Genomic DNA, 51,302 nt, shown 5'->3' on the forward strand with positions numbered 1-51,302 from the left:
CCGGCCAGGGCGAAGCCCAGCAGGGGGCTGGCCCACTGGCCCACGAGGCGCAGCACGCAGGTCTCGCTCACCGCCTTGTTCAATCCCATCACCGACAGGGCGCCCGTCTCTCGCCTGAGCCAGCTCGCTGCCTGCAACCTCGCCACCAACAGCGTCTCCTGGGTGGCCAGGGCGCGGCTCGCCAGGGCGAGCTCCCGCAAGGGGCGTGATTCCAGCATCAGCAGCAGGAACAGCAGGTCAAACAGGGGCTCGGAGAGGGAGAGATTGCGCACCGCCCAGAGGCCGGCGGCGCAGGGGACCCAGACTACCAGCAGGGCCAGCAGCCCCGCCTGGCGTTGCTGACTGGGGGAACCGTCCGGGCGATACACCTTTTGGCCGAGGCGGGTCAGCAGCGGCACTGTGGCGCCGGGCCTGAAACGGGCGGGCCAGGGCAGCAGGGCCTCCAGCAGGGCGGCACCCACCATGATGGCCGCCGTCGTCGAGGCGAGGGCGGCCATCAGGGCGTCCCAGGGGATGGTGTCGATCACAGCTTGCCGAGCAGCGCCATGATCACCTCGGCGGAGTGTTGACCCGCCACCTCGATGAAGGCATCGAAGGATTCCACCTGCTCCTTGCCGGCGATGTCGGACATGGCGCGCACCACCAGATAGGGCACCTTGAACATGTGGCATACCTGGCCGATGGCGGCCCCTTCCATCTCGACTGCCAGCATCTGCGGGAAGTCGGCGCGGGCTTTGGCGATGGCGTCCGGCTTGCACATGAACTGATCACCGGTGCAGATGAGGCCGACCTTGGTCTGGTGCTTGCCTTGCTCGGCGATGCAGGCCTGGGCCAGGGCGATGAGCTTGTCATCGCAGGGGAAGGCGGCGGGCTGCTGGGCCATCTGACCCATCTCGTAACCGAAGGCGGTCACGTCCACGTCGTGGAAACGCATCTCGCTGGCGATGACCACGTCTCCGATGTGCAGATCCTGGGCGAAGCCACCGGCGGAGCCGGTGTTGATGACGCAATCGGGGGCAAATTTCTCCAGCAGCAGGCTGGTGGCGACGCTGGCGGCAACCTTGCCGATGCCGGAGCGGGTCAGGATCACCTCTTTACCGGCCAGACGGCCCTGATAGAACTCGCAGCCGCCCAGTTGCAGGGTGGTGGGTTCACTCAGCTGGCTGCGCAGCAGGGCAACTTCCTGCTCCATGGCGCCGATAATACCTACTTTCATCATCTACCTCGTCTCGATGGCCGCTGGGCCGGAAAAGTTGGCGGGGATGATAACAAAACTTGGCGATGGCGCCGAGCATTCCTGTGGGGCTGCCGGGGCATCTCCTGCGTCAGTGGTAGTGCTCGACCAGGGCGGCCAGCTCGCCGCTCGAGGCCAGCTGCTGCAAGGTGTTGGCAAAGAGCGCCAGCCGCTCTGGGGTGCTGCGGCGGTGGAACAGTATGTAGAAGGGGGTCTCTTCCATCACTGTGGGGAGAATGCGGATCCGCTCCCCCAGCCCGTGCTCGCGCAGATCGGATTCAAACCCCGGGGAGCGGTAGTAGACGAAGCGCCCCCGCTTCATCAACAGCTTGTCGTAGTTGGCCTTGCTGCCGATCCCGCCGCTGTCGATGAGGAGGCCGCCGATGGCCTGGAGCCGTGCGATGGCGCCGCTGCCGTGGTTGATGAGGATGCTGCCCGCCTGGCCGAGGGCCCTGACATCCTCCCAGCTGCGTATCTCGACCGGATCGTCGCGACGCACCGCCAAGTGGTAGCGCACAGTGAAGATGGCGGGTTGCAGGTAGACGAATTGGCTGCGGCGCTCCGGGCTGTCCCCCACGCCGCAGATGAAGTCCAGCTGACCGTGCTGCACCTTCTTCTCCAGGCGCTTGAGGGGCAGGGTGCTCTGATCCCCCTCGATGCGCAGGGCCGGCTCCCGCACCTCCATCCGTCGGAACAGATCGACGCAGATCCCCCCTGTCTTCCCTCCCGCCAGGGTCAGGTACTTGGGGGCCGAATTGGCTTGCGCCGCCGTGTGGTACACCTCGGTGGCAGCGACGGCCCCACTGGCTGGGGCAAGCAGGCAAAGCAGCAGAGCCATCCGGACGATCATCTCATACAGGGTCTCGATAGGGGCGACGCGCACCCATCATCAGCCGGATCAGGAACGCAAGGAACTAGACATTAGGCTATTTATCAGCGTGTTATCAACCCAAGGCAGTATCTTGCGTCATCATCAGGGCAAATCCCGCCATCAGGCCCGGGGATCACTGAGTGGAAAAAGGCGGCTTGCATCCAGCCCCGGCCTATCGCGCCCATATCAACCCAGGGCCGTATCTTGCGTCATCATCAGGGCAAATTTCGCCATCAGGTCCGGGGATCACTGAGTGGGAAAAGACGGCTTGCATCCAGCCCCGGCCTCTTGCGCCCATATCAACCCAAGGCCGTATCCAGCGTCATCATCAAGGCAAAGCCGGCCATCAGGCCCAGGGTGGCATGGGTCTGGTGACCGTTGCGGTGGGTCTCGGGGATCACCTCGTGGGAGACCACGAACAACATGGCACCGGCCGCGAGCCCCAGACCTATGGGGTAGGCGATGGCCATGCCGCTGGCGAGCCCGACCCCGAGCAGGGCGCCGAGCGGTTCCAGCAGACCGCTGCCGATGGCCACCAGCACGGCGACCGAGGGACGAAAGCCGGCGGCGGACATGGCGAGCGCTACCGCCAGTCCTTCGGGGATGTCCTGCAGGGCGATGGCGGTGGTGAGCGGCAACCCCACCGCCATGTCCCCCTGGGAGAAACTGACCCCGATGGCCATGCCTTCCGGCAGGTTGTGCAGGGCGATGGCGAACACGAACAGCCAGACCCGGGAGCAGCTCTCGTGGCCGGGGCCGCAGGGGCCCGTCTTGTCGTGCTCGTGGGGGGTGAACTGATCCAGCCCCAGCATCAGCAAGACCCCCAGGGTCATGCCGGCCACCACCACGGCGGCGGCGAGGAAGCCGTCCCCGGTGATCCCCTCGGCCGCCTCCAGCCCCGGCAGCAGCAGGGAGAAGGCGCTGGCCGCCAGCATCATGCCGGCGGCAAAGCCCAGCATGGCGTCTTCCACCCGCTGGGGGACAGATCGCAGGAACAGGGCGGGCAGGGCGCCGAGCGCCGTGGCGGCAAACCCCGCGACGCCGCCGATGAGGCCATAACGCACCCCGGGGCTGATGTCACCGGCCGCCAGCATGATGAGGCTCTGCAACAGGAGCAGCAGGACGGCGGCCAGGGCGAGCAGCAGTCCCAGGGCGATGAGAGGGCGTTCCTGTATCTGCTCGCGCAGTTGGACTGACCAGAAGGGGCTGAGGGTCGATGCGTTATCCATGGGGCCTCGGGGACTGTGGTTGGGAGAGACGAGAGGGCCATTACATAACCTGGCCTCCCGTTTGTCCATGATGGCGGGGCGATTGGGGCAATCGGCTCAAGTTTGTGGTCATCCGGTCGCTCTTGTATCCCGGGCCCATGCCAAACGACATGGCCCTGTGCAACACGAGAGGGATGAGCGAGGGCGGCAGCTGTGATAGGGTGCGCGCCTGCGAACGCGCTTCCCTGTTCGTTCGCATTGTTTCATTTTCCCGTCAGGAGTCTCGGGTCACCGCTTACACGGATGTGATCGCCACTGTGCAGCTGCTTATCAGCAGTCGAGGATCACCAGCCAACATGTCTTACAAGAACCTCTCCATCGGCAAGAAGATTGCCGTGGTCTTTGCGGTTATCGCCGCCATCAACGTGATATTCGGTCTTTTTCTCGCCAGCGAACTGCGCGGAGTACGGGATCGGGTGCTCAATTTCACCGATTCCACCCTGCCGAGCGTGATCTCGGTGGAAACCCTGCTCTACGACGTCTCCTATGTGCGCCGCGCCCAGTTTGCCCTGCTGATGGTCGAGGACGCCGCCGATGTGCAGGCCCGTCGCGGCCGCATCCAGGAGAGCGTGGCCAAGGTGGAGCGCGCCCTGAGTGCCTATGAGGCCACCGTCGGGGCCGAGCACGAGCGCCAGGTGTTCAACCGGGCCAAGCAGCAGTGGCTGCAGTATCTGAGCGCGGTCAACCGGGTCGACAGCCTGCTGGTACAGGGGCTCAAGGATCAGGCAAGGGACGCGCTGTTCCAATCCAACGGGAGCTACACCGAGCTGGAGCAGGGGGTCAACGCCCTGGTGGAGGTGAACCTCGGCTTCGTGCAGGAGAACCGCGGCAGCCTGCTTGGCAGCGTCAACATGGTGACGACCTTCGCCACTGTGAGCATCGGCGCCCTGCTGCTGTTCATGGGGGTGATGACCTGGTTCCTCACGCGCCAGATCTGCCTGCCGCTGCAGGCCGTGGTCGCCCAGGCCAACGCCATAGCGCAGGGGAACTTGACCCACAGGCTGGATCGCCAGCACATAGGGCAGGATGAACTGGGCATGCTGGCCAGTGCCTCCCTCAAGATGCAGGACAACCTGCGCGCTCTCATCGAGGAGGTGGTCGCCGCCGTGACCCAGCTGGGGGCCGCCATCGAGGAGGTGAGCGCCGTCTCCGAGCAGTCTGCTCAGGGGATCCAGAGCCAGCAGCAGGAGATCTCCCTGGTGGCGACCGCCATGGCCCAGATGAAGGCGACGGTGGCCGATGTGGCGGGCAATACCGAGGTCGCCTCGGAATCCGCCAGCTCGGCCAATGCCCTGGCCCGTCGCGGCAATCAGGATGTGCAGGGCGCCCTGGTGGCCATCACCCGGGTTGCCGAGGAGATGGAGCAGGCGGGCACCCTGGTGGCGGAGCTGGAGCGGGAATCGGCCCAGATCAACCTGGTGGTGGATGTCATTCGCGGCATCGCCGATCAGACCAACCTGCTGGCGCTCAATGCCGCCATAGAGGCGGCCCGCGCCGGCGAGCAGGGCCGCGGCTTTGCGGTGGTGGCCGATGAGGTGCGCACCCTGGCGGGCCGCACCCAGGCCTCTACCGGTGAGATAGTCGCCATCATCGAAACCCTGCAGGCTCGCGCCAACCAGGCGAAGGCGGTGACCAGCCAGAGCTGCGAGATGATCCGCCAGTGCGTGAGCCAGAGCGAGCAGACCAGCTCGGGGATCCAGCAGATCGAGGAGGCGGTTGGCCAGATTGCCGACATGGCGATCCAGATCGCCAGCGCCTGCGGTGAGCAGGATGCGGTCTCCGACGAGCTCGGCCGCAACGTGGAGCGGATCAACGAGTCCTCCAACGAGGTGGCGACCGGCGCCGATCACACCGCCCGCGCCTGTCTGGAGCTGAGCCAACTGGCGGCGAGCCTGCGCCAGACCATAGGCCGTTTCCGCCTCGCCTGATGCAGGACGGCTGGCAGAGTACCAACAAAAACGGGGCCCCAGGGCCCCGTTTGCTATGTCACCACCAGGGTGTCGGTCTGGCTCAGACGCCGAGGCCGGTTCCTGTGTCTTTCTTGGCGATCAGCTCAATCTTGTAACCGTCCGGGTCTTCCACGAAGGCGATGACGGTGGTGCCCCCCTTGACCGGGCCCGGCTCGCGGGTGATCTTGGCGCCGGCGGCGCGCAGGGCGTCGCAGGTGCCATAGATGTCGTCCGCTTCCAGGGCGATGTGGCCGTAGGCAGAGCCCAGCTCGTACTCGCTCACCCCCCAGTTGTAGGTGAGCTCGATGACGGCCTCGTCCTTCTCGTCACCGTAGCCGACGAAGGCTAGGGTGTACTTGTATTCGCTGTTCTCGCTCTTGCGCAGCAGTGTCATGCCCAGCACGCGGGTGTAGAAGTCGATGGAGCGTTGCAGGTCGCCGACGCGCAGCATGGTATGCAGAATTCTCATTGCTCAATTCTCCGGGTTGGTGATTGGTACTGCTTTCAATCTAGGTCGTGAGGCCAACGGCTGGATATCAGAGGCCGCCGTCAGCTCTCCGGGTAGACCTTTTCTTTGTACTCGCACAGGTCTTCGATGATACAGGAGCCACAGCGTGGCTTGCGCGCCAGGCAGGTGTAGCGCCCGTGCAGGATGAGCCAGTGGTGCACATCCAGCTTGAACTCGGCGGGCACCACTTTCAGCAGTTTCTCCTCCACTTGATCCACGTTCTTGCCCACCGCGAAACCGGTGCGATTCGACACCCGGAAGATATGGGTGTCGACCGCTATGGTGGGCCAGCCAAACGCCGTGTTGAGCACCACGTTGGCGGTCTTGCGACCGACCCCGGGCAGGGCTTCCAGTGCCTCGCGGTTCTCCGGCACCTCGCCGCCGTGGCGCTCCAGCAAGATGGCGCAGGTCTTGATGACGTTCTCGGCCTTGGTGTTGAACAGGCCTATGGTCTTGATGTACTCCTTCACGCCGTCCACCCCGAGAGCCAGCATGGCGGCTGGGGTATTGGCCACCGGATAGAGCTTGTCGGTGGCCTTGTTGACGCTGACATCGGTCGCCTGGGCCGACAGCAGCACGGCGATCAGCAGCTCGAACGGCGTGGTGAAGTTGAGTTCAGTGGTGGGGTGCGGGTTGTTCTCCCGCAACCGCTCCAGTATCTCTCTGCGTTTTTGGTTATTCATCGAGTCTCATGTCTGTCTTGGTGCCAGCCCTCAGAGCTGGGTGGCGCGGGCACCGGCTGCGGGCAGGCTGCAGTGCGCCTTGTCGGCACGCTGTTTGCGGCCCATCCAGTCGTTGATGGCATTCTTGCCGGCGATGAGCAGGCCCAGGCCGATGAAGCCCCCCGGCGGCAAAATGGCCAGCAGCAGGCTGGCATCGGCATGGAACAGCTCGATGCGCAGGGACTTGGCCCAGTCCCCCAGCAGCAGATCGGCGCCGTCGAACAGGGTGCCCATGCCGATGATCTCCCTAAGCCCCCCCAGCACCAGCAGCACCAGGGTGAAGCCCAGCCCCATCATGAAGCCGTCGATGGCCGCCAGCAGGGGCGGGTTCTTGGAGGCATAGGCCTCGGCCCGGCCTATGATGACGCAGTTGGTGACGATGAGGGCGATGAAGATGCCGAGCGCCTGATAGAGGCCATAGGTGTAGGCGTTCATCAACAGCTGCACGCTGGTCACCAGGGCCGCGATGATCATCACGTAGACCGGGATGCGAATGTCCTTGGGCACCCAGTTGCGCACCAGGGAGATGGCCAGGTTGGAGCTTATCAGCACCACCATGGTCGCCAGCCCCAGCCCCAGGGCATTGGTGAAGGTGGAGGAGACCGCCAGGGTCGGGCAGAGCCCCAGCACCTGCACCAGGGAGGGGTTGTTCTTCCACAGCCCCTGCAGCATCAGCTCCTTGAGCTCTTCGCGGCGGCTGTTGCCCTCATCGGCCGGGCTCTGGCCGTCAATCACATCAACTTGTTCCATTGCGTGTTCCGTTGTATGTGCCATATGGGGCTCCGGTGTTAGGGGGTGGCGTCACAGGAGGGGGCCTCTTGCAGCAGCTCGGGGTGCTCCTGTTGCAGCAGCAGCAGGTTCTTCACCGCCTTGACCACGGCGCGGGGGGTGATGGTGGCGCCGGTGAAGGCGTCAAATTCGCCGCCATCCTTCTTCACCGCCCAGCTGGCCGCGTTCTCCCTGGTGAGGAACTTGCCGACGAAGCTCTCTATCCAGCTCGATTTCTTCAACTCTATCTTGTCCCCAAGACCCGGGGTTTCCTTGTGGGCCAGCACCCGTACCGCGCTGATGGCCCCCTTGGCATCTGTGCCGACCACCATGCGAATGGCACCACTGTAGCCGTCGGGGGCCACGGTTTCCAGCGCATAGCCGGTGTGCTCCCCCTTGAGGGTCGCAGTATAGAGCGGCATGGGCTGATCGCTGCCCAGGTACTCGCGGCTGGTGACAAGTCGGCAGCTGGCCACCAGATCGTTGTCATAGCTCCCCGCCGGCAGCAGGGCTTCCAGGGTGCGCAGCTTCTCCAGCTGTTGCTGGTGGGCGATGCGATCCCGGGTCAGCTCGTTGGTCAGCACCACCATGGCGGTGCAGGCCAGGGCGAACAGGGCCAGGGTGACGCCGTTTTTGCGCATGCTCTTTAACATGGGAAGGTTCCTGAGAGTGAGATGTGCGCCATGATCATTTGCGGCGATCCCCATAGACCTTGGGACGAGTCAGGCTGTCTATCAGCGGCACGCAGAGGTTGGCCAGCAACACGGCAAAGGCGAAGGCGTCCGGGTAGCCGCCGAAGCGGCGGATGAGGTAGACCAGCACGCCGATCAGCACGCCGTAGATGAGGCGACCCCTGGCCGTGGTGCTCGCGCTCACCGGGTCGGTGGCGATGAAGAAGGCCCCCAGCATGGTGGCGCCGCTGAACAGGTGCAGCATGGGGGTGGCGGTGGCGTCAGGCGTGGCCAGATAGCCCAGGGTGGCCGACAGCAGCAGGGCCCCCAGCACGGCGGTGGGAATGCGCCAGTTGATCACTTTTTGCTGCAACAGGAAGAGGCCACCCAGCAGGTAGTACAGGTTGACCCAGCTCCAGCCAATCCCGCCCCAGCCCTCGAACACGGCGTGAGTCATCACCTCGCTGGCGGTGAGCCCCTGGGTCAGGCCCGTCTTCAGGGTGTCGAGGGGGGTGGCCATGGTCAGGCCATCCACCCCCTGCTTGAGTTGCGCCAGGCTGTAACCGTCCAGGCTGAAGCCGGTGAAGATCACCGAGACGGCGTCCCCAAAGTCGACCCCGTAGGCGGCGATGCTGGAGGGGGGCAGCCAGCTGGTCATCTGGACCGGGAAGGAGACCAGCAGCAGCACATAGGCCACCATGGCCGGGTTGAACAGGTTCTGACCGAGCCCGCCATAGAGGTGCTTGGCGATGATGATGGCAAAGGCGGTGCCGAGTACCAGCATCCACCAGGGCAGCAAGGGGGGCAGGGAGAGGCCGATCAGCACGGCGGTGAGGGCCGCGCTGCCGTCCAGCAGGGCCGGTTTGACGGGGCGGCCACGCAGGCGCAGGACCAGGGCCTCGCAGCCCAGCGCCGTCACCAGGGCCAGCAGGGTCTGGATCAGGGTTCCCCAGCCGAAGAACCAGGTCTGGGCCAGGAAGCCGGGCAGACAGGCCAGGATCACCAGCAGCATCAGGGTCTGGGTCTGCTTGCGGTTATGGGCGAAGGGCGCACTCGCGAGATTGAACATGGATCAGTGGCTCTTGTCGGTCGAAGGGGAAGAGGTGTTCGCCGCGGCGTCGGCCGCCAGCTTCTTGGCCTTGGCACGTGCTATGGCGGCGGCGATGGCCGCCTTCTTGGGATCGACCTCGGGGGCGGGCTCAGCCACCGGCTCGCTCGGGGCGGTAGGCGAGTCGGTTGTGACCTCGTCACCGGCGGTCTGGGCAGCCTTCTTGGCCTTGGCGCGTGCTATGGCGGCGGCGATGGCCGCCTTCTTGGGGTCGATCTCGGCAGCGGGCTCAGCCACTGGCTCGCTCGCGGCCTCGCTTGAGGAGACTGAGGCGTCGGATACGACCTCGTCACCGGCGGCCTGGGCAGCCTTCTTGGCCTTGGCGCGTGCGATGGCGGCGGCGATGGCCGCCTTCTTGGGATCGACCTCGGGGGCAGGCTCAGCCACCGGCTCGCTCGGAGCGGCTGCTGTGTTGCTGGCCCCGTCATCGGCAGCCTGGGCCGCTTTCTTGGCCTTGGCGCGAGCCAGGGCGGCGGCGATGGCTGCCTTCTTGGGGTCGGCCTCGGCAGCAGGTTCAGCCACCGGCTCGCTCGGGGCGGCAGGCGAGTCGGCTGTGACCTCGTCACCGGCAGCCTGGGCCGCTTTCTTGGCCTTGGCGCGAGCCAGGGCGGCGGCGATGGCTGCCTTCTTGGGGTCGGCCTCGGCTGCGGGTTCAGCCACCGGCTCGCCCGGAGCGGCAGCCGTATTGCTGGTCTCATCACCGGCAGCCTGGGCAGCCTTCTTGGCCTTGGCGCGAGCCAGGGCGGCGGCAATGGCCGCCTTCTTGGGATCGGTCTCGGCAACCACAGCAGTGCCGGCATCATCAGACTCAGCGGTCTCGGCCGCCTTGGCGGCGCGGCGCGCCAGCGCCTCCTGCTTGCGCGCCTCGCGGGCAGCCATCATGGCGGCGTTGTCCGGCTGGGTCTCTGCGCTGGCGGCGTCCTGCTTGGCCTTGAGACGAGCCAGGGCGGCGGCGACGGGATCATCCCCCCCTGCCGCGGCCATGGCCTGGCGACGCTGGGCTGCGGCCTCGGCGTGGCGAGCCTCCCGCGCGGCCTTGTCCCGCTCGAAGCGGGCCTGCTTGGCCTCGAAGCGCTGCTTGGCGCGCTCCGCCTTCTCGGCCTCGGCACGGACTTCGCGGATGTCATCCTTGGCAATCTTGTAGTACTGCACCAGGGGGATCTCGCTCGGGCAGACCCAGGCGCAGGCCCCGCACTCTATACAGTCAAACAGGTTGAGCTTCTCGGCCTTGTCATACTCCTTGACCCGGCTGTACCAGTAGAGCTCCTGGGGCAGCAGGTTGGCGGGGCAGGCGTCGGCACAGGCGCTGCAACGGATGCAGGCCTGTTCGGGGCCAGGGGGCGGCAGCTCGGCGCGGGTGGGGGAGAGCAGGCAGTTGGTGGCCTTGACCACGGGCACCATGGCATGGGGCAGGGTGAAGCCCATCATGGGGCCCCCCATGATGACCCGCTGATCCGCCTCCGGTTGCAGCTCGAAGCGTTGCAGCAGCCAGCGCACCGGCGTGCCGAGGCGCACCCAGGCATTGCCCGGCTGCTTGAAGGCATCCCCTGTGAGGGTGACGATGCGCGAGATGAGCGGCTCGCCGTCAATGATGGCGCGCTTGATGGCAAAGACGGTGGCGACGTTGAGCACCATGATGCCCATGTCGACTGCCCGGCCCCCCTTGGGTACCTGGCGTCCGGTGAGCAGCTCTATGGTCTGCTTGGCGCCGCCGGAGGGGTACTTGGTCGGCACCGATTTGACCAGCACATCCGGGTCTGTGGCATGGCGGGTCAGGGCGTCGATGGCCGCCGGTTTGTTGTCTTCCACCCCGATCAGGGTCAGCTTGGGCTTGAGCAGGTGCTTGAGCACCCGTATGCCGTCCATGATTTCGTCGGCATACTCCTGCATCAGGCGATCATCTGTGGTGATATAGGGTTCGCACTCCAGGCCGTTGACGATCAGGATCTCGGTGAGCTGGCCGCGGCCATCGAGCTTGCTGTGAGTCGGGAAGACGGCGCCGCCGAGCCCCGCGACCCCCGCCTGCTGGATGCGCTCGAGCAGTTCGCCCCGCTCCAGATTCCAGTAGTCGGGTTGGGCCTGGCGCTCGCACCAGGCATCTTCCCCGTCCGGGGTCAGGATGACGCAGAGATCGTCAAGGCCCGAGGGGTGCGCCACAGTGTGCTGCTCAATGGCGGTGATGGTGCCCGAGGTGGAGGCGTGCACCGGCACTATGCGCCCCTTGTCGTGACGGGTCAGGGGTTGGCCCTTCTTGACCCGGTCTCCCACCCGAACCAGCAGTTCGCCGGCCGGGCCCGCGTGCTGGCGCACCGGTATGATGAGCTGGGGGGGGAGACCCGCGTCCACGACGGGGGTCAGGCTGGACTGGTGCTTGTTCTCGGGAGGGTGAATGCCACCGTGAAAATCCCAGAGGGTGCCGGCTTTGATGCGTTCTAGCAGATGCTGCATGGTTACTCCGCTGTTTATTCCACTATCTTGACCGGAATGGCGACCTTGGCCAGATCCCATTTCCAGTTGTCGACCGTGGTCGGCACCGGGATCATCTCGATACAGTCGGTCGGGCAGGGGTCGACGCAGAGATCGCACCCCGTGCACTCGGCCGCGATGACGGTGTGCATCGCCTTGGTGGCGCCGAGGATGGCATCGACCGGGCATGCCTGGATGCACTTGGTGCAACCTATGCACATGTCCTCGTGAATGAAGGCGACCTTCTTGACGGGGGCGGCTGCTTCGTCGCCACCGTCCAGCGGCTGGGGCTCGACCCCCATCAGATCCGCTATCTTGCGCATGGTGGCATCGCCACCGGGCACGCACTTGTTGATCTGATCGCCGTTAGCCAGCGCCTCGGCGTAGGGCTTGCAGCCCGGGTAGCCGCACTGGCCGCACTGGGTCTGGGGCAGCAGGGCATCGAGCTGGTCGACTATGGGGTCGGCCTGCACATGAAACTTGACGGCGGCATAGCCCAGAATGATGCCGAAGGAGAGGGCCAGCAGGGCCAGCACCAGAATGGCAAAGAGTATGTGAGTCATAGCGCTATATCTTGATGAGGCCGGTAAAGCCCATGAAGGCCAGCGACATCAGGCCGGCGGTGACCATGGCGATGGAGACGCCGCGAAAGGGGGTGGGCACATCGGCGGCCACCAGACGCTCACGCATGGCGGCAAACAGGATCAGCACCAGCGAGAAACCGCAGGCAGCCCCGAAGCCGTAGATGATGCTCTGGATGAAGTTGTGGCGCTCGTTGATGCTCAGCAGCGCAACGCCCAGCACGGCACAGTTGGTGGTGATGAGGGGCAGGAAGATGCCGAGCAGGCGATAGAGGGTCGGGCTGCTCTTGCGGATCACCATCTCGGTGAACTGCACCACCACGGCGATCACCAGGATGAAGCCCAGGGTGCGCAGATAGGCGATGTCCAGCGGGATCAGGATATAGTGCTCCATCAGATAGGAGCAGGCGCTGGCAAGCGTCATCACGAAGGTGGTGGCCAGTCCCATGCCGATGGCGGTTTCCAGCTTGCCAGAGACGCCCATGAAGGGGCAGAGGCCGAGAAACTTCACCAGCACGAAGTTGTTGATCAGCACGGTACTGACCAGTAAAAGCAGGTACTCAGTCATTGACGATGGGTTTTCCGGTGTGAAGGCGGCGGTATTATCTGATGTTAGGTGCCTTTAGACAACCGCAAGGCCGTATGGTTATTATTCGGGGGCCCAATTCATGGAGGCATTGTGCGCCCACTACCCATACTGACCCTCACCCTGGCCATGCTGCTCTGGTCCAGCTCCTTCATCGCCCTCAAACATGTGCTGGAGGTCTGGTCCTTCGGCCAGGTGCTCTTCATGCGGATGTTGGTGGCCTGCTGCTGCTGGCTGCTTTGCTACCGCCAGCTTGGCCGGTTCAGCTACCAGAAGGGGGATTGGCGCTGGCTGGCCCTGATGGGCGCCCTGGAGCCCTGCCTCTATTTCCTGCTGGAGGTCAACGCCCTGCGCTACACCAGTGCCGGACAGGCGGGCATGGTCTGTGCGCTGCTGCCCCTGATGGTGGCCCTGGTGGCTTTCGTGTTGCTGAGGGAGCGGGTGAGCCGCCGCCAGCTGCTGGGTTTTGCCATCGCCATCTGCGGCATCGCCCTGCTGGGGCTGGCCGAGGGGGCGGATGAGTTCGCCTCCAACGCCCTGCTCGGCAACAGCCTGGAGATGGGGGCCATGCTCTGCGCCGCCACCTATTCGGTGGTGTTCAAGAAGCTCTCCAGCCGCTACGGCGTCATGACCCTGACCGCCCTGCAGGCCTTCGTCGGCACTCTGTTCTTCGCCCCCTTCGCCTTCAGTGCCCCCTGGCCCGCGGATTGGGACTGGCAGGACATGGGGGTCATCCTCTTCCTCGGTGCCTTCGTGACGCTCGGCGCTTACCTGCTCTACAACTGGTCGGTGACTCAGGTGAAGGTGACCCTGGCGGCCGCCTACGTGAACCTCATCCCTGTCTTTACCCTGCTGCTCGCCTATCTGCTGCTGGGGGAGACGCTGGGTGCCTTGCAATGGGTTGCCTGCGCCGCCGTGCTGGCCGGCATCGGGGTCGGTCAGTTGCCCGTGGGCAAACACCGGGTGCGCAGCGCCGCCGCCCAGAGTTGACTTCCCCCCGATCGGCTACAGTCTGGACAGGGACCTATGCTGGCCATGAAGGAGCCACACCATGAGCGATATGAAGTTGCTGGCCGAGGCCAAGATTTTGCTGAGCCACCACCCTTTTACCCTGGCCGATGCCAGGGCTCTGGAGGCCCTGGAGGAAGCGGCGGTGGGGGAGGAGGGGCTGTGCATCGCCGAGTTGTGGGAGCTGGCCCTGGGTCAGGCCGACGAGGAGGCGAGGCGCTATCTGCAGGGGGAGGATTGACGCCTCTTCAAGCCTCCTGGATGACAAAAAACAACGCGGGGCCTGGCCCCGCGTTGTTTTTGGATGGCGCACCCCTGGCTCAGATGGAGAGACTCTTGATGGTGTCCGAGACGGAGTTGGCGTCTTCGATGATCTCCTTGATGACGTCGGCGATGATGTTGGCCTGATCCTGCCCCGCCACCGCCTTGCCTGAGACGACGGAGACGGTCTGGGTGATCTTGGAGGTGATGTCGGAGTTGTGCTTGATCACGGAGACGATCTCGTTGGTGGAGGTCGAGGTTCTGGCGGCAAGCTGCCTCACCTCGTCGGCGACCACCGCAAACCCCCGGCCCTGCTCGCCGGCCCTGGCCGCCTCTATGGCGGCATTGAGTGCCAGCAGGTTGGTCTGATCCGCGATGCCGCTGATGGTGGAGATGATGGACTCTATGCTCTTGGATTGCTGATTGAGCAGGTCTATCTGCTTGCTCACCTCGTTGACCGAGGTGTTGATGTGGGAGGAGGTCTCCAGCACCTTGTCGATCACCTCGCGCCCCTTGGCGGCACTGGCGACGGTTTCGCTGGCGATGGCGCAGGCCTTCTGGGCCGCCTCCCGGGTGGAGATGGATTTTTCCACCCGCTCAGTGATGTCGCTCGCCAGCTTGATGATTTTGACCACCTTGCCCTCGTGGTTGAAGATGGGGTTGTAGGTCGCCTCCAGCCAGATCTTCTCCCCGCGGTGGCCAAGGCGCATGAAGAGCCCGGACTTGATGTCCCCCGAGCCGAGATCGCGCCAGAAGTTGGGGTTTTTCTGGTAGAACTCCGGATCGCAGAACTGGCGGTGGTGTTTGCCGACCACCTCCTCCAGCCGGTAACCGAAGCAGTGGAGGAAGTTCTGGTTGGCGGTGATGACGGTGCCGTCCGGCTGGAAATCGATCACCGCCAGCGACTTGTCGAGCGCCGCCAGCAGGGCCTGGGTGCGCTCCAGGGAGGACTGCTGCTGGGTCACGTCCGAGGCAACCTTGGCGACGCGCGCCACCTTGCCATCGATCATGATGGGGAAATAGGTAGCCTCCAGCCAGATAGCCTTGCCCGACTTTGACTGGCGGATGAAGCGGCCGTTGCGGGAGATGCCGCCGCGCAGATCCTGCCACAGACTCTCGTAATCACGGGTCTTGACGTCCTCCGGGAAGCAGAGCGCACTGTGGTGCTTGCCAATTACCTCCTCACGTTGAAAGCCCACGATCTTCAGGAAGAGGTCGTTGACGAAGGTGACCATGCCCGCCGGGGTAAACAGGATGAAAGGCACCTGGGACTGGATGGCCTGCTCGAAAGCACCCAGCTCCGCCATCTTCGCCACCTGTTCACTCGCTTCCTTGCTTGCTTTGTGATTCCAGAACATACGGAGCTCCTCCATGAGACCCTTGAATGACAGACCGACAGTAATCTGAGTGAATTAACAATAGCATTGCTGCCTGATGAAGCTTCATCGACTCCGAATCAACTTTTTGAATATTTAATTTCAATCCTGATGAATTTTTCTCCCTCAATCAGGTTTCTAACGAAGATTGCTCCTGGCCGGATACTGGCGAACAGCCAGACCTGATAGTGGCATGGGGGTGACCCTGTTGGCACTGACGATTGTGTTACTTTTTGGTGTCACAGTGCGGGCAGTGAGCCCATCCGGTGAAAAACGGGCCTGTGCACAGGGCAGGGGGAGGGGATTATTTTGACTGCTGGAGGGTGTTTATCTTCTTGTTCAGCGCCTCCATCTCGTTCTGGTATTGGCGCGCCACGGCCTGCCTCCTGGGAGAGCGTACGCTGCCCTCGAGATCGCTCGTCTCTGTCGTCGTCGCCCTCTGTTCGTTGTTGTCACCGGCTATTTCACGGCTCATCTGCTGTTTCTTTGTCTCCATCTCGGCGCGAAGCGCGTCTATCTGGCGCTGCTTCTGGCCGCTGGCCAGGTTCTCTTCGATCTCCCGGGTCTGTCTGGTGGCCCTCTCGACCTCCTCGGGGGAGGGGGTGTAGATATTGAGTGGCAGCGGCTTGGCGTCACTGCTGCAGGGGATGTCGCTGAAGGTGACCTGACCGTTGCGAGTACATTGATAGACATCGGCACGGGCAGCCGGGGCTGTGACGGCAACCAGACAGCCAAGCGAGATGATCAGCACGGGTGACATAGACTCCTCCTTGAATCCTCTCTTTGCACAGTAGTACAGAGGCCCTGACCAGACAATCAGCCACTATCGACGCCGCCAGTATGGATCCGGCCCTTTCCCCTGTCGTGTCGCCACTCGTCCGGGCTCCCTCGTGCCCCTACCGGGATCTGGCGATCGGCATATGGGGTGTGGATGGTGGCGACAAACGGCGGGATCTTGGCCGGTTTTCCCCGCAGTTCAACACATCAGAGCACCATAACGGGCCACAATGAGGTATCTTATGCCCCGATTTCATCCATTTAACGGATCCGAGACCCCTATGATTATCAAACCCAAGGTTCGCGGCTTTATCTGCACCACCACTCACCCGGTCGGTTGTGAAGCCAATGTTCGTCGCCAGATTGCTTACACCCAGGCCAAGGGCACCATCGAGAATGGTCCCAAGAAGGTACTGGTGATCGGCGCCTCCACCGGTTATGGTCTGGCCTCCCGGATTGCCACTGCCTTCGGTAGCGGCGCCGCCACCATTGGCGTCTTCTTCGAAAAGCCGAGCTCCGAGACCAAGACGGGCTCCGCCGGCTGGTACAACTCCGCCGCCTTCGACAAGGCCGCCAAAGAGGCCGGTCTCTACGCCAAGAGCGTCAACGGCGATGCCTTCTCCCACGAGTGTCGTGCCAAGGTGATCGAGCTCATCAAGCAGGATCTGGGTCAAATCGATCTGGTGGTCTACTCCCTGGCCTCTCCGGTGCGCAAGATGCCGGACACCGGCGAAGTGGTACGCTCTGCCCTCAAACCCATCGGCGAGGTCTACACCTCCACCGCCATCGACACCAACAAGGATCAGATCATCACCGCCACAGTCGAGCCGGCGAACGAGGAAGAGATCCAGAGCACCATCACCGTCATGGGCGGTCAGGACTGGGAGCTGTGGATGGGAGCCCTGCGTGATGCGGGCGTACTGGCCGACGGCGCCAAGTCCGTGGCTTACTCCTACATAGGTACCGATCTGACCTGGCCCATCTACTGGCATGGCACCCTGGGCCGCGCCAAGGAAGATCTGGACCGCGCCGCCACCGCCATCCGTGGCGATCTGGCTGCCAAGGGCGGCACCGCCCACGTGGCCGTGCTGAAATCCGTGGTGACCCAGGCTTCCTCTGCCATTCCGGTGATGCCGCTCTATATCTCCATGGCCTTCAAGATCATGAAGGAGAAGGGCATCCACGAAGGCTGCATGGAGCAGGTGGATCGCATGCTGCGCACCCGTCTCTACGCTTCCGACATGGCGCTGGACGAGCAGGCCCGCATCCGCATGGATGACTGGGAGCTGCGTGAAGACGTGCAGCAGACCTGCCGCGACCTCTGGCCCTCCATCACCACCGAGAACCTCTCCGATCTCACCGACTACGCCGGCTACAAGCAGGAGTTCCTGCGCCTGTTCGGTTTCGGTCTGGACGAGGTGGATTACGATGCGGATGTGAATCCGGATGTGACTTTCGACGTGGTCGAGCTCTGAGCCTGACAGCGTGACAACAGGGCCCTGCGGGGCCCTGTTTTTTTGCTGCGGACTCAAGCTGTTGCCGCAGGTTTATTATCCGCGATCACCTTTTTTCACTAACAAACCCGCTAGGCTTGCGCTGATCGGAACATTGACGGCATTGCCGAGGAAGGGAAGCCATGACCACTTCGCACGAGGCGCCCAAGAAGCGCCAACTCCCCACTGTCTATACCCTGCTTTTCATCATCATCGCCCTGATGGCGGCCCTCACCTGGGTGCTGCCGGCGGGCAAGTACAACTATGTCACCGCCAAGACCCAGCAGCCGGTTGCGGCGGCGGCCGTGGCCGACTACAGCGGCGACGAGCGGCTGCTGCCGGTGCCCGGCAGCTATACCGAGCTGCCTTCCCAGCCCCAGGGGGTGTTCGAGGTGCTCAAGGCCCCGATCCAGGGCTTTCACAAGGCGGCCGATGTGGCGCTGTTTGTGCTCATCATCGGCGGCTTTCTGGCGGTGACCATGCAGAGCGGCGCGCTCGATGCCGGGGTGGGGGCCATAGTGCGCGCCTTCGCCGGGCGCGAGCGACTGCTGATCCCGGTGCTGATCGCTCTCTTTGCCCTCGGTGGATCCACCTTCGGCATGGCGGAGGAGACGGTGGCCTTCTGGGCGCTGATAGTGCCGGTCATGATGGCGGCGGGCTTCGATCGCATGGTGGCGGCGGGGATCATACTGCTCGGCTCCGGGGTCGGGGTGCTCGCCTCCACCGTCAACCCCTTTGCCACCGGCATCGCCTCCGGTTTTGCCGGCATTCCCATCGGGGAGGGGATTGGGCTGAGGGTCATCCAGTGGCTGCTGCTGGTGATCTTCGCCTCCTGGTTCGTGATGCGCTATGCCAAGCAGGTGCAGCAGGACAAGTCCCGCTCCGTGCTGGCCGACATCGCCTATGACGACGAATTCTCCCAGATGAAGAGCAGCAATCTTGCCTTCAGCGGCAAGCAGAAGCTCACCATGCTGGTCTTCTTCGGCACCTTCCTGCTGATGATCTATGCGGTGGTGCCCTGGTCGGATCTGGGGATCGATCTGTTGCCCACCTTTGGCTGGTGGTTCGATGAGCTCTCCACCCTGTTCTTCAGCGCCTCCATCCTGATTGCGATCATCAACCGGATGCCCGAATCCAACTATGTGGCGACCTTCCTGAACGGGGCGCGGGATCTCATCGGGGTGGCCCTGGTGGTGGCGGTGGCGCGCGGCATCTATGTGGTGATGGAGCAGGGCGTCATCATAGACACCATATTGCAATGGGCCGAGGGGCTGGTGACCGGACTCTCCTCGTCGGTCTTCATCCTGATGGCCTATCTGGTGCACATCATTCTTAGCTTTTTTATTCCCTCCACCTCGGGGCTGGCGACCGTCTCCATGCCGCTGATGGGGCCACTGGCGGACTTCTCCGGCATCTCCCGGGATCTGGTGATCACCGCCTATCAGTCCGCCTCCGGCTGGATCAACCTGTTCGCTCCCACCGCCGCCCATCTGGTGGCGGGCCTGGCGCTCGCCAGGATCCCCTACGATCGCTTCGTGCGCTGGGTGCTGCCCTTCATCCTGGGCGTGGCCCTCATCACCATGGGGGTGCTGGTGGCCGGTACCCTGCTGCACGGCTGATGGCACGGATGAGAAAACGACAGACAGCAAAAAGGCTCCCGAGGGAGCCTTTTTCATGAGCCTTGCTTACTGCTTGTAGCCCTTGAGGAAGCGGGCGAGACGGCCTATGGCCTCTTCCAGCTCCTCCTCCCGGGGCAGGAACACCAGCCGGAAGTGATCCGGCGCCGGCCAGTTGAAGCCGGTGCCCTGCACCAGCAAGAGCTTCTCTTGCTGCAGCAGATCGAACACCATCTTCTGGTCGTCGCGAATGTCGTACACCTTGGGGTCGAGGCGCGGGAACATGTAAAGCGCCCCCTTTGGCTTGACGCAGGAGACGCCGGGGATCTCGTTCAATAGCTCCCACGCCTTGTCCCGCTGGCGGCGCAGGCGGCCGCCCGGCAGGATCAGCTCGTTGATGCTCTGGTAGCCACCCAGCGCAGTCTGGATGGCGTGCTGCATGGGCACGTTGGCACAGAGCCGCATGGAGGCCAGCATCTCCAGCCCTTCGATGTAGCCCCTGGCACGGCCCTTGGGCCCGGTGATGACCATCCAGCCCTGACGGAATCCGCAGGCGCGGTAGGCCTTGGAGAGGCCGTTGAAGGTCACCACCATCACATCGTCACACTGAGTGCAGACGCTGGTGTGGGAGATGTCGTCGTAGAGGATCTTGTCGTAGATCTCGTCGGCGAAAATGATGAGGTTGTGCTGGCGGGCGATCTCGATCAGCTCCAGCTGGAATTCGCTGCCGTAGACGGCGCCGGTCGGGTTGTTCGGGTTGATCAGCACCAGGCCGCGGGTGCGCGGGGTGATGCGGGCGCGGATGTCGTCCAGATCCGGATGCCAGTCGGCCCCTTCATCGCAGCGGTAGTGCACCGCATGGCCACCGGAGAGGGTGACGGCGGCGGTCCAGAGCGGGTAGTCGGGGGAGGGCACCAGCATCTCGTCGCCGTTGTTGAGCAGCGCCTGCATGGCCATCACGATGAGCTCGCTCGCGCCATTGCCGATGTAGATGTCGTCGATGTCGACCTTGCGCATCCCCTTTTGCTGGTAGTACTGCATCACCGCCTTGCGGGCCGAGAAGAGCCCCTTGGAGTCGCAGTAGCCCTGGCTCTGGGGCATGTTGAGGATCACATCTTTGATGATCTCTTCAGGCGCATCGAAACCGAACGGGGCCGGGTTGCCGATGTTGAGCTTGATGATGCGGTGGCCTTCGTCCTCGAGACGGCGGGCCTCTTTATGCACCGGGCCGCGAATGTCATAGCAGACATCGTCGAGCTTGTGCGACTTGTCGATAGTGAACATGGTGAGCGTGATTCCTTCCCCTGGGGGCGCGTTGGCAGAAAAGCTTTTTTTAGTATCAAATTTCTCTACCCCTATTCTTCACAGAATTGAATGCTAGAACAATCTAATTTATGGAATAAATCCCTGATATTTACCCCTGAAACAGGGTTGCCAGTCTGTTAAATTCAGCAGGATCGTTTGCCTGTCTCGCGAGAGACTAGTGAAAGATGAGGGGGAGGTTCATAAAGCAGCAAGAGTGTATTGAATTATCCACCCCATCTGGCACGATTGGCTGGGGTAAAAATCTGCTCCCACCCCTGCTGCCGGCCAAGGGCACGCGCAGCTCAGGGCGTCCTTTCATCCTGTCATCGAGGATCTTCATGCACGCACCCGCCACCGGTCGCTACCGCCACTTCAAGGGGGGTTACTATCAAGTGCTCGCCCTGGCCCTGCACACCGAAACCCAGGAACAGCTGGTTGTCTACCAATCCGAGCAGGATGGCCAGGTCTATGCCCGCCCGGTCGCCATGTTCATGGAGTGGATTGAGCATCAGGGGCAGGTGGTGAGCCGCTTCACGCCTGTGGCATGAGGGGGTGATCAAGGTCCATAAGAAAAGGCGCACCAGGCGCCTTTTTCATATGGGTATCGGGCTTACAGGCCCAGATTGGCTCTGGCATAGGCCTCGAAATCGGTGCAGCCACCGATGTGCTGCTCGTCCAGGAAGATCTGCGGCACTGTGGTGACGGGCTTGCCCGCCTTGGCGGCCAGATCGTCCTTGGTGAGCCCGGCGACGTTGATATCCACATAGCGGAACTCGAAGTCATCGCGCTCCTCGGTCAGCTGCTCGGCAATCTGCTTGGCGCGAACGCAATAGGGGCAACCCGGGCGACCAAAAATTTCTACAAACATCTTTTCTCTCCGTTAGATAAGGCCGTTGAGACGAGGCTGGCGACAGCATAGCCTCGGCTTTGGGCCAGTCAAAGCTGAAAATACCGATACGCGCATTCGCCGTGCTCGATTGCACCCCGGCCAGGTGCCGACACAGAGGTCGGCATGCTGGATTGGCGGTGGCGAACTATTCCAGCCCTATAACTCGGCAATCTCGGCACTCTGGATTCGTGGCTGCCGAGCGATGCGCTTTGCTCTACTCAAGCCTGCCTTACTGCTCGGCACTCAGGATTCGTTGCTGCCGAGCGATGCGATCCGCTCCACTCCACTCAAGCCTGCCTTATTGCTCTGCAATCTGGAGGGGTTGCTGCTGATAGATGCTCTCCAGCACCCCCTTCTCGAACACTGTCCAGGGCCAGGCGGCCTTGCTGGCGCGGTAGCGCTCGTGGGTCGCCGGATCCTGGGAGAGGCCGCGCTGGAACATCACGAAGGCCTTGCGCTGGCCACCGGCGGTGTCGATAAAGCCGGCCAGGTTGGAGGTGCCGGTGATGGTGCCCGTCTTGGCGTGCACCTTGTTCTTCATCATGGGGGCGGTGACGCTGCGTCGCCAGGCCAGGGTGCCGTCCACCTGGGAGCTCGGCAGCAGCTTGATGAAATCGAGCTCGGCATCGTTCTTCTGGATGAAGTTCAGTACTGACAGCATCTGGCGTGCGCTGATGAGGTTGTGGGCGGAGAGGCCGGAGCCGTCGGCCAGGGTGGCGTTGCCCAGATCGATACCATGCTTGGTCAGGATGGCACGCACCGCCATGGTGCCGCTGCGATAGCTGCCCGGCTTGTTGTAGTAGTGACGGCCCACGGTTTTGAGGAAGGTGTCGGCGTAGAGGTTGTCGGATTTCTTCAGCATCTTGGAGAGCATCACCGGCAGGGAGACCGAGTAGTGGGTGGCCAGGGTATCGGCGCTCACCGGAGCCTGATGGGTGACCTGCAGCAGACCGTCGTGGCTGATCCCGGCGCGGTTCATGGCCCAGCGGATGTTGTCCCAGCCCCAGGCTTCCACGTCGTGGATGGCAAAGCGCAGGCCCTGCGGCTCCTTGTTCGGGGTGATGCAGCCCTTGAGTTCGTAGAAGTTGCCCTTGGCCATGTCCACTTCCAGGGCGCAGAACTGACGCGCCATGTCGCCATAGCTCATCACCTCCACGTTGTCGGCACCTATGCCGATGGGGACGCCGGTGGCGACGTTGCCCACCGCAGGCCTGCCAATCTGGGTGGCTGTGATGGTGCCGTAGGCACAGTTCTTGTCGATGATGACGGCGGAGACGGGGGCTGCGAAGCAGAGGGTCTGATCCCCCCAGGACCAGCCGTTGCCGCGCTCATAGCCGTTGTAGGCGCCGGTGTTGACGTAGACATTGCCCTGGATGCGGGTAACCCCGAGCTGCTTGAACAGGGCCACCAGATCCATCCGCGACAGTGTGGGGTCGCCGACGAAGTTGATCCAGATGTCGCCATTGATGGTGTTGCCTTGCCTGGCGCCAGCCTGGGCCTGGATCTCGGTGGCGAAACGGAAGTCGGCGCCGAGCTCGAGGCGGGCGGCCAGGGCGGTCAGCACCTTCATGGTGGAGGCGGGGGCTATCATGTCGTCGGCGTGACGGGCAAATTCCACCCCGCTGTTGCCCTGGACTATGACGGCGTACTGGCCCCCCTTGGGCGGGGTCAGCGGGGTGGCCTGGGCCACCAGGGAAAAGAGAGCACAAAAACCAATCAACAACCGCTGCATAAGATCCTCTAACTGAACGAAGGGCGCCGGCAGTGCGATGCGCCCCTGATAATCAAACCTGGTGACTGTCATTTGCCCGCCAGACGGCGTGGCTAGGCAAAGGCGTTGGCAGTGCGGTACCGCCCTTCATAATCAAAAATTTTCTCCTTCACCTGCCAGAAACGCCCCGACTTGCGTGCGATGACGAAATCCGGGTGACGGAACTGGCTTTGCGCAGCCAGCACGCTCGCCAGAGTGGTGAATTCGGGCTCCAGGCCCGGGGCGGGCCAATGATGACGCACAAAGCGTTGTTGAAACAAGCGCCGCGCACCGCTGGTGTGAAAGGCGAAGTACTCCGTCAGGGTGAGACCGTCCTCATCGTGGTAGGTCACCTCCAGCCGCTCCCCCTGTTTGCCGCGCCCTGCGGTGAGGGTGAGACCGGCGCAGCGAATGACCATGCAGTCCTTGAGATTGAGGGCTTCCTTGAGCTTGTCATCCGGATCCACCAGCAACTGATCGCAGCTCTGGCAGCGGCGGGCTGAGATGTCGTTTTCGGCGCCGCAGGCGGGACAGATCTTGGCGCGAAAGCGGTAGTCGCACTCCTCGCGGTGGCCCTCGTCATCTTCAAACAGCCCCTGGCAGCGGCGGCCGTAGTGCTCGACCACCTTGCCCTCCTCGTCTGTCTTGCCCCAGAAGGTGTTGGCAAAGCCGCAGGCGGGGCAGGAGACCTGTACCGGCTCTGTGCCGGCGTGGGGTCTGGGCTCCCCCACCTCGGGGGCAAACAGGTTGAAGTTGTTGCCCGCATAGTCGAGCACCAGGCAATCTGTCTTTCCCGGCGACAGGCGCAGGCCGCGTCCGACGATCTGCTGATAGAGCGACACCGACTCGGTGGGGCGCAGCATCACGATGAGATCCACATGGGGGGCATCGAAGCCGGTGGTGAGCACTGCCACGTTGACCAGAAACTTGATCTCCCGCTCCTTGAAGGCATGGATCAGGGCATCGCGCTCCGGCCCCGGGGTTTCGCCGGTGACGAGGGCAGCCGTCTGGGATTTGGCGAGCAGCAGCCCCTGAATTTCCCGGGCGTGCTCGACGGTGGCGGCGAAGATCATCACCCCTTGCCGCTCGGCGGCATACTCCAGCACCTGATTGAGGATATGGGGGGTGACCCGCTGCTGGCGCTTGAGCTCGCCGTTGAGATCCGCCTCGCTGAAGAGGCCGTTCTCCCTCGGCACCAGTTTGCTGAAGTCGTAGTGGACTATGGGGGCATCTATCATGCGCGGTGGCGTCAGGTAGCCGTTTTTGACCATGAAGCGCAGGGGCAGCTCGAACACGCAGTCGCCAAAGAGCCGCTCGCCGTGGCTCTTCACCATGCCGTGGTAGTGGCGCCGGTAGATCCAGCCCAGCCCCATCCGGTACGGGGTGGCGGTGAGCCCCAGGATCTTGAGGGCCGGATTGGCCCCCTTGAGATGGTCGATGACCTGATGGTACTGGCTGTCGTCATCGAGCGAGACTCTGTGGCACTCGTCAATGATGAGCAGGGAAAACGCCCCATCAAACGCAGTCAGGTTGCGGACCACCGACTGCACCGAGCCGAACACCACCTGGGCGCTAGCCTCCTTGCGGGCCAATCCGGCGGCGAAGATGTCGGCCTTGAGCCCCCAGGCCTCGTACTTGGCGTGGTTCTGCTCCACCAGCTCCTTGACGTGGGCCAGCACCAGCACCCGGCCACGGGCCTTGCGGGCCAGCTCGGCGATCACCAGACTCTTGCCCGCCCCCGTGGGCAGCACTACCACGGCGGGATCCGGGTGCTTGCGAAAGTGGCTGATCACGGCGTTGACGGCGTCGGTTTGATAGGGTCTGAGAACGAACATGGGGGCGTGGCGTGTGAGCATGGTGCGGCGCAGGATGGCGCCATTATAGGGATCTTGGGGCCACAAAAACAGCGGGCCGGCATGATGCCGGCCCGCAGGTACCACCAAGGTGCTTAGTGGAAGGGGAACAGGTAGTTGAGCCAGCTGCCCATGCGCAGCAGGATCTTGCGCATGATGGCCACATGGTGCATGTGGTCGGTGTAGATGGCGGCCTGACCGCTGGAGCCGGCGATCACCTGATACTGGGCCCAGTCTGGATCCGTGATGCGGATGAGCACCGGCAGGCGACCCGGTTGCTGCGCCGAGCTCTGATCCACCAAGGGGGCGTTGGCTTGCACGTTGCCGGACGCTATGGCTGGGATGATGGCCTCGACCTTGCCCTTGAAGATGCGGCCTGGGGCACCATCGATGACCACTTCCGCTTCGTCACCCGCCTTGAGGCGTTGCATGCTGTTCTGCCAGAACCAGCCCACATAGAAGTTCTCGTCCTTGTGAACGAAGGTCATCACGGGGCGATACAGGTAGGGAGTGGCCACCATGCCTGGGCGCAGGGCCATTTGCAGCACATAGCCATCCGAGGGGGCATAGACCACAGTCTGATCCAGGTTGTACTGTGCTTCGCTCAGTTGGGCCTGCAGATCTTCGATGGTCGCTTTCTGCTGATCTATCTGCGCCGTGATGTCATCGACGTTGGCCTGCGTCACATCCAGATCGCGCTGTTTGCCGATACCACGGCGCATCAGCTCTTTCGCCCGATCCCGGTCAAGCACCGCAGAGCGGAGTCTGGCGCTGATGGATTTGAGGCTCTCCTTGCTGGCGGTGAGACGGGCGGCCACGCTGTTGACTTTCTGCTCGAAGCGCACCGGATCTATCTTGAACAGCACATCGCCTTGCTTCACTTCCTGGTTGGGCTTGACGGGGACCTCGGTCACTCGTCCCTTCACCAGGGGAACGACGGGGGTGGAGACGTAGTAATCCCGGGCCGTCTGGGCATAGGGGTGGTTGTAGTTCATCAGGGTGATGAGGGCCCCTATGATGAAGACGCCACCAAGCACGGCGGTCGGTACAGTCCACTTGTTGAGCGGGATCTTGAAGATCTTGAAAATCCCTACACAGATGGCCGTATAGGTGAGAATAAGTAGCAAATCCATGGAGGGTTACCTATTTTTCAGTCTGTTCGAGCGTGGTCATACGGGCCTGCAGGGCGGCAAGCTCTTGCTTGAGTGCGGTGATTTCGCCTTCGTCTTTTTCAAGACGCTGACTGAACCCCCAGCCGCGATCAGGGCGATAGAGCGTGGCCCAGATCCAGAGGAAAGGCCAGAGCACGTGCAGGGTGAACAGGCTGACCCAGCCGGCCACATGAATGGCATCCTGGTGCGGGTGATTGCGATGCTTGGCGATTTCATAGGGAATATCGTGTATGACGATGACTCCATAGAACATGATCAAGACAACGAACACCAATATTCCCAGGGCAATGTAGTCAAGTACCATCGGTTTCTCCCATCAAAGTCGCGAGGCCATACCCGGAGCCTGGCATTCACAATAATCGGCTCATGATGACAGCATATTAGCAGAGCGCAAGGGGGCGAGCAGGGAGTTGGGTCATCAGTACAGGCTCGGTTAACCGGTTGGCTATTTATCAGGCATCATTGATTTCTTTCCATAAAATCAAGCATGAAAGAGATTCGTATGTCTCGTAACAAAAAAAGGTGCGCGATGGAAAGGCGATACACAATGAACCTCTGGTTGGGGCTGCTGCTCATGCTAGCCCAGGTCACGGCAGCATGGGCCGCCGAACCCAGGCTGGAGCCGACCGTGCAGGAGAAGGCGCAGACCCTGGTGCTGCTCCATGAACCCATCGTCATGCTCCAGGCCAAGTTTGGCACTCTGGACGGGGCGGGCAGGGTCCGGCTGGTGCAGGAGCGGCTCAAGCAGATGCAGGCCTCCGATCTTGAACAGCCGGTGACCCTGGTGAGCGCCAGGCGCTTCGGGCAGGACAGCCGGGAGTTCCTGGTCAACGGCAAGCGGATCCTGGTGCTGGTGGAGGGGGATCTGGAAGCCCTCGACGAGCTGACGCTGGATCAGGCGAGCGAGCGTGTCCGCCAGCGGCTCGACAAGGTACGGCTCAAATACCTCGAGTTGCACTCCACCCCCTATCTGGTCAAGGCTGGCGGCTTGGCGCTCCTGGCCAGCCTGATCTTCTTCGGCCTCATCTGGTCTCTTCAATGGGGTCATAGACGAGTCAGGAAGTGGCTCGCCAATCGCCTCCTGCTGCAGAAGGGATTGATCCCCCATCAGTGGCGCCAGGTAGCGGGCAACGTGGAGATCCGCCTGCTCGGCCTGCTGACCCTGTTGCTTATCTTCATGCTCACCTATGGCTGGCTCACCTATGTGCTCGGTCTCTTCCCCCAGACCCGGGCCTGGAGCGAGCGGCTGGGAGACTCCCTGTTTGCCCTGTGCGGCGACATGCTGGAGGGCATGATTGCGGCCATGCCGGGCCTGGTGACAGTGATGCTGATCGTCATCATCACCCGCTTCTTCATCCGTATGCTGGCCATTCTCTTCGATCGCATCGAGCGGGGGCAGTTTCGCGTGCAGGGGCTGCATGCCGAGACCATAGGCGCGACCCGGCGGCTGCTCTCTGTGGTGATCTGGCTGTTTGCCCTGACCGTGGCCTACCCCTATCTGCCCGGTGCCGACTCCGACGCCTTCAAGGGGATCAGCGTCTTCTTCGGCCTCATGGTGACCCTGGGGTCGGCGGGCATCATGAACCATGCCATGAGCGGCCTGGTGCTCATCTACTCCCGCGCCCTGCGGCCCGGCGATCTGGTGCAGATTGGCGAGGTGGAGGGAATGGTGAGCGAGCTCAATGCCCTCTCCACCAAGCTGGTGACACGCCAGGATCACGAGGTGACCCTGCCCAATGCCGTGGTGGTGGGGGGCAAGGTGGTGAACCTGACGCGGCTGGCGGGGGAGAAGGGGGTAGCACTGCTGACCAAGGTGACGATCGGCTACGATGCGCCCTGGCGTCAGGTGCACGCCATGCTGGAGCTGGCGGCCCGGCGCTGCACCATGCTCAATCAGACCGAGCCGCCCCTGGTGCGTCAGCTCAATCTGCAGGACTGGTATGTGGAATACGAGTTGCAGGTACGGATGAAGGCGGACTTGCTCCCCGCCGTGGTCAAGACCGAGCTTCATGGCCACATCCAGGATGTGTTCAACGAGTTCGGGGTGCAGATCATGTCCCCCAACTTCATCGCCCAGCCGGAGCAGGCGGTGCTGGTGGCCAGGGAGCACTGGTACCAGGCACCCGCCGAGGCGCCCGGGGCGCCCAGCAAAGGGTAAGCCATTGGGAAATGAAGAGGCCCGGCAGCAATGCCGGGCCTCTTGTCTTGGGGAAAACGCAGTCTCTGGACTCAGCTCTCCTTGGCTTCTCTCAGCTGCGAGGGTCTGAACTTCACCAGGAAGGCCAGGGTGATGAGGGCGGTACTCACCAGACCTATGATGGTGGAGACGTTCATCGCCAGCCCGAAGCCGATGGGGGCGTTGGCCAGGTAGGTGATGACCACGGCTGTCATGAAGATGGCGGGTATGGTGCAGATCCAGTGCAGCTTGCCCTCCTTGATGAGGTAGGCGGCGGCGGCCCACAGCATGATGACGGCTGTGGTCTGGTTGGCCCAGCCGAAGTAGCGCCAGATCACCCCGAACTCGGCCTTGGAGATGATGAAACCGAGGATGAACATGGGGATGGCGATGAGCAGGCGCTTGACCAGCGGCTTCTGGGTCATCTTCAGGAAGTCCGCCACTATGAGGCGAGCGCTGCGAAACGCGGTGTCACCGGAGGTGATGGGCAGGATCACCACGCCCAGGATGGCCAGTATGCCGCCCACTGTGCCGAGCAGGCTGGTGGAGACCTCGTGTACCACGGCCGCCGGGCCGCCGTTGGCCATGGTGGCGTTGAGCGCTTCGGTGCTGTCGTAGAAGGAGAGACCCAGGGTGCACCAGATGAGGGCGATGATCCCTTCCCCTATCATGGCGCCGTAGAAGATGAAACGGCCGGACTTCTCGTTCTGCATGCAGCGCGCCATCAACGGTGACTGGGTGGCGTGGAAGCCCGATACCGCGCCACAGGCGATGGTGATGAACAAGAGCGGCCAGAGCGGCAGCTCGGTGGGGTGCAGGTTGGAGAAGTCCATCCCTGTGTTGTAGAAGCCCTTGCCGGAGACGATGAGGCCTATGATGAGGCCGACCGACATGAACACCAGCAGGGCGCCGAAGATGGGATAGAAGCGGCCGATGATCTTGTCGATGGGGACTATGGTGGCGAGGATGTAGTAGGCAAAGATCGCCACTATCCAGTAGACCAGATCGGTGGAGGTGAGGTTGGCGAGCAGGCCAGCGGGGCTCAGCACGAAGACCACGCCCACCAGCATCAAGAGCACCACGGCGAACAGGTTCATGAAGTGCTTGGCGGCGGTGCCGAGGTGCTCACCGACCACGGTCGGTACAGAGGCCCCCTTGGCGCGCACCGACAGCATGCCGGAGAAGTAGTCGTGAACCGCGCCGGCGAAGATGCAGCCGAACACTATCCAGAGCATGGCGACCGGGCCGTAGAGGGCACCGAGTATGGGGCCGAAGATGGGGCCGACGCCGGCGATGTTGAGCAGTTGAACCAGGTAGACCTTCTTGTCCGACATGGGGACATAGTCCACTCCGTCGGCCATGGTGATGGCGGGGGTGGCCAGCTCGGGTTTGGGGCCGAATATGCGTTCGACGAATTTGCCGTAGATGAAGTAGCCCGCTACCAGCAGGCCGACACAGAGGAAGAACCAGATCATTGTTACGCTCCAGCATTGTTATTTTATGGTGTGCGCGGTCAGTCTAGGTGGGGCCTTCTGTTAACGGCAGGTAAATGATGGTGAGCGGCGACATGGCGACCCGAGCGGTCGCCCGTTGTGATCCGGCGCACAGCGGGCGCCCTCATTCCAGCCCCAGCTCGTCTTTGAGCTCCTTGAGATAGCGTCTGCTGACCGGCACCCGGGCGCCGCTTGGGGTGACTATCTGGGCCAGCTGGTTTTCCAGCAACTGGATCTCGAAGATCGCGCCCGGGGCCACCAGGTACTGGCGGTGGCAGCGCAGCAGCGGTGTCTTCTCCTCCAGGGATTTCAGGGTGAGCTGGGTGTGAAACAGCTCCCCCTGGCAGGCGACGTGCACCCCGCCGAGATCCGAGAAGGCATACTCCACCTGCTCCACGGGTAGCAGACGCACCCGGTTGTGCAGATAGCCGGGGATGTGGCGAATGGCCGGTGAAAGCGCAGCCACCGGCTGGGGGCTGAGATCCTGTTTGAGGCGCGCCAGCGTCTTCGCCAGCCGGGCGGGCTCCACCGGTTTGAGCAGGTAGTCGAAGGCATTCTCCTCGAAGGCCTGGATGGCGTAGTCATCAAACGCCGTGACAAAGACGATGCGGGGCAGGGGATCCAGCATGGCCACCAGCTCCATGCCGCTGAGCTTGGGCATCTGGATGTCGAGAAACACCACCTCCGGCTTGAGCCGCGCAATGAGGGAGAGCGCCTCTATGGCATTGGCGGCCGAGCCGATGATCTCGATGTCGGGGTCGCTGCCGAGCAACTCGGCCAGTTCCTCGCGGGCATAGGGTTCGTCGTCGACTATCAGGGTGCGGATCATGTGATCTCCTTGGAAGGGGAATCCGGCTGTCTGGGCAGGGTGAAAGAGACCCGGGTCCACTGCTCCGGCTCACACTGCACCTGGATGCCAAAGCGCTCGCCGAAGGCACTCTTGAGCCGCCTGTCCACAATGCTCATGCCAAGGCCGTCCCCCTGGGGACCCGGCTGCCAGGCTCCGGCATTGTCCTCCACGCAGAGGGTGACACCCTCTGGCCCCTCCTCGGCGAAGAGCCGGATCCGCCCCTGCTCCAGCAGGGAGCAGATCCCGTGCTTGATGGCATTCTCGATGAGGGGCTGCAGGGTGAAGCTCGGCAGTTGCATGTCGGCCAGGTGCGGCGGTATCTCGTTGATGACGGTCAGACGCTCGCCAAAGCGGGCCTGCTCTATCTCCAGATAGGACTGGCAGTGCTCCTGCTCCTCCCGCAGCGTGGTCAAGCCGCTCTGGCGCTTGAGGTTCTTGCGAAAGAACAGGGAGAGGTGCAGCAGCAGCTGGCGTGCCCGCTCGGGGTCGCGCCGGGTAATGGCACTGATGGTATTGAGGGTGTTGAACAGGAAGTGGGGATTGATCTGCGCCTGCACCAGCTTGAGCTCGGACTGCACCAGCAATCGCTGCTGCTGCTCCAGCCGCCCGCTCAGCAACTGCTGTGACAACAGGTTGGCTATCCCTTCCCCCAGGGTGTGGTTGATCTTGAGGAAGAGCCGCTTCTTGGGTTCATAGAGCTTGATGGTGCCTATCACCCCCTGATCCCCTTGCAGCGGGATCACCAGCACCGAGCCGAGCTGGCACTGGGGGGAGATGCTGCAGCGATAGGGACGGCTGTTGCCATCGGCAAACAGCACCTTGTTCTGGGCTATGGCCTGCAGGGTGATGGCGGAGGTGATGGGGGTGCCCGGTTTGTGGTGATCCTCCCCGGTGCCGATGAAGGCGAGGATCTTGTCGGTGTCAGTGATGGCGACGGCGCCGACCCCTGTCTCCTCCTGCACTATATGGGCTATCTTGCGGCTTGCCTCCGGTGTGAAGCCCTGGGTCATGATGCCGACGGTGCGGTTGGCTATGGTGAGCGCCTTGGCGGAGAAGACCCGGGAGAACTTCTCGTACATGCGTTGCTGGTCGCGGATCATGCTGATGAAGAGCGCCGCCCCGCAGGAGTTGGCGAGGATCATGGGGGTGGCTATGGTGCGCACCAGCTGCAGGGCCTGCTCGGACGGGGTGGCGACCAGCAGTATGATCACCATCTGCAGGATCTCGGCGTAGAGGGTGGTGAAGAAGGCAATCCGGGGATTGAACAGGGCATCCACCCGGTTCGTTCGCATCAGCCGCCAGTGCACCAGGCCCCCCAGCAACCCCTCGCAGGTGGTGGAGATGGCGCAGGCGAGATCGGTAAATCCGCCCAGGGTATAGCGGTGCAAGCCCCCGGTCAGTCCCACCATAAAGCCCACCAGGGGGCCTCCCAGCAGCCCCCCCAGCACGGCGCCGACGGCGCGGGTATTGGCGATGGCGTCGTCTATGTCCAGTCCCACATAGGTGCCCAGTATGCAGAAGCAGGAGAAGATGACGTATATCAGTATCTTGTGCGGCAGTCTGACCGAGTAGTTGGCCAGGGGGCGCAGCAGTGGGCTCTTGGAGAAGAGGTAGGCAATGACCAGGCTGACACTCATCTGCTGGAGCAGGGAGAGGACTAATTGCATAAAAAACCTTCCTCAAGATGTATCCCGGGCCCGAACACCACCAGGGCGAACTGTGAGCAAGATCTCGTCTTGATGCAGGACGCGGCCCCATGGCGGGGGCAGTTTGCCAGAATGAAAAAATAAAACCATATAAAATCAGCACGTTAAATTGATATTTGTGTAACCGGGCGGCGCTTGATATTGCTGGATGGAGCATGAATGTGCCCACTGGGTGCGCCACACGGAGGTGGCATGCTCCGCCCGGCCTTCGGCTGGGCGTTTTTTATCCAGCTCCAATGGCGGACGATTTTGAGGGGGCTCGAGCAATTATTCAGGTTTGTCCAATGAGTTATCCCCAGCTTCTGGGGATAACTCAGAAGGCGAAATAGTAGCAGACGCGTCGGCCCAGGTTGAAAAATGGCCGTTGTCCCTCATCCAGCTCCTCCTGCCTGAGGGTGGCTATGATGCTTCGCCCATCTTCCCGCAGATCCATCATGGCCACGGCTTCCGGGCGCTGCCCCTTGATATAGGGTTGCACCTTGGGTTTGAGGGGCATGCTGGGCTCGGTCGAGAGCACCAGCGCCACCGAGTCATCGTCGAGGCGCACCAGGGATCCGGGCGGATAGACCCCCAGCACCTTTATCAACAATCTGACCAGATCTTGATCGAATTTCTTCTGGGACAACTTGTAGAGCTGGCCGATGGCCTGGCTCGGCCCCGCCGGGTGGAGGCCGCTGCGCGGGTGCAGCAGCTCGTCGTAATGGTCCACCAGGCCGATGAGGCGGGCGAGGGGAGGTATCCTGTCCCCCTGGATGCCAAGGGGAAAACCGCTGCCGTCCAGCCGCTCGTGATGGAGGTGGGCAACCTCGCGGATCCTGGGCTCGAAGGCCTGCAGCTGGTTGAGCATCTCCAGTCCGTACTGGGGATGCATGTTGAGAAAGTTGAGCTCCGCCTTGTTGAGTTCTCCCCGCTTCTGGGTGATCTGGCTCGGGATCCTGAGCTCGCCGATATCGTGCAGCAGGCCAGCCAGCCCCGCCTCCTCGATCTCGATGGGGCTCATGCCCAGCTCCCTTGCCATCAGCATGGCGATGAAGGCCACGCTCAGGCTGTGTTGCAGCAGGATGTCAGTGTGCTGGCTGCGGATGAGGTGCAGGCCCAGGGGGCCCTGATGGTCGGCGAGGCGGGTGGCGACGGTGCGCACCATCTGGGCGGTGTTGGCCAGCCCCTCGTCGGGCTTGAGATTGAGGGCGCCGAGGGCGTCGCGAAGATCAGACAGAGATTGGCCGAATGCCTTGTCGGCGGTGCGAAGGGAGCGGCGAAAGGCCTTTTCGTCGAACGCGGGTTCAGTCGGGAGAGCGGAGGCATCTTGCGTCGCCCCGAGATCGGCTGAAGGTGCCGGCTCGGCCCGCAGCAGGGGCTCGACGGGGAGATCGCTCTTGTCGGGATCCACCATCAGCAGGGTGAGTTCGAGGTGACGGATGATCTCGAGTTGCTGCTGGTCGCGGATCTTGAAGGCGTTGAACATGAAAGGGTGGCTGGTCCATCCCGTGGGGAGATGAATGTAGTGGCCGACTCTCAATTGTTCGATGGAGGCCTGGATCAGCGCCATAGACTCGCTCTTCTGTCGAATTTGCCTATCAACAAGCTAGCAAAATTAAACAGATAGACAAACAAAAAAGCCCGCGCATGTGCGCGGGCTCTTGTCATCCTGGCCGGTTATCAGGCTTTGGATTTTTTCTTGCTGTCTACCTTGGCCTCGACTTTGGCCTCAACCTTGGTCGCTACCTGAGCTTCCTCGGTGAAGGGACGGCCATAGTAGGTGTCCATCAGTATGGCTTTGAGCTCGGTGATCAGCGGGTAGCGCGGGTTGGCGCCGGTGCACTGGTCATCGAAGGCTTCCAGGGCCAGCTGGTCAACCTTGGCCAGGAAGTCGGTCTCGTTCACGCCGGCTTCACGGATGGAGGCCGGGATGCCCAGAGTCGCTTTCAGCTCGTCCAGCCAGGTCAGCAGCTTCTCGATCTTGGCCGCGGTGCGGTCACCGGCGGCAGTCAGACCCAGGTGGTCGGCCACTTCGGCGTAGCGACGACGAGCCTGCGGACGGTCGTACTGGGAGAACGCGGTCTGCTTGGTCGGGTTGTCGTTCGCGTTGTAGCGGATGACGTTGCTGATCAGCAGGGCGTTGGCCAGGCCGTGCGGGATGTGGAACTCGGCACCCAGCTTGTGGGCCATGGAGTGGCACACACCCAGGAAGGCGTTGGCGAACGCGATACCGGCGATAGTGGCGGCGTTGTGCACCTTCTCACGGGCAACCGGGTCGTTGGCACCGTTCTGGTAACTGGACGGCAGATACTCTTTGAGCAGTTTCAGGGCTTGCAGCGCCTGACCGTCGGAGTATTCGTTGGCCAGCACGGAGACATAGGCTTCCATGGCGTGGGTTACGGCATCGATACCACCGAAGGCACACAGGGACTTGGGCATACCCATGACCAGGTTGGCATCGACGATGGCCATGTTCGGGGTCAGCTCGTAGTCGGCCAGCGGGTACTTCATTCCGGTGGCGTCGTCGGTCACGACCGCGAACGGAGTCACTTCAGAACCTGTACCGGAAGTGGTGGTGATGCAGACCAGTTCTGCCTTCACGCCCATTTTCGGGAACTTGTAGATACGCTTGCGGATGTCCATGAAGCGCATGGCCAAGTCTTCGAACGCAGTGTCCGGGTGCTCGTACATGACCCACATGATCTTGGCGGCATCCATGGGTGAACCACCGCCCAGGGCGACGATCACGTCCGGCTTGAAGGAGTTCGCCATCTCGGCGCCCTTGCGAACCACGGACAGGGTGGGGTCGGCTTCCACTTCGTAGAAGATTTCCACTTCCATGTTCAGCTTCTTGAGCAGACGAACCACTTCATCGGCATAGCCGTTGTTGAACAGGAAACGGTCGGTGACCACCATGGCGCGCTTCTTGCCTTCCAGGTCGCCCAGGGCGATCGGCAGGGAACCACGACGGAAGTAGATGGATTTCGGAAGTTTGTGCCACAGCATATTTTCTGCCCGTTTTGCGACTGTCTTCTTGTTGATCAGGTGCTTGGGACCGACGTTCTCGGAGATGGAGTTACCACTCCAGGAGCCGCAACCCAGGGTCAGGGACGGGGCGAGAGCGAAGTTGTACAGGTCACCGATACCGCCCTGGGTGGAGGGGGTGTTGATCAGGATACGAGCAGTCTTCATCTTGTCGCCGAAGTACTTGATGCGGTCGGCGTTGCGATCCTGGTCGGTGTAGAGGCCGGAGGTGTGGCCGATACCACCGATGTTGACCATGTCGCAGGCCATTTCGACGGCTTCTTCGAAGTTCTTGGCGCGGAACATACCCAGAGTCGGGGAGAGCTTCTCGTGAGCGAACTCGTCCTCTGCACAAAGCTCCAGACCTTCACCGATCAGGATCTTGGTGGTGGCAGGCACTGTCACACCGGCCATGGCGGCGATCTTGGTGGCGGGCTGGCCCACGATGTCGGCGTTCAGGGCGCCGTTGATCAGCAGCACTTTACGCACCTTGTCGGCTTCGTCCTTGGAGAGGATGTAGCCGGCGTGAGTAGCGAAACGCTCTTTCACCTGGTTGTAGATGGAGTCAACCACGATGACGGCTTGCTCGGACGCACAGACCACGCCGTTGTCGAAGGTCTTGGACATCAGGATGGAGGCGACGGCGCGCTTCACATCGGCAGTCTCGTCGATGACGATGGGCACGTTGCCGGCACCCACGCCGATGGCGGGCTTGCCTGAGGAGTAGGCGGCTTTCACCATGCCCGGGCCACCGGTGGCCAGGATCAGGTTGATGTCATCGTGCTTCATCAGCGCGTTGGAGAGTTCGACTGACGGTTGGTCAATCCAGCCGATGATGTTCTTCGGGGCACCGGCGGCGATGGCTGCATCCAGTACCAGCTTGGCAGCGGTATTGGTGGAGTTCTTGGCGCGGGGGTGCGGGGAGAAGATGATGGCGTTGCGGGTCTTCAGGGAGATGAGGGCCTTGAAGATAGCAGTGGAAGTCGGGTTGGTGGTCGGCACTATACCGCAGATGATGCCTACCGGCTCGGCGATGGTGATGGTGCCCATCTCGTCGTCCTGGCTCAGGATGCCGCAGGTCTTCTCGTCTTTGTAAGCGTTATAGATGTATTCGGAGGCGAAGTGGTTTTTGATGACCTTGTCTTCGATGATGCCCATGCCGGACTCAGCCACTGCCATCTGGGCCAGGGGGATACGGGCGTTGCTGGCGGCCAGTGCGGCGGCGCGGAAGATCTTGTCTACCTGCTCTTGCGAGAAGCTGGCGAATTCACGCTGGGCTTCTTTGACGCGGGCAACCAGTGCATCCAGTTCAGCCAAATTGGTTACTGCCATGTTTATCTCCTGATGATTTGAAAACTGTTTAGTAAGACCTTGGCAATGCCCGGCAATTATAGCCGCCCTGTCAAGGAGAGAATCACCATAACGGGGTATTTACATGCCTTACTAAATTGTTTTCTGGCTCGATTATAGAGCCGGGATGTGTCAGAAAAGATTGATCTGGATCATATGTAACAAAAGAACAAAAGAAATTTTGTTTCACCATCCCGACCGGCCAGATGTTACGCATTTGTAGAGTAGAGCGCCGGGGGGATGAACACGAGGTGAACAGCCATTTTTGCGCCTGGTGTCAAACCCTTGCCTCTTATCCTCCCGCAGTTTCGCCGCTGGCAATGAGGGCGCTGAGGTCCTGCCTGGTGACGGGCCTTGACAGCCTCTCGCCCCGAAGAGAGGCAGGCGTTTCATTTCTGTTGGAAAAAATGGTGGTTGTTTTCATCCAGCGCCGTGAATCGCGCCGGACTTTGGATGGCTGTGCGGCAAACCCCATAACGATGCCTTTGTGGGTGCACTGCTCGCGCCATGGTTGTCCCGGGCACATCAGGATGAAGATAGGGGGCCAGCCTGGGGCGAGCCGTGGGGGTGAATAGGGGTTATCCCCTGGGGGCCTCCAGATCAATCCATGAAAATGACGCTTTATTGAAGGGAAATAGGGTGATGGCTGGGCGTTTCGACATAAAACGCCACCATACTTTGCTGGTGTGTTAAATGGACTCCATAACGGTTAACAACTCGATATGTTGATTTTTGTCGATTCATTAGCGGAACTAACTGAAAAGCCCCGGAAAGGGTGAGATTATTTGATTGGAGAAGGGAAATATCATGGTGTAAATTTACGCGCAGTTTGACGGGGATGTCCCTCGGTGGCCCGAATTGGTTCTGGATGGCGCTTATGGCAGCAATTGACTTCTCTTTATACCTGAAATTTTTCGTCGGCCTGTTTGCGATCATCAACCCGCTGGGTCTGTTGCCGGTCTTTGTGAGCCTGACGGGCCACATGCAACCGGATGAGCGCAGGAAGACCAACACCACGGCCCACATTGCCGTGATGATCATCCTCATGGTCTCCATGACCATGGGGCAGCTGATCCTCGACGGTTTCGGCATCTCGCTGGCGTCGTTCCGCATTGCCGGCGGCTCGCTCATCACCCTGATCGCTTGGTCCATGTTGCAGGGCAAGCTGGGGGAGGTGAAGCACAACAAGCAGGAGAAGGGTGAACTGGCCGCTCGCGAATCCATCGCCGTGGTACCGCTGGCACTGCCCCTGATGGCAGGCCCCGGGGCCATCTCATCCTCCATCGTCTATGCCAGCCAGAAGACCCTGACCGAGCTGATGGGCATGTTCGTGGTGGTGATGGCCTTTGCCTACTGCTCCTGGCTCATCTTCCGTGCCGCCCCTCTGCTGTTCAAGCTGATGGGCAATACCGGCATCAACGTGGTGACCCGTATCATGGGTCTCATCATGATGTCCCTCGGTATCGAGATCATGGTGGCAGGGATCAAGGGAGTCTTTCCCGGATTGATGTGATTCAGGTCTGTTTTGTCGGAGCCGGTCCTCGTGACCGGCTTTTTATTGTTTCTTTTTTGTTAGTCATTTCCTAGAATCGAGCGGCTTTGTATGAAAAACACCCATTACGCGATATTTAAATGCTGAATAAATGGTTTAAAGCTGTTTTTTTGACCGCCAAAGCCGTCCCTACCTGATGATATCTATTGCATTATCAGAATTGTCAGGGAATTATGCGGGCAGCGGGATTTTTATCTCGTGAATGGACAAATGCATGGAACGTTCTTGTTGGAGTATGGAAATGACTCATAGAAAAACAATTATTAATACCCTTTTATTGACCGCACTCTTTGGTGGCGCCACCCTGGCCCACGCCGCCGACGTCCCCGCCGGCACCAAGCTCGCCCCCGAGCAGACCCTGGTGAAAGGCAATGGCTCCGAGCCAGCCACCCTGGATCCGCACAAGACCGAAGGAACGGTTGAATCCAATATTCTGCGCGACCTGTTCGAGGGTCTCGTCAGCTCCGGCCCCAAGGGTGAGACCCTGCCCGGCGTCGCCGAGTCCTGGGAAACCAAGGACAACAAACACTTCGTGTTCCACCTGCGCAAGGATGCCAAGTGGTCCAATGGCGAGCCGGTGACCGCCCATGATTTCGTCTTCGCCTTCCAGCGTGCAGTAGATCCCAAGACTGGCTCTCCCTATGCCTGGTACATGGAACTGCCGACCATAGTCAACGCCAGTGCCATCATCGCGGGCAAGAAGCCTGCCGACACCCTGGGCGTGAAGGCCAGCGACGACTACACCTTCGAAGTCCAGCTGGAAAAAGCCATCCCCTATTTCGTCAGCATGCTCTCCCACACCACCACCTACCCGGTCCCCAAGGCGGTGATCGAGAAGTTTGGTGACAAGTGGACCCAGCCGGCCAACATGGTCTCTAACGGCGCTTACAAACTGAAGGGCTGGGTCGTCAACGAGCGCGTCGATGTCGAGCGCAACCCCAATTACTGGAACAACGCCAAGACAGTAGTCGAGAAGGTTACCTACCTGCCCATCCAGTCCACCAACGCCGAGCTGAACCGCTACCTGGCCGGGGAACTGGATATCACCTACAACATGCCCATCGAGCGCTTCAAGCAGATGAAGAAGGAGCACCCGAGCGAGGTGCAGGTCAGCGGCTATGTGGGCACCTACTACTACACCTTCAACACCAAGCGCAAACCCTATGATGATGTGCGGGTGCGTACCGCGCTCACCTATGCCATCGATCGCAACGTGATCGCCGACAAGGTGATGGGCAAGGGCGAGACCCCGGGCTATGCCCTGGTGCCCGACTTCGTGGACGGCTTCAAGCCGGTGGCCCCCGCCTGGTCCAAGCTGACCCAGGCCGAGCGCGACGCCAAGGCGAAAGAGCTGCTGACCGAGGCCGGTTACGGCCCAGGCAATCCGCTCAAGTTCGAGCTGCTCTACAACACAGACGACAACCACAAGAAGGTGGCCGTGGCCGTCGCCTCCATGTGGAAGAAGCTGGGCGTGCAGGTGAGCCTGGTGAACCAGGAGTGGAAAACCTACCTGGAAACCCTCAAACAGGGTCAGTTTGATGTGGCTCGTCGTGGCTGGATTGCGGACTACAACGAAGCCTCTTCCATGCTGGATCTGATGCAGACCACTCACGGCAACAACGACGGCAAGTACTCCAATGCCGCCTTTGACAAGCTGATGAGCGAGTCGCGCAACCAGGTGGATGCGGATGCGCGCAACAAGCTCTATGTCCAGGCCGAAGAGATCCTGGCCAAGGACATGCCGATCGCCCCCATCTATCAGTACGTGACCTCGCGCATGGTCAAGCCCTATGTGGGCGGTTACCCGGCGAACCCGCTGGATAACCTCTACAGCAAAGACATGTACATCATTGCTCACTGAGTAAAGCAACAAGTCGCATAACAAGCAGGCCCGCCAGACGGCGGGCCTTAGTATTAAAACCGCGACCCTTTGGAAGCAGTACAGGACAGGAAATGTCTATGTTGAAATTCATCCTTAAACGTCTACTGGAAGCGATCCCGACTCTGCTGGTCTTGATCACCGTCTCCTTCTTCATGATGCGTTTCGCACCGGGTAACCCCTTTACCAGCGAACGCGCCCTGCCGCCGGAAGTGCTTGCCAATATCGAGGCCAAGTACGGCCTGGACAAGCCCATAGGCGTGCAATACCTCACCTATCTGGGCAACCTGGTCCAGGGAGATCTGGGGCCCTCTTTCAAGTACAAGGACTTCACCGTCAATGATCTGGTGAGCCAGGCGCTGCCTGTTTCCGCCAAGATAGGGAGCGCGGCTTTCGTCCTTGCCGTCTTGCTGGGAGTCACCTTCGGCACCATAGCCGCCTTGAAACAGAACACCTTCATCGACTATCTGCTGATGTCGTCGGCCATGGCCGGGGTGGTGATACCCGGCTTCGTGCTGGCGCCCCTGCTGGTGCTCTTCTTCAGTATCTATCTGGGCTGGTTCCCGGCGGGAGGCTGGCAGGGGGGCGGGGTGCAGTTCATGGTGCTGCCGGTGTTCGGCATGATGATGTACTACATCTCCGCCATCTCCCGCATCATGCGTGGCAGCATGATTGAGACCATGAACTCCAACTTCATCCGTACCGCCCGTGCCAAGGGGCTGCCGCTGCGCCATATCATCCTCAGGCACGCGCTGCGTCCGGCCATGCTGCCTGTGGTCTCCTATCTGGGCCCGGCGTTTGTGGGCATCATCACCGGCTCAGTGGTGATCGAGACCATCTTCGGTCTGCCGGGGATTGGCCAGCTGTTCGTCAACGGTGCCCTCAACCGTGATTACTCCATGGTGCTCGGCCTGACCATTCTGGTCGGTGCCCTCACCATCACCTTTAACGCCGTGGTCGATATTCTCTATGCCGTCATCGATCCCAAGATCCGTTACTAAGCCGGGAGTACATCATGGTAGTCACAACTGAAAAGCGCGAAGCCGTCGAGGCGTTCGCCCAGCAAGTGGAAGTGGTGGAAGGACGCTCCCTGTGGAAGGATGCCCGTCGCCGTTTCCTGCGCAACAAGGCGGCCCTGACCAGCCTCATCATCCTGACCATCATCGGTCTGGCGGTGATCGTCGGGCCGCACCTGTCCCAATACACCTTCGACGATCCTGACTGGGGCGCCATGCAGGCCGCCCCTGACATGGAGACGGGTCACTGGTTCGGTACCGACAGCCTGGGGCGCGATCTCTTCGTGCGGACCCTGCTCGGCGGCCGCATCTCGCTCATGGTCGGCATCATGGGGGCCGTGGTGGCCGTCATCATAGGCACCCTGTATGGCGCCGCCTCCGGCTTCATCGGCGGTCGCGTCGACAGCCTGATGATGCGGGTACTGGAGATCCTCAACGCCTTCCCCTTCATGTTCTTCGTCATCATGCTGGTGACCTTCTTCGGTCGCAACCTGGCCCTCATCTTCCTCGCCATAGGCGCGGTGAGCTGGCTCGACATGGCGCGGATAGTGCGAGGCCAGACCCTGAGCCTCAAGAGCAAGGAGTTCATCGAGGCGGCCCACGTCTGTGGCGTCTCCAAGTGGAAGATCATCACCCGTCACATAGTCCCCAACGTGCTGGGCATAGTGGCGGTCTACGCCACCCTGCTGGTGCCGGGCATGATCATGTTCGAATCCTTCCTGAGCTTCCTGGGGCTGGGTGTGCAAGAGCCCATGACCAGCTGGGGTGCCCTGCTGGATGAAGGCTCCAAGTCGATGGAAGTGGCCATCTGGCAACTCCTGTTCCCCGCCGGTTTCATGGTGGTGACCCTGTTTTGCTTCAACTTCCTCGGGGATGGTCTGCGTGATGCCCTCGATCCAAAGGATCGGTAAGACGCCAACGGCGCCATAAGACCCATCCGCTGAACGCGCTGCGTCAGTCGGATGGGCAGGAAAGCATCACGAGAGATCGATAAGGAGTTTTGATATGAAGTTACTGGATGTGAAAGATCTGCGGGTCGAGTTCAAGACCCCGGATGGCAATGTGGTGGCGGTCAACGACCTCAACTTCTCCCTCTCTGCCGGCGAGACCCTGGGGATAGTCGGTGAGTCAGGCTCAGGCAAGTCCCAGACTGCCTTTGCCATCATGGGGCTGCTCGCCAAGAACGGCATCATTACCGGCTCGGCCAAGTTTCAGGGGGACGAGATCCTGAATCTGCCGGAGCACAAGCTCAACAAGATCCGCTCCGAGAAGATCGCCATGATCTTCCAGGACCCCATGACCTCCCTGAACCCCTACATGAAGGTGAAGGATCAGCTGATGGAAGTGCTGATGCTGCACAAGGGAGTGAGCAAGGCGGCGGCGTTCGAGGAGTCGGTGCGCATGCTGGACGCGGTGAAGATCCCCGAGTCGCGCAAGCGGATGAACATGTACCCCCACGAGTTCTCCGGTGGCATGCGCCAGCGGGTGATGATCGCCATGGCGCTCCTGTGCCGGCCGCAACTGCTTATCGCCGACGAGCCGACCACGGCGCTGGACGTGACTGTGCAGGCCCAGATCATGACCCTGATGAACGAGCTCAAGCGGGAGTTCAACACCGCCATCGTCATGATCACACACGATCTTGGCGTGGTGGCGGGCATCTGTGACAAGGTGCTGGTGATGTATGCCGGTCGCACCATGGAGTACGGCCGGGTCAACGACATCTTCTATCGCCCGAGCCACCCCTATACCGAAGGCTTGCTGCGCGCCATTCCCCGTCTCGATACCGAAGGGGAAGTGCTGCCCACCATACCGGGCAATCCGCCCAACCTGCTGCGTCTGCCCACCGGCTGCCCCTTCCAGGAGCGTTGCCACCGGGCGCACGAGATTTGCGGCCAGCAATCACCAGTCCTGACCCCCTTCGGCGACGGACGGACAAGGGCCTGCCATTGGGTTTCGGATGCCATGATCAACAAGGAGGCGAACTAATGGGTGGTGCAATTTGCGGTCAGCAGCCCTCCATGTTGCTGACGCCCTTCGGCGACAGCCGGACGCGGGTCTGCCATTGGCACTGGGTTTCGGATGCCATGATCAAGGGGGTGAACTGATGGGTACTGACAAGAAACTGCTGCTGGAAGTGTCCGACCTCAAGGTTCACTTCAGCATCAAGAGTGACAAGGCCTGGCCCTGGGCCAAGCCCTCCGCCCTGAAGGCGGTGGATGGCGTCACCCTGCGCCTCTACGAGGGGGAGACCCTGGGCGTAGTCGGGGAGTCCGGTTGTGGCAAGTCCACCTTCGCCCGGGCCCTGATAGGTCTGGTGCCGGCCACCGACGGCAAGGTAGTGTGGCTGGGCCAGGATCTGACCAAGCTCGAGCTGGGGGCGCTTCGGGAGAAGCGCAAGGAGATCCAGATGATCTTCCAGGACCCGCTGGCCTCCTTGAACCCGCGCATGACCATAGGCGACATCATCGCCGAGCCCCTGGTCACCTTCTATCCCAATCTCTCCAGGGATCAGGTGAAGGAGAAGGTGCGGGCCATGATGACCAAGGTGGGGCTTTTGCCCAACCTGGTAAACCGCTACCCCCACGAGTTCTCCGGCGGCCAGTGCCAGCGCATCGGCATCGCCCGGGCGCTGATCCTGGAGCCCAAGATGATCATCTGTGACGAGCCTGTCTCGGCGCTGGATGTCTCCATCCAGGCCCAGGTGGTCAACCTGCTCAAGTCCCTGCAAAAGGAGATGGGGCTCTCCCTCATCTTCATCGCCCACGACTTGTCCGTGGTCAAGCACATCTCGGACCGGGTGCTGGTGATGTATCTGGGCAACGCGGTTGAGCTCGGGACCCGTCAGGAGATCTTCGCCAATCCCCTGCATCCCTACACCAAGGCGCTGATGTCGGCCGTGCCCATTCCGGATCCGGATCTGGAGCGCAGCAAGGTCATCCAGATCCTGGAGGGGGACCTGCCGTCGCCGATGAATCCGCCGTCCGGCTGCGTGTTCCGTACCCGCTGCCCGGCGGCGGGCCCTGAGTGCGCCAAGACCCGCCCCATGCTGGAGGGGAACTTCGATCACGCCGTCTCCTGTCTCAAGGTGGATCCGCTCTGAGGGCGAGGGCGTGAACGAGCATGCGGGGCACCCAGGTGGTGCCCCGTTTTATTTCCATCCGCGGTGAAGATGCCCCTTGGCGCCACCTTTGGAGGCTGTTACTATCCGCCGCACAAGGGGAGTAACTTCTCGCCGGTTTGTCGTCATTACGGTGCACCCATATCCTGCAGTGCACCCGGCAGCCGGGCAGTCGATGAAAATTGGCTGTAAGTGAGACCTTGCCGAGAGGCAAGGTGTATCTGCTCCAAACGCAAACCCACGCCTCTCGGTCGTGGGTTTTGTCGTTTTGGGAGAAGTGAAAAATGGGTGAATGGTGGATGTGGACCGGTTTCTTCAGCATAGTGCTGGTCCTGTTGTGGATTGACATCCGCTTTGTCGGCGGCGGCAAGGCGCACAAGGTGTCCCTCAAAGAGGCGGGGATCTGGTCCCTGGTCTGGGTCAGCGTGGCCCTGCTGTTCAACCTGGCCATCTGGCTCTGGCTGGATCACAGTGCCGGGCGCGAGATCGCCAACGAGAAGGGGCTGGAGTTCCTCACCGGCTACCTCATCGAGAAGGCGCTGGCGGTGGACAACGTCTTCGTCTGGCTGATGCTGTTTGGCTACTTCGCCATTCCGGCCGAGCTGCAGCGCCGGGTGCTGCTGTACGGGGTACTGGGTGCCATCGTCATGCGCGCCGGCATGGTGTTCGCGGGCAGCTGGCTCATCGAGCAGTTCCACTGGATCCTCTACCTGTTTGGCGCCTTCCTGCTGCTGACCGGGGTCAAGATGCTGTGGGCCGCCGACAAGGAGCCGGATCTCGCCAACAACCCGCTGCTGGGCTGGATGCGTCGCCGCTTCAAGGTGACCGAGACCCTGGAGGGGGAGAACTTCTTCGTCTGGCGTGACGGTGTGCGCTATGCCACCCCGCTGCTGCTCATTCTGGTGCTGGTGGAGGTGAGCGATCTCATCTTCGCGGTGGACAGCATACCGGCCATCTTCGCGGTGACCACGGATCCCTTCATAGTGCTGACCTCCAATATCTTCGCCATCATGGGCCTGCGCGCCATGTACTTCCTGCTGGCCGGCGTCGCCGAACGCTTCGCCCTGCTGAAATACGGTCTGGCGCTGATCCTGATGTTCATCGGGGTCAAGATGCTGCTGCTCGACATCTTCAAGATACCGACCGGCATTGCGCTTGGTGTAGTTGCGCTGATCCTGCTGGCCTCCATGGGGCTTAGCCTCTGGGTGACCCGCAAGAAAGTGACCGACCAGAAGACGGTGTAAGCACCCGCAAAAAGGGCTCCCTAGGGAGCCCTTCTTCATTTCAGATCTGTGCTTAGCGCTTGATCTTCTTGGGGTTGGTGTAGCCCCAGATGGTGTACATGTCCGCCAGCAGGGCGCCGTTGTACTCCTCCAGATCCGCCTGCTTCACCTCGGCCTCACCCTGACGGCCGAACAGCACCACTTCATCACCGGGTTTCACCCCTTTGAGATCGGTCACGTCCACCATGATGGTGTTCATGGAGGTCTTGCCCACCACGGGCACCTTCTGGCCCTGGATCAGCACATAGGCCTTGTTGCTCAGCGCACGGCGGTATCCGTCGGAGTAACCGAGCGGCAGGTTGGCGAGCAGGGAGTCACGCTTGAGGGTGAAGGTGCGGTCATAGCCGACGGTGTTGCCCGCCGGGTAGTGGTTCACCGAGGCGACCTGGGTCTTGAACGCCATCACCTTCTTGTATTCGGTGTAGGAGGGGATGGTGTCACCGTAGATGATGCCGCCCGGGCGCACCATGTCAAAGTAGGCGTCCGGCACTTCCAGGGTGGCGAAGGAGTTGGCGGCGTGTATGGTGAGCTTGCTGCGATCCAGCTTGCCCGCGTCGATCAGCCACTGGTAGTCCAGCTTGAACTGGGCCAGCCCCAGCTTGACGTCCTCTTTTTCTTCCACCGGGAAGTGGGTCATGATGCCGACCGGGGTGATCCCCTTGAGCTTGACCATGGCCAGGGCATCTTCCTTGGCGTCCGCCTGGCGAAGATCGATGCCGTTGCGGCTCATGCCGGCGGAGTTCAGACCTATGTGCACCGGAATGGTGGTATGGTGGCGCTGGGCGATGTCGGCGATCCCCTTGGCGCTCTCCAGGCTGCCCACCAGCTCTTCCAGCTTGTAGGGCAGGGCCTGCTCCACTTCGGCCGGGGTGGCGGCACGGACCCGCATCAGGCGGCCCTCGAAGCCCTTCTCGCGGGCCACGCGGGCCTCTTCATTGCTGGCGATGCCGATGCAGGGAATGCCCGCCTTGACCACGGAGGGGACCAGCAGATCGATGCCGTGACCGTAGGCGTCGGCCTTCATGATGGCGCAGATCTGCGGGCCCTTGTCGCCGAGACGATCCTTGAGGGTCTGGATGTTGTGCTCGAAGGCGGTCAAATCCACCTCCAGCCAGGCGTTGGCGGCGGTCTGCTCCTGACCGTTGCGGGTGTCGCTGGCCAGGGGCAGATAGGGGGCGGCGACGGCCTGGCCGGCGAGCAACCCGAAGACCAGGGTTGCGAGCAGGGTTTTCTTGTGCATGGGATGGTTCCTTTTTTATTGTTTCGTTGAGGATGGGCCCCTGTCAGATGCGGGCCGCGGCATGGCTGGGTCAGCATGTTGCTATGCTAATGATATGTTTCACTTTTTACCCAGATGCCGACGCTGCGAGTGTATCGCAATGGCGTCATTTGTGGCACTTGTTGCAGGAAGAAAATATGCGTTTCGAGCTGCGTATTCCGCCCTTGTTGCTCTTTGTCCTGCTCGCCCTTGCCATGTGGTTGGGACGGGGGGAGGATAGGGGGAGCGGGGTTTTGCTGGTGCTGGGCACGGCGTTGCTGCTGGTAGGGGCCGTGCTGGGGGGCGGGGCGCTGCTGCACTTTCGCCGGGAGCGTACCAGCGTCCATCCAATCCGCTTGCAGCAGAGCCGGGTGCTGGTGACCCGGGGGGTCTATCGCATCAGCCGCAACCCCATGTACCTGGGGCTGCTCTGCTGGTTGCTGGCGCTGGCCTGCTATCTCGGGGGCCCCTGGGTCTGGCTCGGGCCGCTGTTGTTGCTGGGCTGGCTCACCCGCTTTCAGATCTTGCCGGAAGAGCGTGCCCTGCGCGCCCGCTTCGGCATCAGCTATGTGCAGTACTGCCGGCGGGTGAGGCGCTGGTGCTGACCGCCAAACGAAAAAAGGCCCGCAGTTGCGGGCCTTTTGCTGGGTGTCCTTGACTCAAGCCTTGGCGAGTTCGCCCTCGGGCTGGGTCTCTCCCAGGCTGTCTTCCGTCTTGGCCACCACGCTGGCGGCGATGGCGTTGCCCAGCACGTTGGTGGCGGAGCGACCCATGTCGAGGAAGTGGTCTATGCCGAGCAGCAGCAGTATGCCGGCCTCCGGGATCTGGAACTGGTTCAGGGTGGCGGCGATCACCACCAGGGAGGCGCGCGGTACCCCGGCCATCCCCTTGGAGGTGACCATCAGCAGCAGCAGCATGGTGATCTGCTGGGCCATGCTGAGCTCTATGCCATAGGCCTGGGCGATGAACATCACCGCGAAGGTGCAGTACATCATGGAGCCGTCCAGGTTGAAGGAGTAGCCCATGGGCAGCACGAAGCTGGCGATGCGCTTGTCACAGCCGAACTTCTCCAGCCTGTCCAGGGTCTTGGGATAGGCGGCCTCGGAGCTGGCGGTGGAGAAGGCGAGCAGTATGGGCTCGCGGATCATGGCCAGCAGGGTCAGGATGCGGCGACGGATGAAGAGGCTGCCCATGGCGATGAGCAGCAGCCAGAGGCAGGCCAGGGCCAGGTAGAACTGGGCCATGAAGGTGCCATAGGTGGCGAGGATGCCGAGCCCTTCCTTGGCGACCATGGCGGCGATGGCGCCGAACACCGCGAAAGGCGCGAAGTTCATCACATAGCCGGTCACCTTCAGCATGATCTCGGCGCTGCTTGCCATCAGCTTGACCACGGGTTTGGCGGCATCCCCCAGGGCGGCGGCGGCCAGCCCGAAGAAGAGGGAGAAGACCACGATCTGCAAGATCTCGTTGGTGGCCATGGCCTCGATCACGCTTTTCGGGATGGCGTGGGTCACGAAGTCCTTGAGGGAGATGGCGGTGGCGGCCACCCCTGAGCTGGCGCCGTCATCGGGCAGGGAGAGGGAGAGGCCGACCCCTGGCTGCATCAGGTGCACCATCACCAGCCCCAGGGTCAATGACATCAGGGAGGCCAGCATGAACCAGCCCAGGGTCTTGGCGCCGATGCGGCCCACGGTGCGGGTGTCGCCCATCTTGGCGATGCCGACCACCAGGGTAGTGAACACCAGGGGGGCGATGATCATCTTGATGAGGCGCAGGAAGATGTCGGTCAGTATGGTGATGTCACTGGCAAAGGTGGCGGCCTGGGCCGGGGCAAACAGGCGATAGCCTTGCCCGGTAAAAATGCCAAGCAACATCGCAATGAGGATGGCAACGGTCAATTTGTTCATTTTCATGGGGGGACAGTCTCGATATGTGCAGTGCCTGTGCAGGTGGGTTTGGTGCCACCTAAGTCCGTTTTTGTGATCCGGGCCATGGAATCCTGACAGCCGGTATGCTGGCAGCATGCCTAATCATGGAGGGGAAATCCAGCGACTTATATCAGAACTTTATGTTGCAATTAGTTGTATGTGATGTAGATCTTGTAAATTAATTATATTAATCACTGTTTGTTTTCATCTTTGCCAGATAAATGGCTTCCAGGCTCTGGTCGTCCAATGGGGCTCTCCCGAGGGAGAAGATCAGCAGTGCCGAGGTGCGATGCTCTACCTGCATCTCGTCCATGAAGGTGTCGGGTTCGTACTCATCGAAGCCGAACTGGGGGCGGCTCGGGGTCACCCTGACCGCATCCCGCGACAGGGTCAGCGACTGCACCTGCACCCAGGCATACCCCTGCGCCAGCGCAATCTCCCCCGCTCGCTTGAGCACGTACTTGCGGGCCGTCTCCCTGTCCACCAGATCGTTGCCCACAAACTCCAGCTGCCAGCGGGTCTCCCCGAGCTGGGTCTGGGAGAAGCCTGTCTGGCCGTTCCAGAAGGACTTTTCGCTGTCATAGGCGGTGGCGCAGCCGCCGAGCAGCAGCGAGCCGCACAGGGCGAGGACGAACAAGAGGGGGGAGCTTGGTGACATGGAACTGGCCCTTGGCTGAGAGGAGGTCACTACAGCACAACGGCGCTCATGAGACAATCGCCTGCCAGGGCGTTGCCTTGGAGAGACAAAAAGAAAAGGCCTTGTCGTTTGACAAGGCCTTTCTCGGGGAATTTGGTCGGTGTGAGAGGATTCGAACCTCCGACCCTCTACACCCCATGCAGATGCGCTACCTGGCTGCGCTACACACCGACGGAGTCAGCTCGGCTGACGGGGAGGGAGTTTATGGAGATGCCCCGACCCTGTCAACAGGGGAAATCCCGCGCCGAGATCGTTTGCCTGCTTTGCGAGCAACTTCGGATCAAAGTGCGACCAGTCGCGCATTTTGTCAGCACCCCGCCGCCGTCTTGCATGAAAAACGGCCGCCCTGGTGGGCGGCCGTTTGGTATCAGCGATGACTGGCTTAGCGGTTGAAGGTGAGCCGCTTGCCCAATACCTGATCGGTGACCTGGCCGTTCTGCCAGGCGATCTGGCCGTTGACCAGGGTCATCTCTATGGTGCTCTGGAAGCGGTAGCCATTGAAGGGCGACCAGCCGCACAGATAGAGCAGGTTGCTGTCGTTGACCACATAGGGCTTGCCGAGATCCAGCAGCACCAGGTCTGCGAAGTAGCCCTCGCGGATGTAGCCGCGATCCTGCACCTGGAAGCGCTCGGCCACCGCGTGGGAGGTCTTCTTGACGATAGTCTCCAGCGAGAAGACACCGTTGTGGTAGAGCTCCAGCAGCGCCTGCAGGGAGTGCTGCACCAGGGGCACGCCGGACGGCGCCTTGAAGTAGCTGTTCTGCTTCTCTTCCCAGGTGTGGGGGGCGTGGTCGGTGGCGATGATGTCGAGCACGTCGTTGCGCACCGCATCCAACAGGGCGTGCTGGTCGGCGGCGCTCTTCACCGCCGGGTTGCACTTGATCTGGCTGCCCAGGGTGTCGTAGTCCGCCTCGTTGAAGAACAGATGATGGACGCACACCTCGGCGGTGATGTTCTTGTCCTTGAGATCCTTCAGATCCGGGGTGGCGGTGAAGAGCGACAGCTCCTTGGCGGTGGTCAGGTGCAGCACGTGCAGCTTGGCACCGTACTGCTTCGCCAGCCCCACCGCCATGCTGGAGGATTTGTAGCAGGCGTCGGCGCTGCGGATGCGGCCGTGCTCGCGCATGGGCACATCCTCGCCCCACTTGGCGCGGGCCTCGTCTTCCAGCACCTTGATGGAGGGGGTGTCCTCGCAGTGGGTCACTATCATCACCGGGCTCTCGCGGAAGATGGCCGCCAGTGTCTCCTGGTTGTCCACCAGCATGTTGCCGGTGGAGGCTCCCATGAAGATCTTGATGCCGCAGGACTGCTTGGGATCCAGCTTCTTGATCTCTTCCAGGTTGTCGTTGGTGGCACCCAGGTAGAAGCTGTAGTTGGCGGCGGCGGAGTTGGCGGCTATCTGGTATTTGGCTTCGAGGGCGTCGATGGTGGTGGTCTGGGGATTTACGTTGGGCATTTCCATGAAACTGGTGGTGCCACCGGCGACGGCGGCCCGGGATTCACTGGCGATGGTCCCCTTGTGGGTCAGGCCAGGTTCCCGGAAATGGACCTGATCATCGATCATCCCGGGGATGAGGTGACGGCCTGCGGCATCGATCACCACGGCATCGGGGGCGCTGATGTCCGGGGCGATACGGGCGATCCGCTCACCCTCGATCAAGACGTCGGAAGCATAGATGCGGCCTTCGTTGACCAGGGTGGCATTCTTGATAAGCAATTTGTTCATGGGGGGTTCCAGTTCCTTTGCCGGGAATTGTG

45 protein-coding genes, 1 tRNA gene and 1 pseudogene (1 of these 47 running past the window's edge) are annotated in these 51,302 nt (G+C 61.8%); 16 read left to right on the top strand and 31 right to left on the bottom strand.

Annotated elements, in window-relative coordinates:
• From G4923_RS00630 to G4923_RS00645, 4 genes are all read right to left on the bottom strand, one after another.
• Nucleotides 1-497, bottom strand: the 5' portion of a protein-coding gene (locus G4923_RS00630) for a cobalamin biosynthesis protein (protein ID WP_163135019.1). It extends 436 nt beyond the left edge of the window; only the first 497 of its 933 coding nucleotides appear in the window; it begins with the start codon at nt 495-497; its stop codon lies beyond the left edge, outside the window.
• Between the two features lie 26 nt (nt 498-523).
• Nucleotides 524-1,216 carry a 5'-methylthioadenosine/S-adenosylhomocysteine nucleosidase gene (gene mtnN / locus G4923_RS00635; RefSeq protein ID WP_043129316.1) on the bottom strand — a complete coding sequence of 231 codons (693 nt, stop codon included), beginning with the start codon at nt 1,214-1,216 and terminating at the stop codon, nt 524-526.
• Nucleotides 1,217-1,325: 109 nt separating this feature from the next.
• Nucleotides 1,326-2,084 carry a substrate-binding periplasmic protein gene (locus G4923_RS00640; RefSeq protein ID WP_163135021.1) on the bottom strand — a complete coding sequence of 253 codons (759 nt, stop codon included), beginning with the start codon at nt 2,082-2,084 and terminating at the stop codon, nt 1,326-1,328.
• 320 nt (nt 2,085-2,404) lie between these two features.
• The gene (locus tag G4923_RS00645; protein WP_163134959.1) at nt 2,405-3,334 is read right to left on the bottom strand and encodes a ZIP family metal transporter; all 930 of its coding nucleotides are present in this window, start codon (nt 3,332-3,334) and stop codon (nt 2,405-2,407) included.
• Nucleotides 3,335-3,669: 335 nt separating this feature from the next.
• Between G4923_RS00645 and G4923_RS00650 the strand changes: the two genes are divergently transcribed.
• The gene (locus tag G4923_RS00650; protein ID WP_111912421.1) at nt 3,670-5,301 is read left to right on the top strand and encodes a methyl-accepting chemotaxis protein; all 1,632 of its coding nucleotides are present in this window, start codon (nt 3,670-3,672) and stop codon (nt 5,299-5,301) included.
• A gap of 82 nt (nt 5,302-5,383) precedes the next feature.
• Here the strand turns inward: G4923_RS00650 and gloA are convergent, their stop codons facing one another.
• From gloA to rsxA, 8 genes are all read right to left on the bottom strand, one after another.
• Nucleotides 5,384-5,791 carry a lactoylglutathione lyase gene (gloA, locus tag G4923_RS00655; RefSeq protein ID WP_025326535.1) on the bottom strand — a complete coding sequence of 136 codons (408 nt, stop codon included), beginning with the start codon at nt 5,789-5,791 and terminating at the stop codon, nt 5,384-5,386.
• An 80-nt stretch (nt 5,792-5,871) separates the two neighbouring features.
• Nucleotides 5,872-6,513, bottom strand: a complete 642-nt coding sequence (gene nth, locus G4923_RS00660; protein WP_043129311.1) for an endonuclease III — start codon at nt 6,511-6,513, stop codon at nt 5,872-5,874.
• Nucleotides 6,514-6,543: 30 nt separating this feature from the next.
• Nucleotides 6,544-7,302: an electron transport complex subunit E gene (locus tag G4923_RS00665; RefSeq protein WP_163134961.1), complete on the bottom strand. Its 759-nt coding sequence runs from the start codon at nt 7,300-7,302 to the stop codon at nt 6,544-6,546.
• A 38-nt stretch (nt 7,303-7,340) separates the two neighbouring features.
• Nucleotides 7,341-7,973, bottom strand: a complete 633-nt coding sequence (rsxG, locus tag G4923_RS00670; RefSeq protein ID WP_106887211.1) for an electron transport complex subunit RsxG — start codon at nt 7,971-7,973, stop codon at nt 7,341-7,343.
• A gap of 34 nt (nt 7,974-8,007) precedes the next feature.
• Complete coding sequence (gene rsxD / locus G4923_RS00675) at nt 8,008-9,060, bottom strand: electron transport complex subunit RsxD (RefSeq protein WP_163134968.1); 1,053 nt, start codon at nt 9,058-9,060, stop codon at nt 8,008-8,010.
• Between the two features lie 3 nt (nt 9,061-9,063).
• Complete coding sequence (gene rsxC / locus G4923_RS00680) at nt 9,064-11,547, bottom strand: electron transport complex subunit RsxC (RefSeq protein ID WP_163134970.1); 2,484 nt, start codon at nt 11,545-11,547, stop codon at nt 9,064-9,066.
• Between the two features lie 14 nt (nt 11,548-11,561).
• Nucleotides 11,562-12,128, bottom strand: a complete 567-nt coding sequence (gene rsxB / locus G4923_RS00685; RefSeq protein ID WP_139744889.1) for an electron transport complex subunit RsxB — start codon at nt 12,126-12,128, stop codon at nt 11,562-11,564.
• A 4-nt stretch (nt 12,129-12,132) separates the two neighbouring features.
• The gene (rsxA, locus tag G4923_RS00690; protein ID WP_106887207.1) at nt 12,133-12,714 is read right to left on the bottom strand and encodes an electron transport complex subunit RsxA; all 582 of its coding nucleotides are present in this window, start codon (nt 12,712-12,714) and stop codon (nt 12,133-12,135) included.
• 111 nt (nt 12,715-12,825) lie between these two features.
• On the opposite strand from rsxA, the gene G4923_RS00695 reads away from it, so the two are divergent.
• Together G4923_RS00695 and G4923_RS00700 are read left to right on the top strand one after the other, a co-directional pair.
• Nucleotides 12,826-13,722, top strand: coding sequence for an EamA family transporter (locus G4923_RS00695; protein ID WP_163134972.1), 897 nt, complete (start codon nt 12,826-12,828; stop codon nt 13,720-13,722).
• A gap of 61 nt (nt 13,723-13,783) precedes the next feature.
• Complete coding sequence (locus tag G4923_RS00700) at nt 13,784-13,981, top strand: hypothetical protein (protein ID WP_163134974.1); 198 nt, start codon at nt 13,784-13,786, stop codon at nt 13,979-13,981.
• A gap of 79 nt (nt 13,982-14,060) precedes the next feature.
• Here G4923_RS00700 and G4923_RS21185 read toward each other — a convergent pair whose 3' ends face one another.
• The 3 genes and pseudogenes from G4923_RS21185 to G4923_RS00710 all read right to left on the bottom strand — a co-directional run bounded on the left by G4923_RS21185 (nt 14,061) and on the right by G4923_RS00710 (nt 16,137).
• Nucleotides 14,061-14,594: a methyl-accepting chemotaxis protein gene (locus tag G4923_RS21185; protein WP_338120423.1), complete on the bottom strand. Its 534-nt coding sequence runs from the start codon at nt 14,592-14,594 to the stop codon at nt 14,061-14,063.
• Nucleotides 14,595-14,600: 6 nt separating this feature from the next.
• Nucleotides 14,601-15,374 (bottom strand): annotated as a pseudogene (locus G4923_RS21190) (PAS domain-containing protein); the annotation flags it as partial.
• A 307-nt stretch (nt 15,375-15,681) separates the two neighbouring features.
• Complete coding sequence (locus G4923_RS00710; RefSeq protein ID WP_163134978.1) at nt 15,682-16,137, bottom strand: DUF4124 domain-containing protein; 456 nt, start codon at nt 16,135-16,137, stop codon at nt 15,682-15,684.
• A gap of 298 nt (nt 16,138-16,435) precedes the next feature.
• On the opposite strand from G4923_RS00710, the gene fabV reads away from it, so the two are divergent.
• Both fabV and G4923_RS00720 read left to right on the top strand, forming a co-directional pair.
• Nucleotides 16,436-17,629: an enoyl-ACP reductase FabV gene (gene fabV / locus G4923_RS00715; RefSeq protein ID WP_163134981.1), complete on the top strand. Its 1,194-nt coding sequence runs from the start codon at nt 16,436-16,438 to the stop codon at nt 17,627-17,629.
• A 161-nt stretch (nt 17,630-17,790) separates the two neighbouring features.
• Nucleotides 17,791-19,266: a YfcC family protein gene (locus tag G4923_RS00720; RefSeq protein WP_163134983.1), complete on the top strand. Its 1,476-nt coding sequence runs from the start codon at nt 17,791-17,793 to the stop codon at nt 19,264-19,266.
• 66 nt (nt 19,267-19,332) lie between these two features.
• Here G4923_RS00720 and G4923_RS00725 read toward each other — a convergent pair whose 3' ends face one another.
• Nucleotides 19,333-20,547 carry a pyridoxal phosphate-dependent aminotransferase gene (locus G4923_RS00725; protein WP_106887201.1) on the bottom strand — a complete coding sequence of 405 codons (1,215 nt, stop codon included), beginning with the start codon at nt 20,545-20,547 and terminating at the stop codon, nt 19,333-19,335.
• A gap of 359 nt (nt 20,548-20,906) precedes the next feature.
• Between G4923_RS00725 and G4923_RS00730 the strand changes: the two genes are divergently transcribed.
• Nucleotides 20,907-21,116, top strand: coding sequence for a DUF1653 domain-containing protein (locus G4923_RS00730; protein WP_005326862.1), 210 nt, complete (start codon nt 20,907-20,909; stop codon nt 21,114-21,116).
• A gap of 62 nt (nt 21,117-21,178) precedes the next feature.
• Here the strand turns inward: G4923_RS00730 and G4923_RS00735 are convergent, their stop codons facing one another.
• From G4923_RS00735 to G4923_RS00755, 5 genes are all read right to left on the bottom strand, one after another.
• Nucleotides 21,179-21,436: a GrxA family glutaredoxin gene (locus tag G4923_RS00735; protein ID WP_010674029.1), complete on the bottom strand. Its 258-nt coding sequence runs from the start codon at nt 21,434-21,436 to the stop codon at nt 21,179-21,181.
• A 319-nt stretch (nt 21,437-21,755) separates the two neighbouring features.
• Nucleotides 21,756-23,189 carry a D-alanyl-D-alanine carboxypeptidase/D-alanyl-D-alanine endopeptidase gene (gene dacB, locus G4923_RS00740; protein ID WP_163134985.1) on the bottom strand — a complete coding sequence of 478 codons (1,434 nt, stop codon included), beginning with the start codon at nt 23,187-23,189 and terminating at the stop codon, nt 21,756-21,758.
• Nucleotides 23,190-23,281: 92 nt separating this feature from the next.
• The gene (radD, locus tag G4923_RS00745; protein WP_163134987.1) at nt 23,282-25,042 is read right to left on the bottom strand and encodes a DNA repair helicase RadD; all 1,761 of its coding nucleotides are present in this window, start codon (nt 25,040-25,042) and stop codon (nt 23,282-23,284) included.
• 113 nt (nt 25,043-25,155) lie between these two features.
• On the bottom strand, nt 25,156-26,193 hold the full coding sequence (locus G4923_RS00750; RefSeq protein ID WP_139744895.1) for an HlyD family secretion protein: 1,038 nt from the start codon (nt 26,191-26,193) through the stop codon (nt 25,156-25,158).
• Between the two features lie 10 nt (nt 26,194-26,203).
• The gene (locus G4923_RS00755; protein WP_106887198.1) at nt 26,204-26,536 is read right to left on the bottom strand and encodes a DUF3302 domain-containing protein; all 333 of its coding nucleotides are present in this window, start codon (nt 26,534-26,536) and stop codon (nt 26,204-26,206) included.
• Nucleotides 26,537-26,779: 243 nt separating this feature from the next.
• Here G4923_RS00755 and G4923_RS00760 point away from each other — a divergent pair, with 243 nt between their 5' ends.
• The gene (locus G4923_RS00760) at nt 26,780-28,390 is read left to right on the top strand and encodes a mechanosensitive ion channel family protein (protein WP_163134989.1); all 1,611 of its coding nucleotides are present in this window, start codon (nt 26,780-26,782) and stop codon (nt 28,388-28,390) included.
• Nucleotides 28,391-28,461: 71 nt separating this feature from the next.
• On the opposite strand, the gene G4923_RS00765 is transcribed toward G4923_RS00760, so the two are convergent.
• From G4923_RS00765 to adhE, 5 genes are all read right to left on the bottom strand, one after another.
• Nucleotides 28,462-29,883, bottom strand: coding sequence for a carbon starvation CstA family protein (locus G4923_RS00765; RefSeq protein ID WP_106887196.1), 1,422 nt, complete (start codon nt 29,881-29,883; stop codon nt 28,462-28,464).
• Between the two features lie 142 nt (nt 29,884-30,025).
• Nucleotides 30,026-30,730, bottom strand: coding sequence for a two-component system response regulator BtsR (gene btsR / locus G4923_RS00770; protein ID WP_111912446.1), 705 nt, complete (start codon nt 30,728-30,730; stop codon nt 30,026-30,028).
• Entirely contained in the window at nt 30,727-32,418 is a 1,692-nt protein-coding gene (locus G4923_RS00775; protein ID WP_111912448.1) for a sensor histidine kinase, read from the bottom strand. Before G4923_RS00775 ends, btsR begins: the two co-directional genes overlap by 4 nt.
• Before the next feature lie 352 nt (nt 32,419-32,770).
• Entirely contained in the window at nt 32,771-34,006 is a 1,236-nt protein-coding gene (locus tag G4923_RS00780) for an HD-GYP domain-containing protein (protein WP_163134991.1), read from the bottom strand.
• Between the two features lie 110 nt (nt 34,007-34,116).
• Nucleotides 34,117-36,792 (bottom strand): bifunctional acetaldehyde-CoA/alcohol dehydrogenase, encoded by a 2,676-nt coding sequence (gene adhE, locus G4923_RS00785; protein ID WP_106887192.1) that lies wholly within the window; start codon nt 36,790-36,792, stop codon nt 34,117-34,119.
• An 895-nt stretch (nt 36,793-37,687) separates the two neighbouring features.
• Here adhE and G4923_RS00790 point away from each other — a divergent pair.
• The 8 genes from G4923_RS00790 (at nt 37,688) to G4923_RS00825 (ending at nt 45,622) form a co-directional block, all read left to right on the top strand.
• Nucleotides 37,688-38,323: a YchE family NAAT transporter gene (locus G4923_RS00790; protein WP_162520114.1), complete on the top strand. Its 636-nt coding sequence runs from the start codon at nt 37,688-37,690 to the stop codon at nt 38,321-38,323.
• Between the two features lie 280 nt (nt 38,324-38,603).
• Complete coding sequence (locus G4923_RS00795) at nt 38,604-40,223, top strand: ABC transporter substrate-binding protein (protein ID WP_163134993.1); 1,620 nt, start codon at nt 38,604-38,606, stop codon at nt 40,221-40,223.
• A 98-nt stretch (nt 40,224-40,321) separates the two neighbouring features.
• Nucleotides 40,322-41,242, top strand: coding sequence for an oligopeptide ABC transporter permease OppB (gene oppB, locus G4923_RS00800; protein WP_106887190.1), 921 nt, complete (start codon nt 40,322-40,324; stop codon nt 41,240-41,242).
• A gap of 14 nt (nt 41,243-41,256) precedes the next feature.
• Complete coding sequence (gene oppC / locus G4923_RS00805) at nt 41,257-42,168, top strand: oligopeptide ABC transporter permease OppC (RefSeq protein WP_111912458.1); 912 nt, start codon at nt 41,257-41,259, stop codon at nt 42,166-42,168.
• A gap of 94 nt (nt 42,169-42,262) precedes the next feature.
• On the top strand, nt 42,263-43,246 hold the full coding sequence (gene oppD, locus G4923_RS00810; RefSeq protein WP_106887188.1) for an ABC transporter ATP-binding protein: 984 nt from the start codon (nt 42,263-42,265) through the stop codon (nt 43,244-43,246).
• Complete coding sequence (locus G4923_RS00815) at nt 43,246-43,365, top strand: oligopeptide transporter ATP-binding component (protein WP_111912460.1); 120 nt, start codon at nt 43,246-43,248, stop codon at nt 43,363-43,365. Before oppD ends, G4923_RS00815 begins: the two co-directional genes overlap by 1 nt.
• Nucleotides 43,365-44,360 carry a murein tripeptide/oligopeptide ABC transporter ATP binding protein OppF gene (oppF, locus tag G4923_RS00820; RefSeq protein ID WP_163134995.1) on the top strand — a complete coding sequence of 332 codons (996 nt, stop codon included), beginning with the start codon at nt 43,365-43,367 and terminating at the stop codon, nt 44,358-44,360. The genes G4923_RS00815 and oppF overlap by 1 nt, the downstream gene beginning before the upstream one ends.
• 302 nt (nt 44,361-44,662) lie before the next feature.
• Nucleotides 44,663-45,622, top strand: coding sequence for a TerC family protein (locus G4923_RS00825; protein WP_106887185.1), 960 nt, complete (start codon nt 44,663-44,665; stop codon nt 45,620-45,622).
• Nucleotides 45,623-45,674: 52 nt separating this feature from the next.
• Here G4923_RS00825 and alr read toward each other — a convergent pair whose 3' ends face one another.
• Nucleotides 45,675-46,901 carry an alanine racemase gene (gene alr, locus G4923_RS00830; RefSeq protein ID WP_111913739.1) on the bottom strand — a complete coding sequence of 409 codons (1,227 nt, stop codon included), beginning with the start codon at nt 46,899-46,901 and terminating at the stop codon, nt 45,675-45,677.
• A gap of 176 nt (nt 46,902-47,077) precedes the next feature.
• Here alr and G4923_RS00835 point away from each other — a divergent pair, with 176 nt between their 5' ends.
• The gene (locus tag G4923_RS00835) at nt 47,078-47,524 is read left to right on the top strand and encodes a methyltransferase family protein (RefSeq protein WP_111913738.1); all 447 of its coding nucleotides are present in this window, start codon (nt 47,078-47,080) and stop codon (nt 47,522-47,524) included.
• A gap of 54 nt (nt 47,525-47,578) precedes the next feature.
• Here the strand turns inward: G4923_RS00835 and G4923_RS00840 are convergent, their stop codons facing one another.
• The 4 genes from G4923_RS00840 to G4923_RS00855 form a co-directional block, all read right to left on the bottom strand.
• Nucleotides 47,579-48,832 carry a dicarboxylate/amino acid:cation symporter gene (locus tag G4923_RS00840; protein ID WP_162520068.1) on the bottom strand — a complete coding sequence of 418 codons (1,254 nt, stop codon included), beginning with the start codon at nt 48,830-48,832 and terminating at the stop codon, nt 47,579-47,581.
• Nucleotides 48,833-49,034: 202 nt separating this feature from the next.
• Nucleotides 49,035-49,505, bottom strand: coding sequence for a CC0125/CC1285 family lipoprotein (locus G4923_RS00845; protein WP_163134997.1), 471 nt, complete (start codon nt 49,503-49,505; stop codon nt 49,035-49,037).
• Between the two features lie 133 nt (nt 49,506-49,638).
• A tRNA-Pro gene (locus tag G4923_RS00850) sits at nt 49,639-49,715 on the bottom strand.
• A 211-nt stretch (nt 49,716-49,926) separates the two neighbouring features.
• The gene (locus G4923_RS00855) at nt 49,927-51,270 is read right to left on the bottom strand and encodes a dihydroorotase (protein ID WP_106887180.1); all 1,344 of its coding nucleotides are present in this window, start codon (nt 51,268-51,270) and stop codon (nt 49,927-49,929) included.
• Nucleotides 51,271-51,302 lie beyond the last annotated feature (32 nt).

Source organism: Aeromonas rivipollensis, from assembly GCF_010974825.1.
Classification (GTDB): domain Bacteria; phylum Pseudomonadota; class Gammaproteobacteria; order Enterobacterales; family Aeromonadaceae; genus Aeromonas; species Aeromonas rivipollensis.

Bases quoted from the DNA above. Each gene is read 5' to 3' on its own strand.
- gloA (WP_025326535.1), bottom strand. From the start codon at position 5,791: ATGAGAATTCTGCATACCATGCTGCGCGTCGGCGACCTGCAACGCTCC.
- G4923_RS00750 (WP_139744895.1), bottom strand. From the start codon at position 26,193: ATGGATTTGCTACTTATTCTCACCTATACGGCCATCTGTGTAGGGATT.
- alr (WP_111913739.1), bottom strand. From the start codon at position 46,901: ATGCACAAGAAAACCCTGCTCGCAACCCTGGTCTTCGGGTTGCTCGCC.
- rsxB (WP_139744889.1), bottom strand. From the start codon at position 12,128: ATGACTCACATACTCTTTGCCATTCTGGTGCTGGCCCTGCTGGCCCTC.
- oppD (WP_106887188.1), top strand. From the start codon at position 42,263: ATGAAGTTACTGGATGTGAAAGATCTGCGGGTCGAGTTCAAGACCCCG.
- G4923_RS00755 (WP_106887198.1), bottom strand. From the start codon at position 26,536: ATGGTACTTGACTACATTGCCCTGGGAATATTGGTGTTCGTTGTCTTG.
- G4923_RS00765 (WP_106887196.1), bottom strand. From the start codon at position 29,883: ATGATCTGGTTCTTCCTCTGTGTCGGCCTGCTGGTAGCGGGCTACTTC.
- G4923_RS00725 (WP_106887201.1), bottom strand. From the start codon at position 20,547: ATGTTCACTATCGACAAGTCGCACAAGCTCGACGATGTCTGCTATGAC.
- G4923_RS00700 (WP_163134974.1), top strand. From the start codon at position 13,784: ATGAGCGATATGAAGTTGCTGGCCGAGGCCAAGATTTTGCTGAGCCAC.
- adhE (WP_106887192.1), bottom strand. From the start codon at position 36,792: ATGGCAGTAACCAATTTGGCTGAACTGGATGCACTGGTTGCCCGCGTC.
- oppC (WP_111912458.1), top strand. From the start codon at position 41,257: ATGGTAGTCACAACTGAAAAGCGCGAAGCCGTCGAGGCGTTCGCCCAG.
- rsxA (WP_106887207.1), bottom strand. From the start codon at position 12,714: ATGACTGAGTACCTGCTTTTACTGGTCAGTACCGTGCTGATCAACAAC.
- G4923_RS00735 (WP_010674029.1), bottom strand. From the start codon at position 21,436: ATGTTTGTAGAAATTTTTGGTCGCCCGGGTTGCCCCTATTGCGTTCGC.
- dacB (WP_163134985.1), bottom strand. From the start codon at position 23,189: ATGCAGCGGTTGTTGATTGGTTTTTGTGCTCTCTTTTCCCTGGTGGCC.
- G4923_RS00835 (WP_111913738.1), top strand. From the start codon at position 47,078: ATGCGTTTCGAGCTGCGTATTCCGCCCTTGTTGCTCTTTGTCCTGCTC.
- btsR (WP_111912446.1), bottom strand. From the start codon at position 30,730: ATGATCCGCACCCTGATAGTCGACGACGAACCCTATGCCCGCGAGGAA.
- G4923_RS00775 (WP_111912448.1), bottom strand. From the start codon at position 32,418: ATGCAATTAGTCCTCTCCCTGCTCCAGCAGATGAGTGTCAGCCTGGTC.
- G4923_RS00815 (WP_111912460.1), top strand. From the start codon at position 43,246: ATGGGTGGTGCAATTTGCGGTCAGCAGCCCTCCATGTTGCTGACGCCC.
- G4923_RS00730 (WP_005326862.1), top strand. From the start codon at position 20,907: ATGCACGCACCCGCCACCGGTCGCTACCGCCACTTCAAGGGGGGTTAC.
- G4923_RS00780 (WP_163134991.1), bottom strand. From the start codon at position 34,006: ATGGCGCTGATCCAGGCCTCCATCGAACAATTGAGAGTCGGCCACTAC.
- fabV (WP_163134981.1), top strand. From the start codon at position 16,436: ATGATTATCAAACCCAAGGTTCGCGGCTTTATCTGCACCACCACTCAC.
- rsxG (WP_106887211.1), bottom strand. From the start codon at position 7,973: ATGTTAAAGAGCATGCGCAAAAACGGCGTCACCCTGGCCCTGTTCGCC.
- G4923_RS00640 (WP_163135021.1), bottom strand. From the start codon at position 2,084: ATGATCGTCCGGATGGCTCTGCTGCTTTGCCTGCTTGCCCCAGCCAGT.
- nth (WP_043129311.1), bottom strand. From the start codon at position 6,513: ATGAATAACCAAAAACGCAGAGAGATACTGGAGCGGTTGCGGGAGAAC.
- G4923_RS00760 (WP_163134989.1), top strand. From the start codon at position 26,780: ATGAACCTCTGGTTGGGGCTGCTGCTCATGCTAGCCCAGGTCACGGCA.
- G4923_RS00845 (WP_163134997.1), bottom strand. From the start codon at position 49,505: ATGTCACCAAGCTCCCCCCTCTTGTTCGTCCTCGCCCTGTGCGGCTCG.
- G4923_RS00720 (WP_163134983.1), top strand. From the start codon at position 17,791: ATGACCACTTCGCACGAGGCGCCCAAGAAGCGCCAACTCCCCACTGTC.
- G4923_RS00790 (WP_162520114.1), top strand. From the start codon at position 37,688: ATGGCAGCAATTGACTTCTCTTTATACCTGAAATTTTTCGTCGGCCTG.
- radD (WP_163134987.1), bottom strand. From the start codon at position 25,042: ATGTTCGTTCTCAGACCCTATCAAACCGACGCCGTCAACGCCGTGATC.
- oppB (WP_106887190.1), top strand. From the start codon at position 40,322: ATGTTGAAATTCATCCTTAAACGTCTACTGGAAGCGATCCCGACTCTG.
- G4923_RS00650 (WP_111912421.1), top strand. From the start codon at position 3,670: ATGTCTTACAAGAACCTCTCCATCGGCAAGAAGATTGCCGTGGTCTTT.
- rsxD (WP_163134968.1), bottom strand. From the start codon at position 9,060: ATGTTCAATCTCGCGAGTGCGCCCTTCGCCCATAACCGCAAGCAGACC.
- rsxC (WP_163134970.1), bottom strand. From the start codon at position 11,547: ATGCAGCATCTGCTAGAACGCATCAAAGCCGGCACCCTCTGGGATTTT.
- G4923_RS00825 (WP_106887185.1), top strand. From the start codon at position 44,663: ATGGGTGAATGGTGGATGTGGACCGGTTTCTTCAGCATAGTGCTGGTC.
- G4923_RS00710 (WP_163134978.1), bottom strand. From the start codon at position 16,137: ATGTCACCCGTGCTGATCATCTCGCTTGGCTGTCTGGTTGCCGTCACA.
- mtnN (WP_043129316.1), bottom strand. From the start codon at position 1,216: ATGAAAGTAGGTATTATCGGCGCCATGGAGCAGGAAGTTGCCCTGCTG.
- G4923_RS00795 (WP_163134993.1), top strand. From the start codon at position 38,604: ATGACTCATAGAAAAACAATTATTAATACCCTTTTATTGACCGCACTC.
- G4923_RS00645 (WP_163134959.1), bottom strand. From the start codon at position 3,334: ATGGATAACGCATCGACCCTCAGCCCCTTCTGGTCAGTCCAACTGCGC.
- G4923_RS00665 (WP_163134961.1), bottom strand. From the start codon at position 7,302: ATGGAACAAGTTGATGTGATTGACGGCCAGAGCCCGGCCGATGAGGGC.
- oppF (WP_163134995.1), top strand. From the start codon at position 43,365: ATGGGTACTGACAAGAAACTGCTGCTGGAAGTGTCCGACCTCAAGGTT.
- G4923_RS00855 (WP_106887180.1), bottom strand. From the start codon at position 51,270: ATGAACAAATTGCTTATCAAGAATGCCACCCTGGTCAACGAAGGCCGC.
- G4923_RS00840 (WP_162520068.1), bottom strand. From the start codon at position 48,832: ATGAAAATGAACAAATTGACCGTTGCCATCCTCATTGCGATGTTGCTT.